Origin of the sequence: Micromonospora sp. CP22, assembly GCF_009712475.1 — a bacterium.
In the GTDB taxonomy this organism is placed as follows: domain Bacteria; phylum Actinomycetota; class Actinomycetes; order Mycobacteriales; family Micromonosporaceae; genus Micromonospora.
This window is the reverse complement of sequence record NZ_VCJO01000008.1, coordinates 172,311-223,670: the sequence shown is the minus strand read 5'-3', so window position 1 is coordinate 223,670 and position 51,360 is coordinate 172,311. Positions and strand designations below refer to the sequence as shown.

50 protein-coding genes (1 of these 50 cut by a window edge) are annotated in these 51,360 nt (G+C 70.7%); 26 read left to right on the top strand and 24 right to left on the bottom strand.

Going from position 1 to position 51,360, the window contains the following annotated elements; all coding sequences use genetic code 11:
• A partial coding sequence (locus tag FF096_RS16320; RefSeq protein ID WP_155218980.1) for a cellulose binding domain-containing protein occupies positions 1 to 1,564 on the top strand: 1,564 nt, incomplete at its 5' end.
• Positions 1,565 to 1,627: 63 nt separating this feature from the next.
• On the opposite strand, the gene FF096_RS16315 is transcribed toward FF096_RS16320, so the two are convergent.
• From FF096_RS16315 to FF096_RS16255, 13 genes are all read right to left on the bottom strand, one after another.
• On the bottom strand, positions 1,628 to 2,122 hold the full coding sequence (locus tag FF096_RS16315; RefSeq protein ID WP_309223396.1) for a YcxB family protein: 495 nt from the start codon (positions 2,120 to 2,122) through the stop codon (positions 1,628 to 1,630).
• A gap of 38 nt (positions 2,123 to 2,160) precedes the next feature.
• On the bottom strand, positions 2,161 to 4,542 hold the full coding sequence (locus tag FF096_RS16310; RefSeq protein ID WP_155218976.1) for an FtsX-like permease family protein: 2,382 nt from the start codon (positions 4,540 to 4,542) through the stop codon (positions 2,161 to 2,163).
• Positions 4,542 to 5,276: an ABC transporter ATP-binding protein gene (locus FF096_RS16305; protein ID WP_155218974.1), complete on the bottom strand. Its 735-nt coding sequence runs from the start codon at positions 5,274 to 5,276 to the stop codon at positions 4,542 to 4,544. Before FF096_RS16305 ends, FF096_RS16310 begins: the two co-directional genes overlap by 1 nt.
• 152 nt (positions 5,277 to 5,428) lie before the next feature.
• Entirely contained in the window at positions 5,429 to 6,628 is a 1,200-nt protein-coding gene (locus FF096_RS16300) for an MFS transporter (RefSeq protein ID WP_155218972.1), read from the bottom strand.
• Positions 6,625 to 7,455: a phosphosulfolactate synthase gene (locus FF096_RS16295; RefSeq protein WP_155218970.1), complete on the bottom strand. Its 831-nt coding sequence runs from the start codon at positions 7,453 to 7,455 to the stop codon at positions 6,625 to 6,627. The genes FF096_RS16300 and FF096_RS16295 overlap by 4 nt, the downstream gene beginning before the upstream one ends.
• 12 nt (positions 7,456 to 7,467) lie before the next feature.
• A complete protein-coding gene (locus FF096_RS16290) occupies positions 7,468 to 8,484 on the bottom strand; it encodes an aldo/keto reductase (protein WP_155218968.1) in 1,017 nt (338 codons plus the stop codon).
• Positions 8,481 to 9,971, bottom strand: a complete 1,491-nt coding sequence (gene tcuA, locus FF096_RS16285; RefSeq protein WP_155218966.1) for an FAD-dependent tricarballylate dehydrogenase TcuA — start codon at positions 9,969 to 9,971, stop codon at positions 8,481 to 8,483. The genes FF096_RS16290 and tcuA overlap by 4 nt, the downstream gene beginning before the upstream one ends.
• A gap of 56 nt (positions 9,972 to 10,027) precedes the next feature.
• Positions 10,028 to 11,209: an ABC transporter ATP-binding protein gene (locus FF096_RS16280; RefSeq protein WP_155218964.1), complete on the bottom strand. Its 1,182-nt coding sequence runs from the start codon at positions 11,207 to 11,209 to the stop codon at positions 10,028 to 10,030.
• A gap of 29 nt (positions 11,210 to 11,238) precedes the next feature.
• On the bottom strand, positions 11,239 to 13,014 hold the full coding sequence (locus tag FF096_RS16275) for an iron ABC transporter permease (protein ID WP_155218962.1): 1,776 nt from the start codon (positions 13,012 to 13,014) through the stop codon (positions 11,239 to 11,241).
• Positions 13,015 to 13,027: 13 nt separating this feature from the next.
• Entirely contained in the window at positions 13,028 to 14,053 is a 1,026-nt protein-coding gene (locus FF096_RS16270) for an ABC transporter substrate-binding protein (protein ID WP_155218960.1), read from the bottom strand.
• A complete protein-coding gene (dmpG, locus tag FF096_RS16265; protein WP_309223395.1) occupies positions 14,037 to 15,110 on the bottom strand; it encodes a 4-hydroxy-2-oxovalerate aldolase in 1,074 nt (357 codons plus the stop codon). The genes FF096_RS16270 and dmpG overlap by 17 nt, the downstream gene beginning before the upstream one ends.
• Positions 15,107 to 16,006 (bottom strand): acetaldehyde dehydrogenase (acetylating), encoded by a 900-nt coding sequence (locus tag FF096_RS16260; protein ID WP_155218958.1) that lies wholly within the window; start codon positions 16,004 to 16,006, stop codon positions 15,107 to 15,109. Before FF096_RS16260 ends, dmpG begins: the two co-directional genes overlap by 4 nt.
• On the bottom strand, positions 16,003 to 16,680 hold the full coding sequence (locus tag FF096_RS16255) for an RraA family protein (RefSeq protein WP_196222550.1): 678 nt from the start codon (positions 16,678 to 16,680) through the stop codon (positions 16,003 to 16,005). Before FF096_RS16255 ends, FF096_RS16260 begins: the two co-directional genes overlap by 4 nt.
• A 223-nt stretch (positions 16,681 to 16,903) precedes the next feature.
• Here FF096_RS16255 and FF096_RS16250 point away from each other — a divergent pair, with 223 nt between their 5' ends.
• The gene (locus tag FF096_RS16250; protein ID WP_155218954.1) at positions 16,904 to 17,665 is read left to right on the top strand and encodes an IclR family transcriptional regulator; all 762 of its coding nucleotides are present in this window, start codon (positions 16,904 to 16,906) and stop codon (positions 17,663 to 17,665) included.
• On the opposite strand, the gene FF096_RS16245 is transcribed toward FF096_RS16250, so the two are convergent.
• Positions 17,652 to 18,872 carry an MFS transporter gene (locus FF096_RS16245; protein ID WP_155218952.1) on the bottom strand — a complete coding sequence of 407 codons (1,221 nt, stop codon included), beginning with the start codon at positions 18,870 to 18,872 and terminating at the stop codon, positions 17,652 to 17,654. The two genes, FF096_RS16250 and FF096_RS16245, sit on opposite strands and share 14 nt — an antisense overlap.
• A 228-nt stretch (positions 18,873 to 19,100) precedes the next feature.
• Between FF096_RS16245 and FF096_RS16240 the strand changes: the two genes are divergently transcribed.
• Positions 19,101 to 20,249 carry a zinc-dependent alcohol dehydrogenase gene (locus tag FF096_RS16240; protein WP_155218950.1) on the top strand — a complete coding sequence of 383 codons (1,149 nt, stop codon included), beginning with the start codon at positions 19,101 to 19,103 and terminating at the stop codon, positions 20,247 to 20,249.
• 18 nt (positions 20,250 to 20,267) lie between these two features.
• Entirely contained in the window at positions 20,268 to 20,843 is a 576-nt protein-coding gene (locus tag FF096_RS16235; RefSeq protein ID WP_155218948.1) for a hypothetical protein, read from the top strand.
• An 86-nt stretch (positions 20,844 to 20,929) separates the two neighbouring features.
• On the opposite strand, the gene FF096_RS16230 is transcribed toward FF096_RS16235, so the two are convergent.
• Both FF096_RS16230 and FF096_RS16225 read right to left on the bottom strand, forming a co-directional pair.
• Positions 20,930 to 21,214, bottom strand: a complete 285-nt coding sequence (locus FF096_RS16230; RefSeq protein WP_155218946.1) for a DUF427 domain-containing protein — start codon at positions 21,212 to 21,214, stop codon at positions 20,930 to 20,932.
• A 45-nt stretch (positions 21,215 to 21,259) separates the two neighbouring features.
• Entirely contained in the window at positions 21,260 to 21,757 is a 498-nt protein-coding gene (locus FF096_RS16225) for a metallophosphoesterase (RefSeq protein WP_309223394.1), read from the bottom strand.
• A 136-nt stretch (positions 21,758 to 21,893) separates the two neighbouring features.
• On the opposite strand from FF096_RS16225, the gene FF096_RS16220 reads away from it, so the two are divergent.
• Positions 21,894 to 22,988, top strand: coding sequence for a winged helix DNA-binding domain-containing protein (locus FF096_RS16220; protein WP_155218944.1), 1,095 nt, complete (start codon positions 21,894 to 21,896; stop codon positions 22,986 to 22,988).
• On the opposite strand, the gene FF096_RS16215 is transcribed toward FF096_RS16220, so the two are convergent.
• Positions 22,975 to 23,394, bottom strand: a complete 420-nt coding sequence (locus FF096_RS16215; protein ID WP_230462656.1) for a hypothetical protein — start codon at positions 23,392 to 23,394, stop codon at positions 22,975 to 22,977. The two genes, FF096_RS16220 and FF096_RS16215, sit on opposite strands and share 14 nt — an antisense overlap.
• Before the next feature lie 266 nt (positions 23,395 to 23,660).
• On the opposite strand from FF096_RS16215, the gene FF096_RS16210 reads away from it, so the two are divergent.
• The 10 genes from FF096_RS16210 to FF096_RS16165 all read left to right on the top strand — a co-directional run bounded on the left by FF096_RS16210 (position 23,661) and on the right by FF096_RS16165 (position 35,237).
• On the top strand, positions 23,661 to 25,235 hold the full coding sequence (locus FF096_RS16210) for a phenylacetate--CoA ligase family protein (RefSeq protein ID WP_155218942.1): 1,575 nt from the start codon (positions 23,661 to 23,663) through the stop codon (positions 25,233 to 25,235).
• Between the two features lie 3 nt (positions 25,236 to 25,238).
• Positions 25,239 to 25,679 (top strand): DUF4188 domain-containing protein, encoded by a 441-nt coding sequence (locus FF096_RS16205; RefSeq protein ID WP_155218940.1) that lies wholly within the window; start codon positions 25,239 to 25,241, stop codon positions 25,677 to 25,679.
• Positions 25,676 to 26,767, top strand: coding sequence for a hypothetical protein (locus FF096_RS16200; protein ID WP_309223393.1), 1,092 nt, complete (start codon positions 25,676 to 25,678; stop codon positions 26,765 to 26,767). The genes FF096_RS16205 and FF096_RS16200 overlap by 4 nt, the downstream gene beginning before the upstream one ends.
• A complete protein-coding gene (locus tag FF096_RS16195) occupies positions 26,768 to 27,733 on the top strand; it encodes a nitroreductase (RefSeq protein WP_309223392.1) in 966 nt (321 codons plus the stop codon).
• 100 nt (positions 27,734 to 27,833) lie between these two features.
• Positions 27,834 to 28,388 (top strand): hypothetical protein, encoded by a 555-nt coding sequence (locus FF096_RS16190; RefSeq protein WP_155218938.1) that lies wholly within the window; start codon positions 27,834 to 27,836, stop codon positions 28,386 to 28,388.
• A gap of 137 nt (positions 28,389 to 28,525) precedes the next feature.
• Entirely contained in the window at positions 28,526 to 29,752 is a 1,227-nt protein-coding gene (locus FF096_RS16185) for a serine hydrolase domain-containing protein (RefSeq protein ID WP_309223401.1), read from the top strand.
• 144 nt (positions 29,753 to 29,896) lie between these two features.
• Positions 29,897 to 31,183, top strand: coding sequence for a sensor histidine kinase (locus FF096_RS16180; RefSeq protein WP_155218934.1), 1,287 nt, complete (start codon positions 29,897 to 29,899; stop codon positions 31,181 to 31,183).
• The gene (locus FF096_RS16175) at positions 31,171 to 31,830 is read left to right on the top strand and encodes a response regulator transcription factor (RefSeq protein ID WP_309223391.1); all 660 of its coding nucleotides are present in this window, start codon (positions 31,171 to 31,173) and stop codon (positions 31,828 to 31,830) included. Before FF096_RS16180 ends, FF096_RS16175 begins: the two co-directional genes overlap by 13 nt.
• Positions 31,831 to 31,939: 109 nt before the next feature.
• A complete protein-coding gene (locus tag FF096_RS16170; RefSeq protein ID WP_155218932.1) occupies positions 31,940 to 32,713 on the top strand; it encodes an ABC transporter ATP-binding protein in 774 nt (257 codons plus the stop codon).
• Between the two features lie 4 nt (positions 32,714 to 32,717).
• On the top strand, positions 32,718 to 35,237 hold the full coding sequence (locus FF096_RS16165) for an FtsX-like permease family protein (RefSeq protein WP_155218930.1): 2,520 nt from the start codon (positions 32,718 to 32,720) through the stop codon (positions 35,235 to 35,237).
• Positions 35,238 to 35,362: 125 nt separating this feature from the next.
• On the opposite strand, the gene FF096_RS16160 is transcribed toward FF096_RS16165, so the two are convergent.
• Positions 35,363 to 36,472 (bottom strand): Gfo/Idh/MocA family oxidoreductase, encoded by a 1,110-nt coding sequence (locus FF096_RS16160; RefSeq protein ID WP_309223390.1) that lies wholly within the window; start codon positions 36,470 to 36,472, stop codon positions 35,363 to 35,365.
• Positions 36,442 to 37,152, bottom strand: a complete 711-nt coding sequence (locus FF096_RS16155; protein WP_309223389.1) for a ThuA domain-containing protein — start codon at positions 37,150 to 37,152, stop codon at positions 36,442 to 36,444. The genes FF096_RS16160 and FF096_RS16155 overlap by 31 nt, the downstream gene beginning before the upstream one ends.
• A 374-nt stretch (positions 37,153 to 37,526) precedes the next feature.
• Here FF096_RS16155 and FF096_RS16150 point away from each other — a divergent pair, with 374 nt between their 5' ends.
• The 4 genes from FF096_RS16150 to FF096_RS16135 all read left to right on the top strand — a co-directional run bounded on the left by FF096_RS16150 (position 37,527) and on the right by FF096_RS16135 (position 41,740).
• Positions 37,527 to 38,210: a tryptophan 2,3-dioxygenase family protein gene (locus tag FF096_RS16150; RefSeq protein ID WP_309223388.1), complete on the top strand. Its 684-nt coding sequence runs from the start codon at positions 37,527 to 37,529 to the stop codon at positions 38,208 to 38,210.
• Positions 38,211 to 38,302: 92 nt separating this feature from the next.
• The gene (locus FF096_RS16145) at positions 38,303 to 39,514 is read left to right on the top strand and encodes a tryptophan 2,3-dioxygenase family protein (RefSeq protein ID WP_309223387.1); all 1,212 of its coding nucleotides are present in this window, start codon (positions 38,303 to 38,305) and stop codon (positions 39,512 to 39,514) included.
• A gap of 43 nt (positions 39,515 to 39,557) precedes the next feature.
• Positions 39,558 to 40,721 carry an aminotransferase class V-fold PLP-dependent enzyme gene (locus tag FF096_RS16140; RefSeq protein WP_309223386.1) on the top strand — a complete coding sequence of 388 codons (1,164 nt, stop codon included), beginning with the start codon at positions 39,558 to 39,560 and terminating at the stop codon, positions 40,719 to 40,721.
• Positions 40,718 to 41,740, top strand: coding sequence for a methyltransferase (locus FF096_RS16135; protein WP_309223385.1), 1,023 nt, complete (start codon positions 40,718 to 40,720; stop codon positions 41,738 to 41,740). The genes FF096_RS16140 and FF096_RS16135 overlap by 4 nt, the downstream gene beginning before the upstream one ends.
• A gap of 33 nt (positions 41,741 to 41,773) precedes the next feature.
• Here the strand turns inward: FF096_RS16135 and FF096_RS16130 are convergent, their stop codons facing one another.
• The gene (locus FF096_RS16130; RefSeq protein ID WP_155218926.1) at positions 41,774 to 42,499 is read right to left on the bottom strand and encodes an SAF domain-containing protein; all 726 of its coding nucleotides are present in this window, start codon (positions 42,497 to 42,499) and stop codon (positions 41,774 to 41,776) included.
• A gap of 466 nt (positions 42,500 to 42,965) precedes the next feature.
• On the opposite strand from FF096_RS16130, the gene FF096_RS16125 reads away from it, so the two are divergent.
• The 5 genes from FF096_RS16125 to FF096_RS16105 all read left to right on the top strand — a co-directional run bounded on the left by FF096_RS16125 (position 42,966) and on the right by FF096_RS16105 (position 47,390).
• Positions 42,966 to 43,487 carry a hypothetical protein gene (locus tag FF096_RS16125; RefSeq protein WP_155218924.1) on the top strand — a complete coding sequence of 174 codons (522 nt, stop codon included), beginning with the start codon at positions 42,966 to 42,968 and terminating at the stop codon, positions 43,485 to 43,487.
• Positions 43,488 to 43,537: 50 nt separating this feature from the next.
• Positions 43,538 to 44,062: an ImmA/IrrE family metallo-endopeptidase gene (locus tag FF096_RS16120; protein WP_309223384.1), complete on the top strand. Its 525-nt coding sequence runs from the start codon at positions 43,538 to 43,540 to the stop codon at positions 44,060 to 44,062.
• A 6-nt stretch (positions 44,063 to 44,068) separates the two neighbouring features.
• Positions 44,069 to 45,298: an MAB_1171c family putative transporter gene (locus FF096_RS16115; RefSeq protein WP_155218921.1), complete on the top strand. Its 1,230-nt coding sequence runs from the start codon at positions 44,069 to 44,071 to the stop codon at positions 45,296 to 45,298.
• Positions 45,295 to 46,149 (top strand): oxygenase MpaB family protein, encoded by an 855-nt coding sequence (locus FF096_RS16110; protein WP_155218919.1) that lies wholly within the window; start codon positions 45,295 to 45,297, stop codon positions 46,147 to 46,149. The genes FF096_RS16115 and FF096_RS16110 overlap by 4 nt, the downstream gene beginning before the upstream one ends.
• A 71-nt stretch (positions 46,150 to 46,220) precedes the next feature.
• The gene (locus tag FF096_RS16105) at positions 46,221 to 47,390 is read left to right on the top strand and encodes a VLRF1 family aeRF1-type release factor (RefSeq protein WP_155218917.1); all 1,170 of its coding nucleotides are present in this window, start codon (positions 46,221 to 46,223) and stop codon (positions 47,388 to 47,390) included.
• 113 nt (positions 47,391 to 47,503) lie between these two features.
• Here FF096_RS16105 and FF096_RS16100 read toward each other — a convergent pair whose 3' ends face one another.
• The 4 genes from FF096_RS16100 to FF096_RS16085 form a co-directional block, all read right to left on the bottom strand.
• Positions 47,504 to 47,932, bottom strand: coding sequence for a hypothetical protein (locus FF096_RS16100; RefSeq protein ID WP_155218915.1), 429 nt, complete (start codon positions 47,930 to 47,932; stop codon positions 47,504 to 47,506).
• A gap of 139 nt (positions 47,933 to 48,071) precedes the next feature.
• Positions 48,072 to 48,917: an SDR family NAD(P)-dependent oxidoreductase gene (locus FF096_RS16095; RefSeq protein WP_230462655.1), complete on the bottom strand. Its 846-nt coding sequence runs from the start codon at positions 48,915 to 48,917 to the stop codon at positions 48,072 to 48,074.
• A gap of 46 nt (positions 48,918 to 48,963) precedes the next feature.
• Positions 48,964 to 49,143 (bottom strand): DUF397 domain-containing protein, encoded by a 180-nt coding sequence (locus tag FF096_RS16090; RefSeq protein WP_155218912.1) that lies wholly within the window; start codon positions 49,141 to 49,143, stop codon positions 48,964 to 48,966.
• Positions 49,133 to 49,321: a Scr1 family TA system antitoxin-like transcriptional regulator gene (locus tag FF096_RS16085; RefSeq protein ID WP_155218910.1), complete on the bottom strand. Its 189-nt coding sequence runs from the start codon at positions 49,319 to 49,321 to the stop codon at positions 49,133 to 49,135. The genes FF096_RS16090 and FF096_RS16085 overlap by 11 nt, the downstream gene beginning before the upstream one ends.
• 311 nt (positions 49,322 to 49,632) lie before the next feature.
• On the opposite strand from FF096_RS16085, the gene FF096_RS16080 reads away from it, so the two are divergent.
• Both FF096_RS16080 and FF096_RS16075 read left to right on the top strand, forming a co-directional pair.
• The gene (locus tag FF096_RS16080; protein WP_309223400.1) at positions 49,633 to 50,100 is read left to right on the top strand and encodes a hypothetical protein; all 468 of its coding nucleotides are present in this window, start codon (positions 49,633 to 49,635) and stop codon (positions 50,098 to 50,100) included.
• A protein-coding gene (locus FF096_RS16075; RefSeq protein WP_155218908.1) for a hypothetical protein crosses the window boundary here: on the top strand, positions 50,100 to 51,360 show its 5' portion. Its footprint extends 137 nt past the window's final position; the window shows 1,261 of its 1,398 coding nt (coding positions 1-1,261); the start codon lies at positions 50,100 to 50,102; its stop codon lies beyond the right edge, outside the window. The genes FF096_RS16080 and FF096_RS16075 overlap by 1 nt, the downstream gene beginning before the upstream one ends.

Sequence of the window (51,360 nt, the reverse complement as noted above, 5' to 3'; positions counted from 1 at the left end):
CAACGTCACCATCACCAACCTCGGTGACCCGGTGAACGAGTGGACGTTGACCTGGGCGTTCGGCGCCGGGCAGACCATCACCCAGGCGTGGAACACCACGGTGAGCCAGGCCGGCGCGACCGTCTCCGCACGAAACGTCAGCTACAACGGCAGCATCCCCACCAACGGCACGACCTCGTTCGGCTTCAACGGCTCGTGGTCCGGCAGCAACCCGATCCCCACCAGCTTCGCCCTCAACGCGGTGGCCTGCACCGGCAGCACCACACCCACCACCCCACCACCCAGCACACCCCCACCCAGCACCCCGCCGCCGACCACCCCGCCGCCGACCGGCCCGGCGGACATCACGGTCAACACCGCCACCAGGTACCAGACGGTCGACGGGTTCGGCGCGGCCACCCCGATCTGGGGCAACGGCACCTGGTCGACGGCCGAGACGCAGACCCTGGTCGGGCTCGGCGCCAACCAGCTCGGTCTGTCCATCGTGCGTACCGGCATCTCACCGGTCTCCAGTGAGTGGTCGACCCAGGTCAACGCCCTGCGTACGGCGAAGTCCGCCGGATCCGACGTGAAGATCCTCGCCTCGCCGTGGACCGCCCCGGCGGAGTGGAAGACCAACAACAGCCGGATCAACGGCGGCAAGCTGCGCACCGACCGCTACGGCGACTACGCGAACCATCTCAACAGCTACGTCCAGTACATGCGCAACCAGGGCGTGACCATCGACGTCACCTCGGTGCAGAACGAACCGGACTGGCACCCGGACTACGACTCGATGGACTGGAGCGGCACCGAGCTGCGCAACTTCGTCCGCGACCACGGCAGCCGGGTGCAGAACACCAAGCTGATGGTCGCCGAGGCGGTGAACCTCAACTACAACTACACCGACCCGACCCTGAACGACTCGGCCGCCCGCAACAACATCGGCTACATCGGCGGCCACCTGTACGGCACCGAGCAGTCGGGCCGGCTGCGCTCCTATCCCCTGGCCGACCAGCACAACAAGCCGGTGTGGATGACCGAGTGGAACCTGCACGCCGCCGACGGCAACGGCTCCAACATCTGGGGCAACCCCGCTAACCAGGCGGTGTGGAACGAGACGCTGGACGACATCATGCGTACGGTGCACCGCTCGATGGAGGCCAACTGGACCGCCTACATCTGGTGGTACGGCAAGCGCTACTACTCCTTCATCGGCGACGGCGAGGCGGCCTTCGGCACCACCGCCGGCGCTCCGCTCAAGCGCGGTTACGCCTTCTCGCAGTACGCCAAATACGTCCGCCCCGGCTACCAGCGGGTCGCCCTCACCAAGAGCAGCAAGGCGTCACCGCTGGAGGTGACCGCCTACATCGGTGGCGGCAAGACCACGCTGGTCATCCTGAACCGCTCGACCAGCGCGGTGAACAACGCGGTGATCCAGGTGCCGCAGAACATCACCCGCGCCGAGCACTACCTCACCTCGCTGAACGCGAGCGCGGCCGGTCAGCCGGTCAGCGTGAACGGTGGGCAGGTCTCCGTCAACATCGCGGCACGCAGCATCTCCACGGTCGTACTCACCTCCTGACGGCGCGGCGCCGGGGTGTGCGGACGTGGACACCGCGCACCCCGGCGACCACGGCGGTCGACCTCACGACCTGAGCAGCCCCCGAGCGGCCATGTACGCCCGCAGCGTCTGCGCGTCCTCGGCGGACATCAACCGCCGTGGGATCACCGTCGCCGGCATCCGACCCACGTAGACGACCCAGAACTCGGGGGTGGCGCGCACCTCGGTCACCCCGTCCCAGGCGATGCCACCGGACTCCGAGCCGCTGCGCATCATGATGGTGTCCTCGGTGATGTCGTAGCCGCCCTCGACGGCATAGCCACTGGAACGACGCCGCGCACGCAGCCGCAACCACGGCCAGTACAGCATCGCCAGCAGCCCGCCCACGACCATCGCCAGCCACAGCGGCCGGGTCTGGTCACCCCACCCGGCCCCCTGCGCCACGGCCAGCCCGATCGCACCGGCCGCCACCAGCGACGCGCCGATGTAGCCGTACCGGCGCAACTGCGCGCTGCTGAGCGCGGCGGCCACCCGGCCCGGATAGGCGGGATCGGCTGGGACGTCGAAACGGATGTGCACGCCGCAACGATAGTGCCTCCACCGGACCCGGCAGCGGGTCACTGGTAGCTGAGGGTCTCCCGGACGGTCAGCCGGGCGGCGCGGCGTGCCGCCACCAGCGTCGCCGCAGCCGCCGCCGCGACCGAGAGCAGCAGCCAGGCGACGAGACCGCCGGGTGCCAGGCGCAGCGGCAGCGGCAGCCCGAAGGAGATCGTGCCGAGCAGTTCGCCGACCAGCACGGACAGCGGCACGCCGAGGACGATGGCCACCAGCGAGCCGAGCAGACCGGTCAGCGTCCCCTCCAGTACGACCATCCGGCGGATAATCGCGGGACGGGCACCGATGGCCTGCATGACGCCGTACTCGCGGGTGCGTTGGGTGACCGTGATGCTCATCGTGGCGGCCAGCCCGAGGACGCCGACAGCCGCCATCAGCGTGGCCAGCGCGAGCAGGGTGCCGATGAAGATGGCCACGTGTTCGTCGATCGCCGTACGGAGATCCTCGGTGAGCATCGACTCGCCGACCAGCACACCCATCGAGTTCAGTGCCGCCTCCAACTCACCGGCCACGACCCCGGGGTCGCCGTCGGTGATGATGTGGAGCATGTTCGCGGTCCCCGGCTCCACGAACCGGGAGACACTCTGCGGGCTCGCGTACGCGGTGGCCGGTCCGCCCGCCTCGGCGATGGTGCCGACGAGCCGCCAACGCCCCACCACCCCGTCGACGGCCAGATGGACGTCGTCACCGACGCGCGGATCACCGAGCCGTGACACGGCGCTCTGGTTCAGCACGACACCGTCGGTGTCCCCGGCCTGTAGCCAACGACCGGCGGTGACCTCGAAGTCGACCATGCGGGTGGGCACGGGCAGCGCGGCGAGCAGGAACCGGCCGTGCCCGTCGTCGGGGTAGGTGCGCTGCACCTCGATGCGCCCGTCGGCGGTCGCGGGCGTGGCCACCAACGAGACGAACGGTTCCGCCGCGACCACCCCGTCGACGGCGGTGGCCGCCCCGGTGATGGTGTCGACCGGTGCCGACGAGGCCAGTCGCAGCTGTGCGTCGTAGGCGCGGCGGGCCATGCCGTCGTCGACCCAGCTGCGCCACGCGGCGGAGCTGTTGAGCCCACTGGTGAACATGGCACCGCCGGCCGCGAGCAGAGCCAGGGTCAGCGCCAGCCGACCCCGGCGGCGCATCAGGTTGCGCAGGGCGAGGGTGCTGAGTCGGCCACCCCGCAGCCGGGTCAGCCACCGGTCGGTGCGCCGACCGCCCACCTCGGTTCCGGCGCCGTGGTCGTCGAGCGCGGCCCGTACCGTGATCCGGGCCGCCCGCACCAGCGGCACGAGCGCGACCAGCAGCGGAATCGCGAGCCCGGCGGCGAGATAGCTCGCCGGCACCCACCACGGCAGCGCCCGGCTGCCGATCTCGACGTTGAGCATCTCGGCGACCAGCCCGGACAGCCCGTACCCGGCCAGCAGCGCCGGACCGACGGCCAGCACGGTGGCGGACGCGGCGATCACGGCGACCGCCCCCAGGTGAACCCGCAGCAATTGGCCGGTGGTGGCGCCGACGGTCTTCATGATGCCGATCTGGCGGGTCTGTGCCGCCAGCATCCCGCCGAGCGTCGCCGCCACCAGAACCCCGGCCAGGACCAGGGCCGCCACGGCGAACGCCAGGAACATACCCGTGATCGTTTCGGACTGGCTGTGATGCGGATGCTGGTACGGCGGCGCCTGGATCAGGTGCACCTGGCGGCCCTGGGCGGTCAACCAGGCCGCGACGGCGGTCGCGGTCGCCTCCACACTCGCCTCGTCCCGCTCGGACGTGACGATGCGCAGCTCGTCGGCTGACGCGGTGAAGCCGAGACGAGCCAGCCCGGCCGGGGTGAGATAGCCGTAGCCGGTGCTCTCCTGCCCGGCCGGGGCCAACGCGGCGTCGTAGACGGTGCCGGACACCCGTACCTCGGTGGTCGCCCCGGACGGCCCGGCGACCGCCAGGCGGTCACCGGCCGCCGCGTCCAGGACCGGCCCCGCAGTGCGTTCGATGAGCAGCTCACCGTCGGCGGGCGGCCAGGCGCCGGATTCCAGCCGCAGCTTCGCCACCCGCATCGGGTCATCCGGCGCGATGACGAACAGCAGCATGCGACGCCACTGGTCACCGACCCGGACCCGGGTCAGCACGGTCTGCCGGGCCGCGGCGTCCGTCACGCCGGGTCGGGTGCGGACCTGGGCGAGCAGGGCGGCGTCGACGCCGCCCTGCACCTCCAGGGTCGCGCTCGCCGGGTTGGTGCCGGCATAGACCGCCGCAGCCTCGCGGACGATCACGGTACGGGCGATGAGCAGCGCGCCGACACCGGACATGGCCACCGCGATCGCCAGGATCATGAGCGCGACCCGGCCCCGGGCGGCGACCAGGTCCCGCCACATCTTCACGGTCCGGGGCCGCATCACCGTGAGACCGCCACGTCCTCCGCCACCCGTCCGTCGACCAACGTGACCTGGCGGTCGACGTACCCGGACAGGTCCCGCTCGTGGGTGACCATCACCACCGCCTTGCCGGCGTGGGCCAACTCCCGGAACAGCGTCAGGATCGCCCCGGCGGTGGCGCTGTCGAGGTTGCCGGTGGGTTCGTCCGCCAGGATGACCGGCGGGTCGTTGGCCAGTGCCCGGGCGATCGCGGCCCGCTGCTGCTGCCCGCCGGACAGCCCGGCGGGCACCTTGTCCGCGTGTTCGGCGATGCCGACGCGGTCCAACAGCTCCAACGCGAGCGGCCGACGGCGACGTGCGGGCACCGTGCCGCAGAAGTCCATCGGCAGCATCACGTTCTCGGCGACGGTCAGCGTCGGCAACAACTGGAAGAACTGGAACACCAGCCCGACCGCGCGGCCCCGCCAGGCCGCCAGCCGGGTCTCGGGTACCTCGTGCACGGCGGTCCCGGCCACCCAGATCTCCCCGGCGGTCGGTCGGTCGATCCCGGCGAGCAGGTTCAGCAGGGTCGTCTTACCGCTGCCCGACCGGCCCACCACGGCCGTGAACTCGCCGGCGTCCACCGCGACGTCCACCCCGCTGAGCGCGGGAAACTCACCACCCGGAACGGGGTACGCCTTCGCCACGCCGCGCACCTGGACCACCGGCCCGTCCGCGAGCGCATCCGTGCTCGAACCGTCTCGGTGACGCGTCAAGGTCGATGCCCACCCTTCTCACGCCAGCAGCCGGGAGCGGAAACGCTCGGACGACGGACCGGACCGCAGACCCGTCGCCCGCCACTCTGCCGGACGTTACGGCGCGACGCCGCTTCCTGACAGAACCGCGAAAGGTTCCGGCGCCGCGCTGCTCACCGAGGCGGGTGACGGTTCCTCCTGCCTGCCGACGGCTGATCTGGTGGTAGCCGGACCAACGCACCGGCCGAGATCGCCAACGCCCCCGCAACCATCCAGAACACCCCGACGACGCCGGTGGAGACGATCCCGACCCCGACGGGTAGGGCGGTCTGTGCCAGGCGGTTGGCGGTGAGCCGAAGTCCCATCGCCGCCCCCTGGGTGCCTGGCCGGGCCGCCTCTGCCACCCACGCCATGGTCAACGGTTGCGCGGCCCCCAGGCCGACCCCGAGCAGCATCATGCTCACCACCGCGCCGAGAAGCCCGACCACCGGCAACAGGACGAGTCCGACGACGGCCAGGCCGACGGAGAGGATGATGGCGGTGCGACGGCCCACGCGACGCACCACCCGGTCTACGGCCAGTCGGACCAGCAAGGTGAGGACGGCACGGACCGCGAGCAGCCAGCCCACCGTGCTCACCGACACCCCCCGCTCCTCGGCCCAGGCGGGTAGGAACGTGTAGAGCAGGTCCAAGGCCGCCAGCACCAACCCGCCCGACACCAGCGTCGGCGTCATGCCCCGAACGCCGAGCATGCCCTTCGCCACCTGGCTGGTGGAGTGCGGCAGGTCCGCTCGCTGCCGAGGTCGGGGCACGGTCCGGAGCAGCGGCCGTAGGCAGACGACCGACGACGCGCAGAGCGCCGTACCGATCGCGATCCCCACCGAGGCCGCCGACCAGTCACCGCCACCGGCGGCGTCCGCGCCGAAGCCGGCCGCCACCGGCCCGACGATCTGACCGACGGCGCCGGCGGAGGTGAGTAGGCCGAAGCCCCGGTCGAGGTTTCCGGCTCGGGCTACCGCGACCGCGGACTGTTGGCCGACGATGCAGATCAGATGCCCGAGCCCCAGCAGCACGCTGGCCCCCAGCAGCACCGGGAGACTACGTGCGGTGGCGGCGAGCGTACCGGCGACGGTGAAGACGACAGTCCCACTGACGATCACCCGCGCCGGGCCGAACTGATCGGCCCGGCGACCGACGGGATAGGCGAGCAGCAACGGAAGGACGGAGAAGCTCGCCGCGAGCAGTCCGATGACGGTGTTGTCGCCGCCCAACTCGATCGCGCGGTAGCTCGCCATCGGACGGACCGCCGTGTAGCCGGCCAGCACCAGACCGGCCTGCACGAGCAGCGCCCATTCGCCGCGCTGGCGGGTCACCCCTTGTAGCTGACGACCCGGCCCCAGAGACCCTTCGTACCCCAGATCCCAGAGCGAAGACACTCAAGTTGGTAGATCTGGCTGTGGTCGATGAAGAGGTTGACCTCAGGTCCGTAGTTCTTCACGTACCACTCGAACACCGGCGGATCGGCTGCCTCGAACATCACCGATTCCAGACCGAACTCGCTGATGAACAACGCCGGCACATCGGTACGCCAGCTACGCACCTGCTCGGTGACGCCCTCGGACTCCAGCATCACCAGGTTCGCTCCGGCGTCGAAGGCCCGGCGGGCACGCTGGACCGCGTACTTCGGGTCGCCGATGCCCTCGGCCGCGAGCTCGTCCACGGAGGACGTGCCTCCGGCGCCGAACTGGATACCGACCTCGGCCTTCACCTTCAACCCGGCCTTACGCCCGCGTTCGATCAACCGCAGGTAGTCGGAGGCTGCGATGGCGAGCATGCCGACGGAGATCTCGACGATGTCGAACTCGTAGTGCGCGATGGTCTGGAAGTACTGCTCGACCGCGTCCGGACCACGGGTCAGGACGAACTCGATGAGGCCGCCGGTGGACACCTCGACATTGTGGTCGTGGCACACGTCGATGAACTTCTTGATGGTGGCCTCGGACATCAACGGCATCGAAGCGCCCGGGAACTTGAAGGAGTCGATGTGCGGGCCCACCGACTCCAGCAGGTCCCGCAGGTGGTCAGGGCCGTAGGAGGTGTAGTACGGACCGCGGACCTCGGTCAGTCCGACCGCCCGGGGCTTGCCGGGCCGGTCGTTGAGTCGCAGAAACGGAAAGGCACGTTCGGCAGAGCTGGTCATGGTCACTCCTCGTCAACTTGATTCGAAGTCGATCTCTTCGGACTGGTGGCGGTGGTTCACGGTCACCCGGTCCACCTCGTCCCAGACGTCGTCGGGCAACGTGAGGTCCAGCGCGTCGGTCACGGTGTCGAGCTGGCTGACGCGACTCACCCCGACGATCGGGGCGGTGACGTCGGGTTGACGTATCCCCCAGGCGGTGGCGAGCACCGCCAGGGTGGTGCCGGCCCGCCGCGCGATGGAGCCGAGCGCGTCGACGGTGTCGAACGTCTCGTCGGTCCAGTAGCGCCTGGTGTAGCGCTGGCCCGCCGCCCCCACCGCGAACCGGCTCTCCGGAGGCGGCCCCTGGCGACGGTCGTACTTGCCGGTCAGGACACCACCGGCGAGCAGGTTGAAGGCGAGCACCGCCACGTTCTGCTCGCGGCACAGCCGCAGCGCCTCGATCTCGGCGCCCCGTCGTACCAGGCTGTACCGCAGCTGGACGGTGTGCAGCTTCGGCAGGCCCCGCAACTCGCCGAGCACGAGTGCCTGCGCGAGCTGATAGGCCAGGAAGTTGCAGCAGCCGACATAGCGGACCTTGCCGGAGCGTACGAGTGTGTCGAGCGCGGAGAGTGTCTCCTCCAGCGGTGTCGACCTGTCGAACCTGTGTAGTTGCAGCAGGTCGATGTGGTCAGTGCCGAGCCGGGCCAGCGATCCGTCGACGGCCGACAGCAGGTGCTTGCGGGACAGGCCCAGCTGCCACGGGCTCGGGCCGGTCCGGTTGTAGACCTTCGTCGCCAGGAACACCCGGTCCCGTCGGCCCGCCAGCCACCGGCCGAGCAGCGTCTCGGTCACACCCACCGACTCGGCACCGCTGCCCAGCGGGTAGCTCGTCGCGGTGTCCAGCCAGGTCAGTCCCCGCTCGAAGGCCCGGTCCAGGATCTCGCGGGAGGTCTCCTCGGAACACTGCAACCCGAAGGTCGCGGTACCCAGCACGACCCGAGGCACCCGTACTCCGGTGTCGCCGAGCAGGACACTGCCGGGCGAGGTCATCCCCGGTCCCGGCTGTGACGTGCCGCGGACTTGCCCGCCCGATAGCCGAACACCGCACCCGACATCAGGCCGCTGCCGCCGGGGTAGTTGTCGTAGAACAGCCCGCCCACGACCTCGCCGGCCGCATGCAGACCAGGGATGGGTTGGTCACCCTGATCGAGTACGCGGGCGTCCGCGTCGACGCGGACTCCCCCGTAGGTGAAGGTGATCGCGCAGCCGACCGGGTACGCGATGAAGGGCGGCTGGTCGATCGGTTGCGCCCAGTTGCTCTTCGGCGGCTCGATGCCGGTGGCGGCGAGCCCGTCGAGGATCGTCGGGTTGAACGGCCGGTCGCCCACCGCGGCGTTGTACGCCGCCACCGTCCGTTCGAGCCGGTCCGCGTTGAGGTCGAGCAGTTCGGCGAGCTCCCGGATGGTGGCGGCCTCGACCCGGCTGGCCCCGTCGTGCCCGTAGTCGGTCCGAAGCAGGCCCGCGCCACGCTGGTCGAAGATCTGGTACGCCAGGCCGCCGGTCTGCCGCAGGATCGCCGCTCCCATCTTCGCGTAGGTGTAGTTGCGGAAGTCCGCACCCTCGTCGACGAACCGGCTGCCCTCCACGTTGACCGTGATGCCGAACGGATACGAGTGGCGTTGCAGCTTGTTGGTCAGCACCCGGTTGCCGTACTGACCGGCGTTGATGTCCCAGGCCACCGCGTGTGCACCGGACCAGTTGCCGTACGCCTGGGCGCCGATGTCGAGCGCGCTCATCAGCGCCTCCCCGGTGTTGTACCGGCTGCCCCGCACCTTGGCGGTGTCCCAACCGGGGCCGAGGTAGGTGGCGCGCAGCCGGGCGTCGGCCTCGAAGCCACCGGCGGCGAGCACCACGGCACGGGCACGGATCTGCCGCTCGCCCTGCGGGGTCCGGCACACCACACCCTCGACCGCACCACCGGGGCCGATCAGGAATCCGGTCATCTGGTGCTCGGTTCGCACGTCGATGCCGGTGCTCTTGGCGGCGTTGAGGTGCTGCTCGATCAGTCCGATTCCCCCGCCGACGGTCGCGATGGTGCCACCGCCCCAGAACTTCTTCCGCCCGTCGACCTCGAAGACCTGGTTGTCGGACTGGAGCTTGAACCGGATTCCGTGCCGACGCAGCCATTGCAGGGTGCTGAAGGAGTTCTCCACCAGGATGCGCATCAGCGTGGGATCGGTGCGGCCCCGGGTCAGGCGCAACATGTCCGCGGCGAAGCTCTCCGCCGGGTACGGGTCCAGGTCGTAGGAGGCGGCCTCCCGTTCGTCGAGTTCGTCGAGCAGGGGACGCAGGTCGTCGAGTCCTCCGTAGGTGGCGCGGAACGAGCCGAGCGTGAAGTACGAGTTGCCACCGAGTTCGGCGGCCGGGGCCTTCTCCAACACGCCGACCCGGGCCACCTCCTCCCGTGCGGCGTGCGCCGCCGAGAAGGCGGCGTTGCCCGCCCCGACGACGAGGACGTCGTACTCGAAGTCGTTCATGTCTCTCCTTTTGTCTCGCCATGCCCGCGGCGATCTGCCGCCCGTGGGCGATGTGTTCAGGGGCGGAGGATGCGCACGTCGGCCTCGTCGACGGTGATGTCGACGGAGGCGCCTTCCGGCAACTCGGTGCGGGTGTTGCTCCACACCCGCAGCAGGTGCGCGCCGCACTGGACGTGGTATTCGGTGTGTGGACCGAAGAACAGGGCCGCGTTGACGGTCCCGCCGAAGCCGGCGGAGGAGGCCGTGCCGTTGGCGGGCGGGCCGGTGCGCGGCACGGCCCGGACACGCTCGGGTCGGAACAGAGCGATCACCCGATCCCCCACGGCGATCTGCGGCGATCCGACGCTTCCGTGGATCGGCCCGATGTCCGTCTCGACGGTCGCCTGCCCGGACGCGTCGATCGCCACGACGGTGCCGGGTAGCTCGTTGCTCGTGCCGACGAAGTTCGCGACGTAGCGGGAGTTGGCCTCGTGGTAGATGTCGCGGGGCGAGCCGAGCTGGACGAACCGCCCCTCGCCCATCACCGCGATGCGGTGTGCCAGTCCCATGGCCTCGTGCTGGTCGTGCGTCACGTACACGGCGGCGAAGCCCAACTCCCGCTGCATGGACACCAGCTCGGCCCGCAGTTGCTCGCGAACCTTTGCGTCCACATTCGACAGTGGCTCGTCGAACAGCACCAGGTCGGTGCCGGCCACCAGCGCCCGGGCGAGGGCGACCCGTTGTTGCTGGCCGCCACTCATCTGTCCGGGGTACTGACGCCCGAGGTCACCGATGTGCACGAGATCGAGACTCGCCTGCACCCGGCTGGCGATCTCCGCCCGCGACAGCTTCTCCGCCCGGTTCTCCAACGGGTAGGCGACGTTCTGGTTCACCGTCATGTGCGGCCACAGCGCGTACGACTGGAAGATCATGCTGATGCGGCGCTTCTCCGGCGGGACCAGCAGCCGGCGGGCGTGGTCGAACACCGGAACGCCGTCGATCTCGACGCTGCCGGCGTCCGGTGTCTCCAGGCCGGCGATCATCCTCAGTAGCGTGGTCTTGCCGCAGCCACTAGGGCCGAGCAGCACCAGGAACTCGCCTCGGGCGACGTCGAAGGAGACGTCGTCGACCGCGTTGGTGTCGGTGCCGTCCGCGCGACGGAACCGCTTGCGCACGTCCCGTACCCGCACGATCGGGCCTGCGGTGGGCGGATCGGCCGTGGCGGCCGTCGGCGTCCCGACGTATGCCGGTGCAACCATGCTCGTATCACCTCCGGGTTGTTGCGTGGTCATCGGGCTCTCCGGGGCCGGCGGCTGTTTCCCTGCCAACGGCCCTGCCAGCGGGAGTAGACGAGCGAGAGTCCGACGACGAGCGCGGTTATGGCGGTCAGGACGACGGACAGTGAGGCGAGTTCCGCGTAGGACCCGTTCTCGTAGATCTGCAGGATGCGGAAACCGACCACCATGTTGGAGGTGCCGGCGAGCACCGCGGTCGCGGTGAGGTCACCGACCATCCGGGCGAAGAGGAAGGCCCAACCGGCGACCAGTCCGGGCACCATGAGGGGTAGGTACACCCGGCGGAACGTCTTGCCACCGCCGGCACCGTTGATCTGTGAGGCTTCCGCCAGGTCGCTGCCCACCTGGCTGGCTGCGGAGTCCGCAGCCACCGAACCCTGCGGCAGATAGATGCTGATGTACGCCAGCAGCAGGATCACCGTGGTGCCGCCGAGGTAGAACGGCGGACCACCGAAGGCGAGGATGAAGCCGACCGCGATCACCAGGTGGGAGAAGACCGAGGGCAGCTTGATCGCCCCGTCGAGGACCCGCACCGCCCGGTTGCGGGAGCGCACGACCAGCAGGGCGATCAGCGCTGCGGCGATCATGCCGATGGTGGCCCCGGTGACGCCGATCCACAGGCTGTTCTGCACCGCGGTCAGCGTCTGGGTGCTCTCGAAGACCGATTCCCGCAGCGAGTCCAGACTCAGTCCGGCCCACTTGATCTTCGGCGTCCAGTAGCCGTTGAACGACACCAGCAGCAGCCCCACCGCCGGCAGCACCACCGCGAGGAAGCCGTAGCCGAGGATGACCAGCCGGGCCGGCCACTTCCAGCGACCCAACTCCTGCCGGGTGAAGCGCTGCCCCTTACCCCCCATGGTGGCGTGCCGGCCGCTGCGCAACAGCCGCGACTGGAAGTACCACATGACACCGACGAAGACCAGCACGATGAAGCTCAGGCCGACGGCGGTCGCCGTCTCCGGCGGGTAGGTGAAGGAGAGCAGGTCGACGATCCGGACGGAGAGCACGTCGATGCCGGCGCCCGAGCCGATGATGACCGGGACCGAGTAGAGCGAGAAACCCTGCCAGCCCATCAGCAGGATCGCCCCGCCGATGCTCGGCCGGATGGCGGGGAACGTGATCCGTCGCAACGTCGTCCACCGGCTCGCGCCGCTGATCCTCGACTGCTCGTCCAGGCTCGCGTCGGCGCTGCGCAGACCCCCGGTGACCAGCATGAAGACGTACGGCACCTGGTACAGCGTGTAAACGAAGATCAGCCCGGGCCAGGAGAAGATGTTGAACGGACCGTCGGCCAACTCGATGCCGACACCGCCGACCACCCACCTGATGAAGGCGTTGAGCAGTCCCGCGTTCGACGACAGCAGCAGCACCCAACCGACCGCGCCGGCGATCGGAGGCAACAGGAACGGAATCAACGGCATCGAGTCGGTGATCCCGGCCAGGCGGGCGTCGGTGCGTTCGTTGAGCCAGGCGAGGCCCGACCCGACGATGAGGGCGAGCACGCCACTGACGACGACCGCGATCAACGTGTTGAGCACCAGGGTGCCGAGGTCCGGGACAGCGAACACGTCCCTGATCGGTCCCAGGGTGGGGCTGCCGTCGACGACGAACAGGCCGAGGGCCACTCGCAGGATCGGGTAGGTCGCCAGCAGGGCGAAGGCCGTCGCCACCACCGTCGCTATCGCGGCGAAGGGGGTGATCCGGCGCCGGACCTCCCGAGCCGGCGCGGGCGTTGCGGCCTCCGGCTCGGGAGGAGCGATCGTCACCATCGCGGCACACCCATCAGCTCAGCCCGAGACGGGCGAGTACCGATGCCTGCTGTGTCCCGGCCCCGGCCAGGTCCGGTGAGACGTACTGACCCGGGAGCTTCCCGGTGTCGTACGGGGAGACGGCTCCGGCGGCGTCGGCCAGGGTCACACTGCCCTCCTTGGAGAGCGCGTACTGCACCAGCAGACGGGCGGCGTTCGGATTCCGGCCGTTGGCCGCGACACCCGGGACGACCTCCGCCCCGCTGGTCAGCTCCGGGGCCACGAACTCGATGGGCGCGCCCTTCTCCTTCGGGTCGGCGATGTGCGAGCCCAGGCCCATCACACAGAACGCCGCCTCACCGGCGGCCACGGCCGCAGCTGCCGGCACCCCGCTGGCGTACTTCTTCAGGTCCTGGGCGCCGAACCGTTCCAGGAAGTCGGGTCCGCTGGCCTCGGCCACCACCAGCCACTCCCCGATGTACGAGGCGGACGAGGCCGGATCCGGGATGGCGATCTTGCCGCGCCACTTGGGGTCGAGCAGGTCCTCCCAGGTCTTCGGAGCCTCGTTCGCGGGTACCAGGTCGGTGTTGTAGGCCATGCCGGCCGGCTGGATGATCGAAATGGCGGTGCCCTCGTCGGGAAGTACGAACCGGGGGTCCAGCCCACCGGGAAAGTCCGGCAGACCGGCGTCGGCCAACGGCACCAGCCAGCCGTTCGTGATCGCCTCGGTGGTGAAGCCGGTACGGGAGATCAACAGGGCGTCGGCAGCCGGCGCGCCGGCCTGCGCCTCGGCCGAGAATCGCTGGGCCAGCTGTGCACTGGTCAGTCGGACGACCTCGACCTTGATGCCGTACCTGTCGGTGAAGGACTTGGCGAAGGCGGCCGTCGCCTCCTCCTCGACCGAGCTGTAGAGCGTGACGGTGCCTTCCTCCTTGGCGGCACTCTCCAGGTTGTCCGGCGCGGCGACCTCTCGGGGTGCGCCGCCTCCGTCGCCGCAGGCGCTGAGCGTCAGCAGGGTGACCAGCGCGGCGGCAGCCAGGTATCTACGAGGTTGGGTCATTGTGGGCGACCTCTCTGTCGGTGGGGTCAGTCGGGTGTGCTCGGGAACGGTCTTCCGCCAGCGCCACCGCCACGTCGATCAGGAGGTCCTCCTGACCACCCACGTATCGGCGCCGGCCGGCTTCGCGGAGAATCTCGTGGCTGGGCACGCCGTAGCGGTGGGCAGCCCGTTCGGCATGCAGCAGAAAGCTGGAGTAGACGCCGGCATATCCCATGACGATCGACGCCCGGTCCATCACCGGCTCTCGTTCGATGTAGGGCGCGACCGTCTCCTCGGCGGCGTCCAGGACCAGCCCGAGGTCGACTCCGGTGTCGATGCCGAGCCGGTCGAAGACGGCCGTGAGCACCTCGGTCGGCGAGTTGCCGGCACCGGCGCCCAGCGCCCGGGTCGCACCGTCGATCTGCCGCGCACCCGCGCGGACCGCGGCGACCGAGTTGGCTACCCCCATGGCGAGGTTGTTGTGGCCGTGGAATCCGACCTGCGCGTCCGTGCCGAGTTCCGCGTGCAACGCCGCCACCCGCGCGGTGGTGTCGTCGGGCAGCAGTGCGCCCGCGGAGTCGACGACGTAGACGCACTGTGCTCCGGCGTCGGCCATGATCCGGGCCTGGCGAGCCAGCCGCGCCGGCTCGATCATGTGGGACATCATCAGGAAGCCGACCGTCTCGACGCCGAGCGAGCGGGCGAGCCCGAGATGCTGGCTGGCGATGTCGGCCTCCGTGCAGTGGGTGGCGACCCGGATCAGGCCGACACCGTGGTCGACCGCCGCGCGGAGCTGCTCGACGGTGCCCACTCCGGGCAGCAGCAGCGCCGCGATCAGGGCCGGACCGGCCTCGGCGACGGCGACGTCGATCAGGTGCAGCTCCGGGGTCGCGGAGAAGCCGTAGTTGAAGGAGGATCCGGCGAGGCCGTCGCCGTGTGTCACCTCGATCACCGGTACCCGCGCCGCGCGCAACGCCCGGACGGTCGACCGCACGTGGTCGGGTCGGAACTGGTGGCGCATGGCGTGGCTGCCGTCGCGCAACGTGGTGTCGGTGAGGCGAACCTGCGGGCCGGTCACGACGCCACCCCCGCCCGCGCCGCCGCGATCCGCTCCCCCACCGCGGTCGCGGCCGCGGTCATGATGTCGAGGTTGCCGGCGTACGGCGGCAGATGGTCGCCGTTGCCCTCGACCTCCAACAGGACCGTCACCCGGGCCCGGCCCTGCCAGCCGGGGCGGGGGTCGTCGAACTGCGGCGGGGCCGCCAGCCGATAGCCCGGCACGTAGTCGGCCACCCGCTGGACCATTTGGTGGACCGACTCGCTGATCCGGGCCCGGTCGGCATCGGGGTCGACGGCACAGTAGACGGTGTCGCGCATGATCATGGGCGGATCGACCGGGTTGAGGATGATGATCGCCTTGCCGGATTGGGCGCCGCCGATCAACTCCACGCCTCGAGCGGTGGTGGTGGTGAACTCGTCGATGTTGGCCCGGGTTCCCGGACCGGCCGACCGGGACGCGATGGAGGCGACGATCTCCGCGTAGCTGACCGGCGTGACTGCCGAGATCGCCGCGACGATCGGGATGGTGGCCTGGCCCCCACAGGTGATCATGTTGACGTTCGGCGCGGTCAGATGCTGGTCGAGGTTGACCGACGGCACGACGAACGGGCCGACGGCCGCCGGGGTGAGGTCGATCGCCTGGATTCCCGCATCGGCGTAGCGGGAGTGATGGGCCAGGTGCGCAGACGCGGAGGTCGCCTCGAAGACGAGCGCGGGCAGCGGGTCCAGGGTCAACAGCCAGTCGACCCCGCCTGAGGAGGCCGGCACGCCGGTCCGTCGGGCCTGGGCGAGGCCCTCGGAGGCGGGATCGACGCCGACCATGGCCACCAGTTCAAGGTCCGCGGAACGGTGGATCTTGACCATGAGATCGGTGCCGATGTTGCCGGATCCCACGATCGCCACAGGAAGACTCATGAGGGCAGGCTTCCCGGGATCTGGAACGGCTCGTCCAGTGCCGGTCGCATGCGTTCGTCGACCCAGGTCCGTCCGTAGAGGATTTCCAACGGAAGGTCCTCGTCCTGCACGTCGCGCTTCTGCTGCTCCTCCATCCGGAGGCGCTCCTCGGCGGCGTCGGCGACCTGTTCGGCGATCGTGCGTGGGACCACGACCACGCCGTCCTCGTCACCGACGATCACGTCGCCCGGCTGGACGACCACGCCCGCACAGGTGATGGCCACGTTCACCGCGCCCACCGCGTGCTTCACCGCGGAGCGGGGCACGATCCCGACGCAGAAGACGGGAAATCCGATGGCCATGATGCCGGACCGGTCGCGGACGCTGCCGTCGATCACCGCTCCGGCGAAGCCGACACGCTGGGCGAACAGCGACATGTTGCGCCCGAGGACGGTGGCGTCGTAGGTGCCGCCCGTGTCGACCACCAACACGTCGCCCGGCTCGCCGAGTTGCAGCGCCTTGTGCACCATCAGGTTGTCGCCCTCCGGGCAGTGCACCGTGACGGCAGTACCGACGAGCTTGCGATCGATGTCCAACGGCCGCATGCGGTGTGACATCGCTCCGTGACGGCCCATCGCGTCCGACAGCGTGGCTGTGTCGATCTGACCGAGCCGCTCACGCACGCTGAGTGACACCCGTTCAGATACTCGATTGATGCTCTTGAACATTGGCTCCCCTTCGAGTGCGCTCCGTCCACGGCCGCTGGCTGGGACTATGGCGCTTCAAGCCCGGGGTCGTATATGAATACGTATCGGATTGCGAGATGGTCTTCGTAAATTTCTGGTTGCCAAGTCGACAACATCCCCCACAAAAAATCACTCTCCGTAGTCAACCCTCGAAGGCAGGAGAGAGCGCGACATGAGCACAGACCCGTCACTCACCGTATTGAAGGCATTCCGGATCCTCGATTTGTTCCGGACCCATCGGCAGATCGGCGTCAGCCAGTGCGCAGAGCTGCTGGGCATGACGAAAGCAAGCGCACACCGGCTCTTGGTGAGCCTCAACGCCGCTGGTGCCGTCGAACGAACCGACGGCGGACAGTACCGGTTGTCGATCTGGATGTTCGAGATCGGCACTCAGGTGCCACTACTGCGCGCATTGACCGAGCAGGCCCAGGTCCCCATGGAACGCCTCGTCGCCGAGACCGGCCTCCAGGCGCATCTCGCAGTACGTGACGGCACCGAGCTGATCTACCTGCTCAAAATCAGCCATGCCGACGGGCGGGTACGCAGCCGACCGGGCACCCGCAACCCGCTCTACGCGACCGGACTCGGCAAGATCCTCCTGGCCGGTGCGCCGGAATCGGTGGTCGAGCAGGTCATCGCACAGGGACTACGGCCACTGACCAGGTACACCCGTACGTCGCCCGCCCTGCTCCGCGCCGAACTCGCCGACGTACGACGGACCGGCTTCGCGTACGACCGCGAGGAGCGGCAGATCGGCGTCTCGTGCATCGCCACCGGCCTGCACGATCGGGCCGGTCGGGTGATCGCCGCGATCTCGGTCCCCTCCGACTCGGAGCACCGGGCTCTCGAACAGAGCCGACTACAGACCGCGCTCCGCACGGCCGCCCAGGCCATCGAAGCCCGACTCGACCGCCGGGCCTTCAGCGTCCCCTGACGCGAGCCGCCCCCGCTACTCGCGGGGGTTGGTGACCGAACGCCCGCATGGCGAGCGCACCGACGAGCGGGCCGGGGGCGAGCAGCAGGAACGCCCAACGCCAGCCGACCTCGTCGGCCAGGACGGGTACCAGCTGGATGGTGACGACGGTGAGGGCGAAACCGATGGCCGTCTGCGCGGTGAGCGCGGTGCCGACGTACCGCCGGTCGGCGACCTCGCTCAGGGCGGTCGAGAAGACACCGGAATCCGCGATCACCGCGGCGCCCCACACCACGCCCAGCAGCACGACGGCGGCGGGCGGCGCGGTGAAGAACAGGGGTGAGACCAGACAGCAGACGCCACTGACCAGCAGGGCGGTGAACGCGGCCCGGGGGCGTCCGAACCGGTCGGCGGCCCATCCGCCGGCCAGACATCCGGCGACCCCGGCCAGGCCGATGGCCAGGAACGCGAGCAGGCTGACGTTCGCGTCGTCCCGACCTGTCCGGGCCGCCGTACCCGCGATCAGGAAGCTCGGCAGCCAGGTCCACAGCGCGTACAGCTCCCACATGTGCCCGAAGTAGCCCAGGTTCACCAGCCGGGGACCACGCTGGCGGAACATCGCCAGGGCGTACCGGGGGTACGGGCGCGGCGGCGGGCCCGGGGCGAACTGCGGACCTTCGCGTACGAGGGTCACCGACACCACCGCGCCGAGCAGCGCGCTCCCGGCCGCCGTGCCCATCACGCCGCGCCACGGCAGGTCGCCCAACCCGCCGATCAGGTGCGGTAGCGCCGAGCCGAGAGTCAGCGCGCCGATCATGACGCCGAACGCGAGCCCCCGGCGGGCCGGGGGCACCCAGGAGCCGGTCAGCTTCATGCCGACCGGATACACCCCGGCCAGGAAGACCCCGGTGAGGAACCGCAGCGGAATGGCCCCGGCCAGCCCGTCGACGGTGAGGGCGAAGACGCCGGTGCAGGCGGCGGCGAGCGTCGCGCAACCGGCCATCAACAGGTGCGGCCTCGTCCGGTCGGCCAGGTTCAGCAGGGTCGACGTGACGGCACCGGCGACGAACCCGAGTTGGACGGACGCGGTCAGCCACACCGACGCGGTCGCGCTGATCTGCCACGCCTCGCGCAGCGCCGGCACCACGGCCGAGGCCGAGAACCACACCGCCAGGCTGAGCACCTGGACGGCGGCGATCAGGGCTCGCTGTGCCCCAGGTCGTGACATGGTCTGCGCTCCTCGACTGCCACCGTAGATCACCTCGGGTGAGTGGTGGACCGGGGGCCGCGGTGCGTGCCGCCGCACAACCGCCAAGCCGTCCTAGGACGAAGGTGGGGTCACTCCCCCGGGCTTCACCGGTCGTCAGTTTGTCGGCCAGACGTCCGGGTACCAGGTGAGGAAGCGGACGGATCGAGGCCGATGAGATCCGCCGGATCTGGTCCAGGAGGCGAGTCGATGCGGGCGATGGTCTATCGCGGGCCGTACCGAATCCGGGTGCAGGAGAAGGACCGCCCGTCGATCGAACACCCCAACGACGCGATCGTACGGGTGACGCGTGCGGCGATCTGCGGATCCGACCTGCACCTCTACCACGGCATGATGCCCGACACCCGAGTCGGGACGACCTTCGGTCACGAGTTCATCGGCGTCGTCGACGAGGTGGGCCCGTCAGTGCGGAACCTGCGGCCCGACGACCGCGTGATGGTCCCCTTCAACATCTTCTGCGGGTCGTGCTTCTACTGCGCCCGGGGGTTGTACAGCAACTGCCACAACGTCAACCCGAACGCCACGGCGGTGGGCGGGATCTACGGCTACTCGCACACCTGCGGCGGCTACGACGGCGGTCAGGCCGAGTACGTCCGGGTGCCCTTCGCCGACGTCGGTCCGAGCATCATTCCCGAGTGGATGGCGGACGACGACGCCGTCATGCTCACCGACGCCCTCGCCACCGGATACTTCGGGGCGCAGCTCGGCGACATCGTCGAAGGCGACGTCGTGGTGGTCTTCGGCGCGGGGCCGGTGGGACTGTACGCGGCGAAGTCGGCCTGGCTCATGGGAGCCGGTCGGGTCATCGTCATCGACCATCTCGACTACCGGCTGGAGAAGGCCGCCTCGTTCGCCCACGCCGAGACCTACAACTTCGCCGAGTACGACGACATCGTCGTACACCTCAAGAAGATCACCGACCACCTCGGTGCCGACGTGGCCATCGACGCGGTCGGAGCCGAGGCGGACGGCAACCTCCTCCAGCACGTCACCGCCGCGAAGCTCAAGTTGCAGGGCGGGTCACCGGTCGCCCTCAACTGGGCGATCGACTCGGTACGCAAGGGCGGCACCATCTCGGTGATGGGCGCCTACGGGCCGATGTTCAGCGCGGTGAAGTTCGGCGACGCGATGAACAAGGGGCTCACCCTGAGGACGAACCAGTGCCCGGTGAAGCGCCAGTGGCCACGCCTGTTCGAGCACATCCGCAACGGCTACCTCAAGCCCAGCGACATCATCACCCACCGGATTCCGCTGGAACACATCGCCGAGGCGTACCACATCTTCTCGGCCAAGCTCGACGGCTGCATCAAGCCGCTGATCGTGCCGAACACCGCCTGACCAGACCGGGAGCCGGAGATGCCCTACACGCCCGACAAACCGCCCCTGGCCCGCTCCAGCGACCAGCTGCGTGCCCGCATTCCCGGCTGGGGCGTCGACCTGGACCCGAAGGACCGCCCCTCGGTGCCCCGGGAGAGATTCGACCCGGAGCACACCGGCGCACACTGGCAGTTCCCCGAGCGCCAGCCCGAGCGGCAGCCCCGGGAAAGGTCGATCGAACACAAGTTCCTCACTCCCGTCTTCGGCACCTCCTGCCCGCCCCGCGGGCTCTCCGGGGTGATGCGCAGGTACGCCTACCGCACCTACAGCGAAGGGCGCGCCGCGCACTGGCTGCTGCTGCTGGCCGCCGACCGGGTGGACACCGCCGAGAGCACGCTGCGGTCCCTGGTCACCCGCCGCCCCGACAATCCGGTCACCGAGACCGGAGTGCGCAGCGAGTTCTCCCATCACGGCCTCGCCTCCCGAACGCGTGGTCGGCGTGCCGACCGGGTGCACCACCCGCTCGACCCGATCGTCGTCGCGGCGCCCTGGCTGCTGGCCGGAGGACTCGTCTACGCCGGCGTACGGCGCATCACCAGGCACCGGCGCGGCTGAGAGCCGAGTCCGGTCACCGGATGGCTGCTCTGGCCGGCGGTGCACCCGCTGCGCCCGGTCGACGTCACGAACCGGGTCGGCGCGCGTCAGTCGACGACCGTGACGTCCTTCCAGAAGGCGACCCGGTCGCGGACCATCTCGGCCTCGGGCAACGGCTGCGGGTAGTACCAGACCGCATCCACACTGGTCTGGCCGCCGTGGGCCAGGGTGTAGTACGACGCGGTGCCCTTCCACGGGCAGAACGTGTGGGTGTCGGAGTCCCTCAGCAGGTCGTCGCGGAGCGCGGCTCGGGGGAAGTAGTGGTTGCCCTCCACCACCACGGTGTCCGGACTCTCCGCGATGACCAGGTCGTTCCAGATGGCTTTCGGCATGCCGCCCAGCCTATGCCCGCCCTCGGCGCGGCACCTCGTGCCGAGTCAGCGCGGCACCTCGTGCAGGGTGACGGCGTCGAGCCGACCGTCGGCCAGCTCGGCGGTGAGGTACGTCGCGTACGGCTGGCGACGCCGGTCGGTCGGCGAACCGGGATTGAGCAACCGCAGCCCGCCGGGCGCCTCGCTGTCCCAGGGGATGTGGGAGTGCCCGAAGACCAGCACGTCGCGGTCGGGGAAGCGGGCCGCGCACCGCCGCTCCCGGCCGCTGGCCGGACCGGTCTCGTGCACCACCGCGAGCCGCAGACCGGCGACCTCCACCCGGGCGACCTCCGGCAGTCGGGCACGCAGTTCCGGACCGTCGTTGTTGCCGTAGACGCCGATCAGCCGGGCGCTGCGCCGCTCCAACTCGTCAAGGAGCGCGACACTGACCCAGTCACCGGCATGGATGACGAGGTCGGCGGCGTCGACGGCAGCCCACAGCCCGGACGGCAGGTCACGGGCCCGTTTCGGCAGGTGGGTGTCTGCCATGATGACCAACCGCACCCGGCCAGCGTAACCCCGGCTCGTCTCGGCCCGGCTCGCCTCGCCCGCCCTCGACACCGCCGAACTCGGTCTGCGCCTGCTCGTCGCGTGAGCCACGCCGGGAGAGATGTCCGGGGTGGGCGCTAGCCTCCCCGCCATGAGCGTGCTCGACCAACGTGCCCTCAACCGGGCATTACTGGCCCGTCAGCTGCTGTTGCGGCGGCACGACATGCCGGTCACCTCCGCTGTGGAACACCTGGTGGGGTTGCAGGCGCAGGAACCGCTGGAGCCGTACGCCGGGTTGTGGAGCCGACTGGTCGACTTCCGGCCGTCGGCGCTGGCCGAGTTGCTGCTGAGCCGCCGGGCGGTGCGCACCCTGCTGATGCGGCGCACCCTGCACCTGGTGACCGCCGACGACTGCGTCGCGCTGCGGCCGGTGCACCAGACGATGCTGGTCTCCCGCATGTGGTCGACGTTGCGCCGGGCGTTACCCGGTGTCGACCTCGACGAGTTGGCGGCGGTGGGCCGACCGTTGTTCGAGGAGCGGCCGCGCATGCTGACCGAGGCGGCCCGCGAGATCGTCGACCGTTGGCCGGGGGTGCAGGCACGCACGCTGGGCGACGCGCTCAGCACCCTCGTGCCGCTCGTGCAGGTGCCCCCTCGTGGCGTCTGGGGCGAGCGCGCCCGCGCGTATTACACCACCGTCGAGGCGTGGCTGGGCCGCCCGCCGGGGCCGGAGTCGCCGGACGCGGTCGACGCGTTGGTCCTGCGGTACCTCGCCGCGTACGGTCCGGCGGCCACCGCCGACATCCGCGCCTGGTCGGGGTTGAGCGGGCTACGGGAGTCCGTCCAACGGCTGCGACCCACCTTGCGTACGTTCCGCGACGAGCGTGGCCGCGAGTTGCTCGACGTGCCCGACGGTGCGCTGCCCGACCCGCAGACCCCGGCACCGCCCCGTTTCCTGCCAGCGTTCGACAACGCGGTGCTCGGCTACGACGACCGCAGCCGCGTGATCGACGCCGAGCATCGCGGGCTGAGCGTCACCGGCGCACGTTTCCTGCTGCTCGACGGCCGGGTCTCGGGCACCTGGGCGGTCACCGTCGACGGCGGCGCGGCCACCTTGCGGATCACGCCGCTGCGCCCGTTCACTGCCGACGAACGTGACGCCGTGGTCGCCGAGGGCGAAAGTCTGCTGACCATGTTCCAACCGGAGCCGGCGCACCCCAACCGCGTCTCGATCACAAAGGCGTGACATCAGGTGGCGCGGCGTCCGGCCACGGACCCGCCGCCAGCAGACACCGGACCCGCTGCCGCAGGATCTCGTACTGTTCCCGGCATCGCCGAGGTGCGTCCGGCGGCCGTTGCTGCACCCGACCGCCGACGACGACCTCCTCCGGACGGAACTGGTCAGCGGTCAGGTCCACCTGCTGCCCGTCGGGCAGCCGATTCCAGTAGTGGTGACCGACCTTGTCGTCCCGGACGAATACCTCGCCGAGGATCAGCTCTCCACCGAGCAGGTCCTGGACGACCAGCGCGGTCACCCCGCACTGGCCGCGAGCCGGGTTGTCCGGCCGCCAGTGCCGCACGTCGTGCGGGTCGCAGGTGTCCGCGCCCCAGGCGGCCCGGAGTATCGGGCGCAGCACCGCCAGGTCGAGCATCGTGGCCTCCCCCTCGTCGTACGCGTTCTCGGACGGTCGTCGTGCAGAGTGGGCCGTCGACCAGGTCGAGGGTCAAGGGGAAGTCGGTCCGGCAGCCGTCGAAAGCGGATCTCCGCTGGCCGCCGCGTCAGCGACCTGGTGCAGGGCGTCCTCCGGGAGCAACTGCTCAACGAGTGACCGCCGGGCCCGGGACTGGGTAGGGGTACTCAGCACAAGCCGTACGCGGTGCTCAGGTGTGGCCGTCCCGGCGCCGACAGGATTTCGGCATGGCCGAACTGCCGCACCGACACGTCGCTCTGCGTACCGCCGAATCACCGCTGCCAGCGGTGGCCGCACACGCCCGGCAGGCCCTGCTGGGGCCGCTCGGCCGCCTGGTCGCCGTGCTGAGCCGGCTCGTGTGCCGCCACCCCGCCGGCTGGCGGTGGCTGGCCCGGTGGCACCACCCGGTCCTGGACCGACTGGCCGCCGCGCACGCCCACGCCACCTGCGTACGCGCCGCTCGCCAGGTGCCCGCCTACCGGGCCTTTCTGCGTGCCCGCCCCGGCACCCGTCGACGGTTGAGCGACTATCCGGAGACCGACAAGCTCAGCTACGTCACGCCGCACGACGCCGCCGCACGCTGCTGGAACGGACGGTTGCCCAGCCGTGGCGTGGTGGTCGACGAGTCGGCCGGCTCCTCGGGGCAGCCGTTCAACTGGCCTCGCGGCGACCGGGAGCTGCGTGCGGTGCACCGCGACATCGCCGGTTACACCGGGCTGGTGTTCCCGATGCGCCGACCGTTCGTCATCAACGCCTACTCGATGGGCGCCTGGGCGACCGGGACGACGACCGGTGCCGCGATGGCCCGCATCGCGGTCGTGAAGAACACCGGACCGGACCTCGGGAAGATCGCCGACACGCTCCGCGAGTTCGGCCCCGACTTCGACTACCTGGTGACCGCCTACCCGCCGTTCCTGAAGCACCTGCGCGACCGGCTCGACGCCGACGGCTTCCCCTGGAAGCGGTACCGCATCTTCGCCAGCTGCGGCGGCGAGGGCATGACCGAGGCGCTGCGGGACTACCTGGAGCAGCGGTTCGCACTGGTGCGTTCGGCGTACGGCGCCTCGGACCTGACCATCGGTATCGGTGCGGAGACCCGGTTCACGGTGTGGCTGCGGCGACGGTTGCAGACCGACCGTGGCCTGCGGGAGGCGCTGCTCGGTGCCGACGAGCAGCGGCTGCCGATGGTGTTCCAGTACAACCCGTTCACCACCTACCTGGAGACGAACGAGCGACGGGAGCTGATCTGCACGGTCACCGGTGACGTGCTGCAACCCCGGCTGCGGTACAACGTCGGGGACGAGGCGCTGCTGGTGCCGTACCGGCGGGTGGTCGAGCTGGCGCAGGCCGATCCGGTACGCCGGGCCGAACTGCGCACCGCCGTCGCGGCCGAACGGATGACCCTGCCGGTGCTGCTGTTGTTCGGCCGACGCGACTCCACGGTCTCCTACCTGGGGGCGAACCTCTACCCCCAGGACGTCGAGTACGGCCTCTACGCCGGCAACCCGCACGCCGCCGAGATCAACGCCTTCTGTCTGACCCTGGTCGAGGACGCCGCACTGGAGACCCGGCCGGTGATCCACCTCGAACTGCGCCGCCCGTTGGCCACCGCGGCACGCGACGCCCTCGCCGAGGCGTGCCGCAGCGGGGTACGCCGGCACCTCACCTCGGTCTCGCGGGACTTCGCCCAGTCCCTCGTGGAGGACCCGACCGCCGGTGACCTCCGGGTGGAGCTGCACGAACCCGGCCAGGGTCCGTTCGCCGGACCGCAGAAGATCAAGAACGTCTACCTGGTGAGGTGACCCATGCGTACCCGTGACTTCTCCCGTGCCCCCGCCCAGGCCCGCGCCGGCGCCATGTTCATCGGCGGCACCCGCTACGCCAATCCCCTGGTGCTGCTGCGGCTGGCGCCGGACTGGTTCCGGATGGTCCGCGACATGCGGCGGATGTCCGGCTACTGCTGGCACACCGTCTACTGGCAGTTCCCGCTGACCCTGGGCACGATCGCGTTCTTCACCGACCGCGACGCGATGCTGCGCTTCGCCCGTACCCGCCATCACCGGCGGCTCATGGTCTGGTTGACCGACGGCACCCGCAACGCCAAGGCCGGGTTCATCCGGCTCTACAGCGCCGACCCGGACGGCTACTCCAACGGCGCCTGGCGGGCCGAAGGCCCGGAGATCGGCCACATCGACACCTTCACCCCGTTGGGCGCGGAGACGACCGGGCCGGCGGTGCGTCGGTGACTACCGGCTCCCACCGGTTCGAGCGGGTCACCACCCGCCGCGAGCTGCGTCAGTTCCTCACGTTCGCCGATCGGCTCTACGCCGACGAGCCGCGGCACGTGCCCATCCCACGGCAGCAGATCAGCAGGTGGTGGCGCGACGGCGTGCCGCTGTACCTGCTGCGGGACGCCACCGGCGCGGTGGTCGCCCGCACCACAATGCACACCGAGGCGGCCTTCGACGCCAAGCTCGGCCGACGGTGCCAGCTCTTCGGGCTGACCGAGTTCACCCCACCGGCCGCCCAGCCGCTGTTCGACGCGATCAGCACGCACGCCGACGCCGACCGGGACCTGCTTTTCGGACCGGTGTCGCTGCTGCCCAACCAGGCCGGCGGGGTGATCACCTCCGGCCACCCCGAGCGGGGCTTCGTCGACAGCGCCTGGAACCCGCCGCGTTACGTCGCGGCCTACGAGGCGTACGGGTTCCACCGACGGTTCGAGTCGGACACCTGGATCTGCCCGGTGACCGCGCCGACCCGGCCGGTGCCGGCCTCGGCGCACGTCGAACCGGACGGTGCCCGGCTCGAACTGCACCACGGTGACGTCAGACGCCTCGACGAGCAGCTCGACCTGCTGCGTGGGATGTTGAACGACTCGTTCGCCCAGCTCGGCTACTACACCCCGATCTCGGCGGCGCAACTGCGGCGACAGACCGACGGGCTGGCGTACCTGCTCGACGAGTCACTGCTGCTCTACCTGACCCGCGACGACCGACCGGTGGCGTTCGTGCTCTGCGTACCGGACATCAGCGAGTTCCTGGTCCGGGTGCGTGGCGACCTGCATCCGGTCAACCAGCTGCGGCTGCTGGCCGCGCGCCGCCGCTACCGGCGAGAGGCGGTGCTCATCGTCAAGGGCGTGCTCCCGCGTTACCAGGGACGCGGCTACCAGCGGCTGCTCTCCGCGCACCTGCACCGGAACCTGCACGTCGGCGGCTACACGACGTTGCGCAGCACCTTCGTCGGGCGGGACAACCCGGCGTCGGCAGCCCAGTACCGGCGGCTCGGCGGTCGTCCGCTGCACGGGTACACCTTCTACGCCAAGGAGTTGTAGGTGGACGTCGCCGCGTTCCGCGCGCTTGAACCGCTGTGCTGGCGGGCCCCCAGCGCGCACAACACGCAGCCGTGGCGGCTGCGCTACGAGCCGCAGGCGATCCGCGTCGGGTGGGACGAGTCGCGCACGCTGCCGGTGGCCGACGCCACCGGCCGGGACCTGCGCCTGTCCCTCGGCGCGTTCGTCGAGACCTGTCTGATCGTCGCGGCCGACGCCGGACTACGACTCGAGTACGTCGCCGACCACGACGAGCGGCACCGCCGGGTGGGTTGGCTGCGGACGGCCGAGCACCGCTACCCGACACCGTTTCGCACCACGGACGTGTGGGAGCGCCGTACCGACCGGGGCCGCTTGACCGACGGCCCGGAGCAGGACACCCTCGCGGCGCTCGACGCGGTCGCCCGGCACGCCGGTGGAGCCGTCCGCGCCGTGCCGGAGCCCGATCGCCTCGGTGCCCTGCTGCGCGCCGCCGACCGGCAGTTGTACGCCGACCCGGCGGTCGTCGCCGAGCTGCGTCGCTGGCTGCGGCTGGACCCGACGCATCCGAGCTATGACGCCGACGGGCTCAGCGACCGATGCCTGGCGTTGTCGCGGCCCGCGGCGGCCGGTCTGCGCGCGGCGCTGGCCGCCTATCCCCTGCTGCGGCCGTTGGGGTTGCCGAGGTTGCTCGCCGCGGCCGACGACCCGCTCGCGCGCGGCGGCACGGTGCTGGTCCTGGTCGCCCCGGCGGACCTCGACCCGGCCGGGCAGGTCGAGTTCGGCCGGGTGCTGCTGCGGGTCTGGCTGGCCCTGCACACCGCCGGGTTGGTGGCGCATCCGCTGAGCCAGCTCATCGACGTCGCCGCCACCCGGACGGCGCTCGGCGCGCTGCTGGACGTGACACCGGACCGCCTGATGCATGTCGCCCGGGTGGGTCGGCCCACCGGGGCGGCTCCCCGATCGGCGCGTCGCCCCGGTGGTGGCTGAGCGCGTGTGGCGGAACTCGGGAAACGCTTGACGGGGCAACCCCTATCGAGGAGTGTCAATCTTGAATCGCACCGTGCGTGCCCTGATTCGGGGAGGATTGATGAAAGCCCTCGTCACCACCGCCATCGCCGCCGCACTACTGCTCCTGACCCCGGGCAGCGCTCCCCACGACCGCCCCGTCCCCGACGCGACCTGCGCCAGGCAGATCCACCCGAACCCCGGCTTCGAGCGAGGCACCACCGGCTGGGAGGCCGGTCCCCGCATGGTCGTGCTCGGCGACGCCAACCGACCCGCCCGCACCGGCCGCGCGTACGCCACCTTCGCCGGGCTGGACGTGACCCGTTCCGACCTGCTGCGCGTCACCCTCACGGTGCCGGCCGACTGTGACCTGACGGTCCGCTTCTGGGTCCGGACCACCACCACGGAGATCAGCCGCGGCGACTACCTCAACGTCGGGTTGGCGGTGACCGGGGTTCCGCCGAAGACGAGGTTCTCGCTGGCCTTCGACGGTGGCGCACAGTGGCGGGAGTACGTCATGTCGACCGGGACCGCCCCGATCGAGCGCACCGCGACGGCCAGCTTCCTCTCCAGCGAGGCGGCCGGTAACGGGGTCACCACCTTCGACCTCGACGATGTGACGTTCACGTTGAGCTGAGCACCGACCCCTCCGTCCGGGGTCACCCCGCGTTCCCTCCGCAGCGGGAGGCACGTCTCCCGCCTGAGCAGGATGCGGGCAGCCCGGACTCCGGCAAGTATGCAGATATGTCGAGACTCCGCCGGACACTGAAGATCGTGGTCACCAGCGTCGCCCTGGTGACCACGATCGCCGTCGTACCCGCCTCCGCCACCGCCCGTCCGGGTCCGCCTCCCGGGCCGAGCGTCCCGGACCGGGCCGCGCTACGCGCCGCCCTCGCCGCAGTGCCCGAGGCCGGTGCCCCGGGTGTGCTGGTCGCCGTGCGTGACGGTCGGCACGACTGGCGCGATGCCGCCGGCCAGGCGTACCTCATCAAGCCCCGACCGATGCAGCCGCAGATGCGGCACCGCATCGGCAGCATCACCAAGACGTTCGTCGCCACCACCGTGCTCCAACTCGTCGACGAGGGCCGGTTGGGACTCGACGACCCGATCGGCGCGTGGCTACCCGACATCGTGCCGGGTGAACTCGGCACCCAGGTCACCGTCCGGATGCTGCTGAACCACACCAGCGGCATCGGCAACTACACCAACGCGATGCTCGACTCGTACGCGTCGATCGACCGGATGCGGGTCACCACGTACGCCCCGGCGGAGCTGGTGGCCACCGGCCTGGCCATGCCACCGACCAACGCTCCCGGGGCCGGGTTCAGCTACTCCAACACCAACTACGTCCTGGCCGGTCTGCTGATCGAGAAGGTCACCGGCAAGAACGCGGCAGCCGAGGTGCAGCGACGTATCCTGCGACCGCTGAAGCTCAACGGGACGTCCTTCCCCGGCACCGACCCGACGATCCGTGGCCCGCACAGCGGCGCCTACTTCGCCCCGTTCGGCGTACGCGACCTCAGCGAGTTCAACATGAGCTGGGGGTGGACGGCGGGCGAGATGATCGCCACCACGGCGGACCTGAACACCTTCTTCCGGGCGTTGCTCGGTGGCGACCTGCTCAGCCCGGCCACCCTCGACGAGATGCTCACCGGGGTGCCGATGCTGCCGGAGGTGCCCGAGGCCGGCCGCTACGGGCTCGGCATCTACTCGCTGCCCACCCCGTGCGGCGAGTTCTGGGGCCACGACGGCGCGGTGATCGGGCACCTGACGATCTCGTTGCACAGCCGCGACGGTGCCCGGCAGGTGTCGACCGGGATCAACATCAGTCACTACCATGTCGGCCTGCCCGACCCCCATCCGATCGACATCGCCTGGAACACGATGCTGGTCACCGGGCTGTGCCCGACCAGCGAGCTGAGCAGCCGCTCGGCCGAGGTGGTGCGGCTGCCCCGCGTGAGCCAGCTGCCGGGCAACGACGCGCCGGTGGCGGCGCCGTGACCGCGCCCAGCCGACGCCGCACGGGTGGCGTCGACGCCGACAGGTAGACCGGTACACCGAGGTCGGGTAGCAGGCTGTACCTTCCGGGCCGCGAGGCGCCGACGGCGCCTCGCGTCGCCTATCGTCTCTGCCGGGGAGGTACGGATGCCACGCAGAGACTCCGTCGCCGGGCCGGTCACGGTGGGCTCGGATCGTGCCCGCGCGGTGCGGCGGCGGCTGCGTGACCGGGCACGGACCTCCGTCGACGCGGTCGAACAGCTCGTCGGCGGTCTCGGCACGTCACTGCTCTCCCTGGCGGTGTTCCTGCTGCTGCTCCTGGTGGGGCTGGCGTGCCTGGTCGGCGTCGGCCTGTGGCTGGTCCCGTCGGCGGCCAAGGCGGTGCGGTCGGCAGCCGACCGGGAACGGGCCCGGCTGTCCCTGGCGCGGGATCTGCCCGCACCGCCACGCGTACCGGGGGAGCTACGCGGTGTCCTGCGCGACCCGTGGACCCGGCGCGAGGGCGCGTTCGTCGCCGTCCATGCCACGATCGGCTTCGGCCTGGGCGTGCTCGGGTTGTCACTGCCCATCTCCGCCGTGCAGTACCTGCTGTTCCCGCTGTACTTCTGGATGCTGCCGCCGGACGAGGGCGGACCGGGCGTGGTGATCTGGCGGATCGACGGGCTGCCCGACGCCCTGGTGGTCGCGTTGCTGGGGGTCGGCTGGCTCGCCGCGACCGTGACGCTCGGCCCGCCGATGGCCCGGCTACAGGCACTGCCGGGGCGACGCCTGCTGGCACCGCCGCGCGACGTCGACACGTCGCTGCGGATCGCCGAGCTGACCGCGACCCGGGCCGCCGCCCTGGACGCGCACGCGGTGGAGCTACGCCGCATCGAGCGTTCCCTGCACGACGGGGCGCAGAACCGGCTGGTCGCGGTGACCGTCCTGCTCGGCGCGGCGCGGCGGGCGGTGGTTCGCGACCCGGCGCAGGCGGCGGAGATCCTGGACCGGGCACAGCAGTCAGCCGAGCTGGCGCTGGCCGAACTGCGTGCCGTGGTGCGCGGGATCCTGCCGCCGGTGCTCGACGATCGTGGGCTCACCGGCGCGCTCGACGGCCTGGCCGTCGGCTGCCCGGTGCCGTGCACGGTGGAGGTCGACGTCCCGGGCCGATGCGCGGCGTCGGTCGAGGCGACGGCGTACTTCGTGGTGGCGGAGGCGCTGACCAACGTGGCCCGGCACAGCGGCGCCACCACGGCGGCGGTCACCGTCCACCGCCGGGACGACCGGCTGCGCCTGCGCGTCGACGACGACGGCCGGGGCGGGGCCGACGAGGGCGCCGGCTCGGGAATCGGTGGCATCCGCCGCCGGGTCGAGGCCCACGACGGCCGATTCACGCTGACCAGCCCACCTGGTGGGCCGACGACACTACTCGTGGAGCTGCCGTGCGGATCGTGATCGCCGAGGACGACGCCCTGCTGCGGGAGGGCATGGCACTGCTGCTGCGGGCCGAGTCGCTCGACGTGGTCGCCACCACCGACACGCCGACGACCTTCCTGTCCGCAGTGGACGCGCACGTCCCGGACGTGGCGATCGTCGACGTCCGGATGCCACCGACGCACACCGACGAGGGCATCGTGGCGGCGGTCGAGGCCCGGCGTCGTCACCCCGACCTCGCGGTGCTGGTGCTGTCGGCGTACGTCGAACAGACCTTCGCCACCGACCTCCTCGCCAGCGGTACGACCCGGCTCGGCTACCTGTTGAAGGAACGGGTCGGCCGGGTCGAGGAGTTCCTCGCCGCGCTGCACCGCGTCGCCGACGGCGGCACGGCCATCGACCCCGAGGTGGTCGCCCAACTGTTCGCGCGCAGCCGCCCCGACAGCACCCTCAGCCGACTCAGCGCACGGGAGCGCGAGGTGCTCTCGTTGATGGCGGAGGGCCTCGGCAACACCGCGATCGCGCAGCGGCTGTTCGTCACCGACGGGGCGGTGCACAAGCACATCCGCAGCATCTTCGCCAAGCTCGGACTCGCGCCCGACGACCGCGCTGACCGGCGGGTCACGGCGGTCCTGCGGTATCTCGAGGACGCCCAGCGGCGCGGTTAGTACAGCCTGCTGTACCTCGATCGACCGGCCCGCTGGATCGTCCGGCGGCCGTCGCGACCATAGCGTCTCCCGTGTATTCGTCCCCTGACGACACGGAAGGTTGGTCGGGATGTCCGTCCAGATAGGGCCTACTGCCGGCACGGCGGTACGTGTGGTGCAACTCGCTCGTACGTATGGTTCCGGGCCGCAGGCGGTCACCGCGCTCGCCGGTGTGGACGTGGAGTTCCAGCGGGGCACCTTCACCGCGGTGATGGGGCCGTCCGGCTCCGGCAAGAGCACCCTGCTGCAGACCGCGGCCGGACTGGACCGTCCCTCGTCCGGGCAGGTGTGGATCGGTGACCAGGAGCTGTCTCGGCTGTCGGAGACCCGGCTGACCAAGCTCCGGCGCACCCGGGTCGGCTTCGTCTTCCAGGCGTTCAACCTGATCGCGGCGTTGACCGTCGAGGAGAACATCCAGCTGCCGCTGCGGCTGGCCGGGATACGCCCCGACGCCGCCTGGTTGCGTGAGGTGGTCGAACGGGTCGGACTCGGCGAGCGGCTGCACCACCGTCCGGCGGAGTTGTCCGGTGGGCAGCAGCAGCGGGTGGCGATCGCGCGGGCACTGGCGACGCGCCCCGAGGTGATCTTCTGTGACGAACCGACGGGCGCGTTGGACACGCAGACCGCCGCGGAGGTGCTGGCCCTGCTGCGATCGGTGGTCGACGAGAAGCAGCAGACGGTGATCATGGTGACCCATGATCCGGTGGCGGCCTCGTACGCCGACCGGGTGATGGTCCTCGCCGACGGCCGCATCGTGCGGGACATGCCGCAGCCGGGCGCCGAGCAGATCGCCGAACAGCTGGCGTGGCTCGGTCGCCGCCCGTTCGCCACGGTGGAGAGCTGAGCCGATGCTGAGCCTCGCCGTCCGTATGCTGCGCCACCGGATCGGGAGCGCGGTCGCCACCCTCGTCGCCCTCACCTGCGGCGTCACGATCCTCACGTCGATGGGCGTGCTGGTCGAGTCCGGGCTCCGGTTCGCGCCCGAGCCCCAGCGCTACGCCGCCGCCGACATCCTGGTCGCGAATCGCGACATGACCGTGGGGACCACCGAGTTCGGTCAGGCCACCACCGCCACGGCGCAACTACCCGCCGGGACCGTGCCGGTCGCCCTCGCCGAACGTCTCCGGCGGCTACCCGAGGTGGCGGTCGCCGCCGTCGACCGCTCCATCCAGGCGGTGGTGCCGGACGCCGGGCGGGACGCGGTCGCGCACGGGTGGAGCAGTGCCGCGCTCACCCCGTACCGGATCGTCGACGGCACCCAGCCGACCACCGCCGACGAGATCGCCGTCGACGAGCGGCTCGCCACGGCGGTCGGCACCCCGCTGCGGCCCGGCGACCAGGTCCCGGTGCTGGCCGGCGGCACCTTCCGCGAGTACCGGGTCAGCGGCACGGTGGCGGGCACGGACGCCGGTGACGGTCCCCTCGCGCTCTTCCTCACCGACGACCACGCCGCGTCGTTGAGCCCCGACCCGGATCGGGCCGGACTGGTCGGGATCGTCCTGGTGCCCGGCGCGGACACCGCCGCCGTGGTGGGCGAGGTCAGCCGGCTGGCTGCCGAGGTCGACGCGGAGGTCTACACCGGCGCCGAACGCGGGAAACTCGAACAGTCCGCCGGACTCGCGGCGGCTGACCTGCTGATCCAGGTCAGTGGCGCGTTCGGCGGGTACGTCGTGATGATCGTCATGTTCGCCGTCGCCGGAACGGTCGGCCTCGCGGTCCGTCACCGCCGCCGTGACCTGGCCCTGTTGCGTGCCATCGCGGCGACTCCGGGACAGGTACGGCGGATGGTCGTCGCCGAGGTCGCGCTGTTGAGCCTCGTCTCGGTGGTGCTCGGCATCCCGGCCGGTTTGTGGGTGACCCGCTGGGTGTACGGACAGCTCGTGACCCGGGACTTCATCCCCGACGGCTTTCCGCTCGTCGGCGGTGTGCTCGCCGCAGTGACGGTCAGCCTGGCGACGGTACTGGTGGCGGTGGCGGCGGCGCTGCTGGCGGCCCGCCGTACGGCGCGGATCCGCCCGACCGAGGCGCTCGGCGAGATCGCCGTGGAGCCGGCGCGCAGCGGCCGGATCCGGTTCGTCTCCGGTCTGATCGCGATCGGCGTCGGGGTCGCCCTGATCTCGTCCACCACGGCCCTGCGCGGTCAGGCCGCCCTCGGCGCGGCCACCGGCATGCTGTTCGTCTTCGTGCTCGCCGCCGCTCTGCTCGCGCCGTGGATCAACCGGTACGCCGCGCGGGTGCTCGGCCCGGTGCTGCGAACCGTCTGGGGCAACAGTGGGTACCTGGCGGTGGCCAACCTGCGGGCGAACGCGCAGGGTATGGCGACCGTGTTGACCGCCCTGGTGCTGTCGGTCGGCCTGGGCGGCTCGATCTGGTTCCTTCAGGACAACCTGCAACGGGAGGCCGTCGCCCAGACCCGCGACGGGATGCTCGCCCAGCACGCGCTGGTGTCGGCGGTCGGGCTGCCGGCGTCCGCCGCGGCGGACGCCCGCGAGGTGCCCGGCGTCGTCGCCGCCACCGGGATCCGGCGTACGTCGGTGTTCCTGCCGCTCCTGGGCGACATCGAGCCCGTCGCCGCCCAGGTGATCGACCCGGACGGAGCCGACCAGACCCTCGACCTGCGGGTCACCGAGGGCAGTCTGGCCGACCTGCGTGGCGCGACGGTGGCGTTGTCGCGCCTGCAAGCCGGATCGCACGGGGTCAAGCTCGGGGACCCGGTCGAGATGTGGCTGGGTGACGGCTCGCCGGTGACGCTGCGGCTGGTCGCCATCTACGACCGTGGGCTCGCCTTCGAGGAGGTGACCCTCAACCGGGAGACGGTCGACGGTCACATCGGCACCGATCTCGACGAGCAGGTCCTGATCCGCACCGAGCCGGGCGGCACGGCGGCCCTCGCCGGCCTGGTCGAGCGGTACCCGGGCAGCGGCCTGGTCGACACCGCGCTCATCGACGCCGAGTTGGCGAAGGACCTGGCGCTCAGCGCCTGGTTGAACAAGCTCCTCATCGCGGTGATGGTCGGCTACGCCGCGCTGGCCGCCGCCAACACGATGATCATGGCGGCGCTGGCCCGGGGCCGCGAGCTGGCGCTGCTGCGCCTGGTCGGGGTCACCACCCGGCAGGTCAAGCGGATGGTGCACGCCGAACAGGTCGGCCTGCTCGGCACGTCACTGCTCATCGGTGGCGTCATCGCCGCTGTCACGTTGGTCGCGGTGGTCCGGACCCTGACCGGGCAATGGGTGCCCTACGTCCCGCTGCTCGGCTGGGTCTCGATCATCGGCGGTGCCACGCTGCTCGCGCTGGTCACCACCGTGCTGCCCATCGGCGCGCTCCTGCGCACGCCGCCGGTCGCCGGTATGGGCGTGAAGGAGTGAACGGCTAGTTCTCCGACGGGCGCGCGGTGACCATCGTGGTCACCGCGCGCCCCGCCTATCGCGTTTCGGCCTTCCGGCATCCTGCGGGACACTCACCGCCGGGCGCGCCGGTGGGCGCGACCGTTTCACCTCCGGTAGGTCTTCCAGTCCTCCGCCGGGGTCAACGGAACGGGCGTGGGCCGTTCCACCACCGTGGTGAGTTCGAGCCGGCGACCTTCGGCCGCCGCCCGCAGCAGGGTGGTCATCGTGTCGAGCACGTGCAGCGCGACGTCGCCGCCGGCCCGTGGGGTCCGCTGACCGTCGGCGCGGACCAGGTCGATCAGACCGATGCCCCGACAGGCCCCGGAGTAACCCGAGCACGGCGCGACGACACGCCACTCGGTGTCACCGAGCGCGAAGTGGCGGACCTCGCCGTCGAAGTGGTTCGGGTCGGGCACGGCGAGCGTGCCGGTCTCCCCGTGGACCTCGATCGGCGCGGCCGTCGTCGCGACGCCGTCGAAGGTCGTGGTGATGGTCGACAGGGCCCCGTTGGCGTGCTCGAGCACCCCGGTCACATGGGTGTCCACCCGTACCGGGATCCGCTGGCCCGAGCGCGGCCCCGAGCTGATGACCCGCTCGTCGCGTAGCCGACTCACGGCTCCGCTGACCGCGCGGACCGGCCCGAGCAGGTGGACGAGCGCTGAGATGTAGTACGGACCCATGTCGAGCAGCGGGCCGCCGCCCGGCTGGTAGTAGAAGTCGGGGTTGGGATGCCAGCGCTCGTGCCCCGGTGTCACCATGACGGCCGACGCGGACAGGGGACGTCCGATGAGGCCGCCGTCGATCGCCGCGCGGGCTGTCTGCGTACCCGTGCCGAGGACGGTGTCCGGCGCGCATCCCACGCTCACGCCCGCCGACGCGGCCCGTTCGATGATCGACCTGGCCTCCGCGAGCGTCACGGCGAGTGGCTTCTCGCCATAGACGTTCTTGCCCGCCTCGATCGCGGCGAGCGCGATGTCGGCGTGCGCCGCGGGGATCGTGAGGTTGAGCACCGTCTGCACGTCCGGGTGGGCGAGCAGCCGCTCGACGCTCATCGCCTCGGCGCCGGGCGTGGCGGCCGCGACCGCATCCGAGCGGGACGCGTCGAGGTCGGCCAGAGCGGTGATCCGCACCGCCGGATGACCGACGAGCGTGTCCAGGTACGCCTTCGAGATGACCCCGAGACCTACGATGCCGATGCGGTGCGGGTCGCCCACACCATCCCCCTCTCGATGACGGTACGCACAGCCGGGTGCTCCAGCACGTCGAGGCTGTGGCCCGGGGTCGTCACGACCACCCGACCCGCACCCCAGAGGCGGGTCCAGATCGCCGGTGAGGTGACCGGCCGATGCCAGGGGTGCCACGGCTGCGTGGGATGGGTGGTGACGGCCAGCACGTCGATCAGGTCGTCGTGCAGCACCCAGTACTGCTCGGTGACCAGGTCGAAGTCGTCGATCCCGGCGGTGATCGGATGCTGTCGGCCGAGGTCGGTGAGGCGCACCGAGTGGGGCAGGAAGTTGTCCTCCGCGCCACCGCGCCGCGCGCACGGCTCCACCCCCGGGTGGGTCGCGAACTGACCGCCCACCAGGTGCAGGTACTCGGCTGACGCGCGGAAGGAGTCCACGATCCCGCCGTGCCAGCCGGTGAAGCCGGTTCCGGCGGCAACCGCCGCGTGCAGCCCGGCCACCTGCTCGGCGGTGATCTCCGACATCGTCACGCACTGCACGACGAGGTCCGTGCCGACCATCTCGGCGGCGTCGGCGTAGATCTCCGTCGACTCCTCGACCCGTACGGCATAGCCGTTGGCCTTGAGGAAGGGGATGAACAACTCCGTCGCCTCGACCGGCCGGTGTCCCTCCCAGCCGCCCCGGACCACCAGTGCTCTCCGCTGCGTCACCCGCGCCTCCCCTCTCGTCAACCCGTCGCCACCGGGCCGCCCTCGCCGGACGACTGTGGACGCCGCTCGTCGGGCACCTGAGCACCGTACCCATCTCGCCGCCGCTCGCGCGCTCCCGTGTTCTGCCAGTGTGGCCGCGCGACACGCCGCCGTACGAACACCGTGCGCCCGTCACCGGCCGGACTCTCGGGTTAGCCGGGGTCCTCGATCGCGCGCCCTGCCGATATATACGGAATCTGTCCCGAAACCGGGAAAGCCGCTCGGGGTTTCGAGACTTACCGTGAGGGAGGGGTAGCGCATTGCTGTCCATCGTTGGATGATGACCGGCAGCGAATTGCTGATTCAGGCGTCAGCGCGACCGGAGGGCATATTCCGTGAAGCACGACCATTCGCCCGTCCTGCCAGGCCAGGGTGCTACGGACTATGCGCGTTACATGCGCACGGATGCCTTGCTCAGTCTGCAACGATCCGCGGACGAGGTAGTGCATCGCGATGAGCTGCTTTTCCAGGTGGTGCATCAGTCCACCGAGTTGTGGTTGAAACTGGCCACGGCGGAGCTGGTGGAGGCGACCGCCCAGGTGAGCGCGGACCAGCTGTGCGTCGCCGAGGCGCTGCTGGCGCGGGCGACGCTCGCGCTCCGCCTGATCACCGACCAGCTGGAGATGTTGCGGTATCTGTCTCCGGTGGACTTCCAGTCGATGCAGCCGGTGCTGGGCAACGGCTCCGGTGCCGAGTCACCAGGTTGGCGCGATGTCCAGGAGGCCAGCCGGCAGCTCGGCCGCGCGTTCGACAAACAACTGGCCGCCCGGGGTGTCCCGCTGAGCCTGTGCCCACCGGACCCGTCGGACCCGCTGCACCGTCTCGCCGAGGCGATGGTGGAGTGGGACGAACGGGTGTCGGTGTGGCGGGTTCGCCACTACCAGGTGGCGTTGCGCACCGGCGGCCATCCACCGGCCGGCAGCCCTGGCAGTCACGCGAACATGCTGGCGAAACTCGCCGGTCACCGATTCTTTCCCGAGTTGTGGCAGGCGCGACTGCCTCCCACCACCGACGAATAGGCCCCTGCCCGAGGGGCGTCAAGGATCTGTGGTCGACGGCATATCCGGCGACCTTCGGTGAGGTTCGTCTCGTCGATTTCGAGGGGTGGCGTGTGCGTCCGCTGATTCACTGGCTGTCCGGCCCGGCTGAACCGCGCAGCTTTCCCTACTCGGTGGTACTGGAAGAATTCCACCGGACCGGCAAACACTTTGTCGGAAAGGGCTTTCTCGCCATGCTCGACAGTGCCCGGCGGGCAGTGACCAGCCGGGCGGCGGACGACGGCGACGCCGCGACCCGTCAGTTGACCGCCTTCCTGGACGTCGCACTCGACAAATGGGACGGTCGTTACGACTATTGCAGCTACCTTGCCCTGCGGCTGCTCCGACTGCCCTGCGGATCAGACGATCCGACGCCAGCGGCAATGGCCGGACGGCAGTCCCGGGATCGTCTCCTCGTCCGCCTGGTCGCCGACGCGCTGGCCTTCGAGTTGGCCGCCGCCGCGCGTACCACCGACTTCCTTCCGCAGGAGCGGCCCGGCTCGGCGGTGGTGGCCAAACGGTGCCGACTCGGTGTCCGAGCCGTCACCGCCCCACTGACCCGCCTCGGCCTGGCCCAGGCGGTCGGGACGGGCACCCCGGCCAGCACCGCCGCCGACGTGCACGCTGTCGCCCGTGACCTGGTCTTCCCCGGCGACCCGTCGCTGCGGCTGACCATGCTGCCGGTCCACGTGACACACGACGAGTATCTGTTCATCCGGGTGCTCCAGAGCTACGAGTGCCTCTTCGCCGCGATCGCCGACGAACTTCGGGCGGCCGTCGCCGCGCTGGCCGGGGCCGCACCGGGCACCGCCGCCGACCGGCTCGGGTACGCGTGCGACCTGCTGCGCGCCGCAGGCCCGCTGTTCTCCCTCCTGGCCACCATGCAGCCGCAGTCGTTCCGGACGTTCCGGCAGTACACCGAGGGGGCCAGCGCGATCCAGTCCCGCTCCTACAAGCTGATCGAGTCGTTGTGTCGCAGGCCGGAGGCGGATCGGCTGGAGTCGGTGGCCTACCAGTCGGTGCCGGAGATCCAGGCCCGGGTACGCGACGGCCAGCCGACGATCGAGCAGACGTACCGCTCGGCGGTCGCCGACGGCCGCCTCAGCGGGGCCGAGGGCGTCCTCGTGGCGCGACGCATGGCCGCCTTCGCCGGCGCCCTGATGCAGTGGCGGCGTACCCATCTGCGCCTGGCGACCCGGATGCTCGGTATGCGCTCCGGCACCGGCTACACCGAGGGCACGCCGTATCTCGCCGCGGTCAGCGCCACACCGGTCTTCACGCCATGACCGCCGACCTCCCCACGGCCGAGCGGGATGAGAGGAGCCACGCGTGAGCCAGCCCGAGCAGAGCCCCCGATGCCTCGACGCCGACACGCACGCCGCCCTGCGCGCCGAGTTTCCCCTGTTGCAGACCTGTGTGTACCTGAACAGCAACTCCACCGGGGCGGTGCCGAGGGGCGCCGAGCGCGTACTGCACGACTACTGGGAGACGCTGCGCGGTTGGCGCGACGAGTTATGGCAGGACTGGCACACCGGTCTCGACCGGTACGCGGACTCGGTGGCCGCGCTCCTCGGCGCGCCACCGGGCAGCGTGCTCACCGACGCGAACCTGAGCACCTTCCTGGCCCGGGTGGCGTCCTGCTTCGACTACCGTCCGCCGCGCAACCGGGTGGTCATCACGGATCTCGACTATCCGACGGTGCCGTTCATCTTCCGCGCGTACGGCCGATATGGGGCCGAGGTCGACGTGGTCGGCACCGGCGGTCCCCACCTCGACCAGGACGCGCTGGAGGCCAGGATCGACGAGCGGACGCTGCTGGTGTGCGTGCCGCACGCCAGCTTCACCTCCGGCGCCACCGTCGACCTGTCCCGCCTGGTGGCCCACGCCCACCAGGTCGGCGCGCTGGTGGTGGTGGACGCCTTCCAGACCGTCGGGGTGGTGCCGCTGGACGTCACCGCGCTCGGCGTCGACGTGGTCATCGGCGGTTCCCACAAGTGGCTGTGCGGGGTCGGCACCGGGTTGCTCTACGTCCGCCCGGCCCTGCTGCCGTCGTTGACCCCGGCGGCCACCGGCTGGCAGGCCGGCGACCGGGCGCTGACCTTCCGACCGTCGTACGGCTGGGCTCCCGGTGTCCGACGTTTCGCCGGTGGCACGCCCTACCCGCTGACCTCCCTGGTCTCACAGGTCGGCATCGACCTGCTGCTCGGCGTCGGCGTCGACGCCATCCGCCGGCACTCGCTGGCGCTGACCCAACGGGTGTTGGACCGGGCCGAGGCCGCCGGCATCGTCGCGGTCAGCCCCACCTCCCCGGCCCAGCGGGGCGGGGTGGTGTGTCTGGACGTGCCCGACGGCGAGGCCGTCAAGCGGCGGCTGGCCGCCCGTGACGTGATCTGTAGCTGGCGCGGCTACCTGCGGGTCGGCCCGCACGTCTACAACACCCTCGACGAGATCGACCTGTTCATGGATGCGCTGGAGAAGGAGCTGCACCGGTGACCGTCACCCTCTCACCACGGGCGTTGCTGAGCCTGCTCGTCAACGGGCCCAAGGCCATGGACGTCCTGGCCACGGCGCTCGACCTGGGGCTGCTCGACGCGCTGGAGCCCGGACCGGTCCGCCTCGACGCGTTGGCGGCGCAGTTCGGGGTGCTTCCGCTACGGCTGTACAAGTTCCTCGACTGCATCGAGAGCCTCGGCTTCCTGGTCCGTGACGAGCCCGGCGACGACATCGGCACCACCAGCTACCGCGCCGTGCTGGGGCTCCGCGACGCGGTCCACGCGGTGGTCGGGCCGGGCGCCACCGAGCGGGACCGGGACCGCTACCCGTGGCGGCAGCTGCACGGGCGGCTGGCCGAGAGTCTGCGCGGCGAGGTCAGCATCGAGGACGGGTTCGCCTGGCCGCCGAAGACGGCCGCCCAGACCGCCGAGTTCGAGCGCAGCATGGCCCTCGGGCTGGGGCCGGCGATCGACACGGTGCGCCGCCACGCCAGTCGACTCTGGTCGGACCGGCACCGGCTGCTCGACGTCGGCGGCGGGGACGGCACGCTCGCCGCCCACATCCTCGACTCCGCGCCGGGCCTGCGCGCCGACGTGTACAACCTGCCGGCGGTGGCACCGCTGGTGGCGGCCACCCGGGACAGCAGCGGCCACGCGGATCGGCTCGGCTTCGTCGGCGGTGACTTCTTCACCGAGGCCCTGCCGCGCGGCTACGATGCGCTCTCCTTCGTCCGGGTCCTGCACGACTGGCCGAACCCGGTGGCGCGCGACCTGGTTCGGCAGGCGTACGCGGCGTTGGAGCCGGGCGGGCTGATCCTCGTCTGCGAGGAGTTCCGCACCCCGGATCGGCTGGCCATGCAGTTCTTCTGGAGCTACTTCCTGATCGGCGTCGACAGCAGCGTCAGCCGACTACGGGAGGCCGACTTCTACACCAAACTGCTCGCGGAGACCGGCTTCGAGAACGTGGCGGTGCTGCCAGGCACCTGGGAGCTGGTCATCGCGTACAAACCGGTCCCGTGACCCGGCCCGCGACGGCGGGTGCGACGTCGCCCGTCACTTGCGGGCGGCCAACGCGACGGCGATCCGACCGGCGGCGGCACCGGAGACGACCAGTGGCCGGTCGCACTCGGCGACGGCGACGTTGAGCAGCGTGGTGCCGGCGGTGTCGCCGACGCGCATGTCCACCACGGTGGCCTCGATGCTCGTCGGCGTCGGCGGCTGCCGGTGGCGGGAGACCCAGTGGTGGTGGGACACCACGGCGTCGTCGACGGTCACCACCAGCCGCACCTCGGCACCGGGTGCGACCCGCTCGGTGGGCAGCCGCTCGGTGGGCAGGTTGAGACCCACGAGCCGCCGGCCGTCGTCCGGCACCGGCACGTCGGTCAGCTGTGCGCGGGTCAGCAGGGTGCCCGGCACCAGCGTGACCGAGGCGTACCTGCCGACGACGTCGTCGGCGGCGCTGGCCCGGATCGGTGTGAGTGCCGGGTCGGTGGTGATCCGCACTGTGGTGAGATGCGACCGGTCGATGAGGGAGCCGGCCTCGACCCTGGTGCTCACCGCCAGGTACTCATCGGTGGTGTCGCCCCTGGGCAGCACCGAGACCGCGATCAGGCCGACGGTGGAGAGCAGCGCCAGCGCCAGCCAGGCCGACGCCGGCCGCCACCGGCGGCGCGGGTCGCCCGGGGCGACGGCGTTCGGCGCGGCCAGCGGAGGGCAACTGCTGCCACCAGCGGCGACGACGGCGCGCACACCGGTGGCCGCCTCCATTGGCGTGGTCATGCCCCGACCACCCGCGACCCGTCGCTGCCGATCAACGCCATCGCACGCGCGGTGACGATCACCGTGCTACCTCCTCAGGCCACCCTGGGCCGCCGTCGCTGGACCGCTGGCAGGCAACGGCCCACCGAGCGGTCCAGCCCCCGTTTGCAGCGGTGGTCGGGCAGGGCCGCCGATCGCGGTGCCCCTGCCGACGACCGAGTGCGCCAGCGAGCGTCCGCGAGAGGCATCCCCCGTTTCGCTCCTCACAGAGCTGATCCCTCTCACCGACGGCTCCGCTCGTTCGGGTGGCCGGACCAGGCAAAACACCGACCACACAACGCATGTTGAGCCGTTCTTCGTAAGCGCTCAACAGGCGTTGCTCCAAACAGGTGCGAGCATACGCTGACTTTGCGTGCGGGTGTCAACGCCTGTTTACTAAGGCGCGCATCTGCGACACTGACGTTTAGTCGTTGAAGGGTTGAGAGTGATGGCCGACGATCAACACGTTGAGCAGGAACTACCGCCTCTCGACACCCTCGCCGCCCGACTGGAGTATCTCTTCGACAAGATCCGCCCCACTCCGGACGAACTAGGCGACTCCCACGAGCCCGGCCGTAAGTACACCAACAAAGAGATCGCCGACAAGATCAACGCCACGGCGGGCGAAACCGGAGTCACCATCAGCGCCGCCTACATCGGAGAGTTGCGGCGCGGCGTGGCCAGCGATCCCCGCACCTCACACGTACGCGCCCTGGCCACCGTGTTCGGGGTGAACAGCGGCTACTTCGTCGACGACGTGGCCGCACGTCGCATACAGGAACAACTCACCCTGCTCAGCGAGCTGCGCCGAATGGACATCAAACAGGTGGCGCTACGCCAGGTCCTCGCCGACAATGGGCTCTCGGCAACAGATACACAGCTCATCGAACAGATGGTGGCCCGACTGCGGGCCGTGGCCACAGGTGCCAGCCTGGGCGACACCAGTGCCACGCCGGACGATCTCGCCTAGCCGTGCAAATCCTTCAGTGGCAGTACGCTGACGAGCAGGGGATCGCTGACGTGAGTTTGCACCGACTGCGCAAACACTGCGAGAGAATCGTCGCCGAGCTGGAGATACCGGAGCCTTTCGAAATCCGGAAGCTCTGCGACGTGCTCGGCGAACGGCGTGGCCGACCCATCCACCTCCTGCCGATCAAACTTCCGGCGCACACGGTGTGCGGGATGTGCGTCCCCACCGGCGAGTTCGACGCCATCTTCTTCGAGCAGGACACCTCACCCCTGCACCAGTTGCTGATCATCAGTCACGAGTTGGGTCACCTGATCGCCGGGCACCGGGCCACCGAGGTCCTGGATCCGGCAGCCTCACGCCTGCTCCTGCCCGACCTCGACCCGGCACTGGTCCAGCGCAGCCTCGGCCGCAGCAACTACGCGGCGGCCGAGGAACGCGAAGCCGAGATGATCGGCTCGCTGATCCTGCGCCGGGCCCGCGGCGGCCACGACCGCAGGCGGGAGTCCCCCCTGGACAGCGGCCAGGCCGAGTTGTACGGACGGCTACGGCACTCGCTGGAACACCCCGACTGGTAGAGCGGCATGGACACCATTCTCTACGGCGTGTGCGCGATCGCCGGCTGGTTCGCCTTCAGCTACATGCTCCGGCTCCAGCGCCGGCAACCGAGCCAGGTCCGGGGCGCGATCTGCGTGGCGCTCGGCGCCTTCGCCACCGGGATCACCCTCGCCATCCCGCCCCTGGCCACCAGCATCGACCAGGCTTCCGGCCTACCCAACCTCGCCAAGTTCGTCTCGCACGGCTGCGCCATGACGATCGCCGCCAGCGCCGAACACATGCTGCTCCACCTGGCGCTGCCACCGGCGAAGGCGGCGGCCCGTAGCCGACGCTGGGTCTGGGTCACCGGCGGCGCCCTCCTCACCATGGCCGGGCTGTTCGCCTACACGCTCAGCTACGACACCCCGGTGCAGCTGACGGTCGAGTACGCCCGAGATTCCGCCGTCACCGCGTACCTGCTGATCTTCATGGTCGTCGGCTTCTTCGCCTACTGCACCGACATCACCCGGTTGTGCTGGCGCTTCGCCCGCATCTGCGGACGCCCCTGGCTGCGTCGGGGCCTCCGCATCACCGCCGTCGGCGCCGCCGTCGCCCTGCTCTACAGCACCAACAAGATCGCGTACCTGATCGCCTACTGGAGTGGCTACCAGCCCACCGGCGAGCGGGAGATCGCCGCGGTCCTGGTCACCATCAGCGCCCTGCTCATGATGATCGGCCTGACCATGCCCGCCTGGGGCCCGATCCTCACGATCACCCGGCGCTGGGACGACTTCCGCTCCTACCAGCGCCTCGAACCGCTCTGGCGCGACCTCGTCGACGCCCTGCCCGAGCTCGAACTCGACGCGAGCCTGCGCCGACGGCTCGGCGCCGTCCGCGACATCGACTACGCGTTGACCCGCCGTGCCGCCGAGATCCGCGACGGCTGTCTCGCCCTGCGCCCGTACATGGACAGCAGGGTGACCGCGCTGGCCGAGCAGCACGCCGAGCGGGCCGGCCTGACCGGCGACGAACGGCGGGCCACGATCGAGGCGGCACACCTGGCCTGCGCACTCCGCGCCCACCAGCGGGGCCTCGTCGCCGCACTCCCCCTGCCCCCCGACGGCCTGCACCGCCCCTCCGACGGCTACGCCGGAGAGATCGCCTGGCTGACGCTGGTGTCCAGCACCTACGCCCGCTCGCTCGTGGTCGCCCAGACGCTCGCCACCTCCCGACACCTCCCCGTCCACGGGTCCGCGCTCGGAGACCCCAGCCGATGAGAGCCCGCTACGCCAACCTCGCCCGCACCCGCACCCTCGACCCCGAGCGCGACTACCTGGCGATCTACCAGACGATGCTGCGCTACGAGTTTCCGTGGGACATGAAGCTGGGCCTCAACCTCGCCTTCAACAGGTCCTTCTCCGTTCCGGCCATCGCCGCCGTGCACACCGCCACCGGCGAGCTGACCGAGCGCACCCAGAAGCGCCTCGACGACACCGGTCTGCTCATGTACGAGATGGTGCTCAACGGCTTCGACGAACCACGGGGGCGTGACGCCCTACGGCGGGTCAACCAGATCCACCGCCCGTACGACATCCCCAACGACGACTACCTCTACGTCCTCGGCTGCCTGGTAGTCATCCCCACCCGCTGGCTCCAGCGGTACGGCTGGCGTCGCCCCTGCTGCCACGAACGGCAGGCCACCTACCACTTCTACCGCGAGTTGGGCCACCGAATGAGCATCAGGAACATCCCCGACTCCTACGAGGCGTTCTCGGCCTGGTTCGACGCGCACGACGCGGCTCATCTGAAGCCCAACGACGACGCGGCCACCATCGAGCGGGCCACCCGCACGCTGATGCTCACCCGCATTCCCAAACCCCTCACCCCGCTCGGCAACGCCCTGGTCAGCGCCATGTACGACGCACCACTGCGCCGGGCGACACGGGTCGACACGCCGGCCTGGCCGATCCGAGCCGGCCTGCACCTGACGCTGAAGACCCGCGCCCGGCTGCAACGCTGGTTCGGCGCACCCCGGGCCACGCCGCTGTTCGCCAACGGCATCACCACCAGGACCTACCCCGACGGGTACGACATCAACCATCTCGGCCCGGCTGGTCAGCATCGTTGATCCCTGCCGCCTCGGCTCGGTCGGGCTACGGTGGTTGGGGTAGCCGTTGCCACGAGAAGGGGTGAGGAATCTTGGCGAGCATCCATGAGCTGGATGACAAGGCCCTGCTGGACCTGGCCCGCCGCACCGACACGCTCGGCGTGTTGTCGGTGTACGTGAACGCCGACCCGGCAGCCGACCGGAACGCCACGATGATCGACCTGAAGAACCGCTACCGGGAACTGCAACGCCGCATCGCCGAGGAAGGGCCGGCGGAGCGTCGCCGGGAGATGACCGCCGCGCTGGACCGGCTCGCTTCGGAGGTGGAGCGACTCACCGCGCCGACCGAGCCCGGCCGGGGCCGGATCGTGTACGCCGCGCTCGATGACGACTGGGTGCTGCGCCTGAACAGCCAGATGCCCGTACCCAATCGCGTCGTGCTCGACGACGGACCGTTCATCCACCCGTTGCTGGAGCTGCTCGACGAGGGCCGGGCAGCCGGCGTCGTGCTGGTCTCCGCCAGCGACGCCCGGCTGCTGGAATGGCGGCTCGGTCAGCTGCAGCCGGTAGACCACCTGGAGCAGGAGGAGATCGAGGCGCCGCACGAGCGAGCCGGTCAGATCGGCGGCGGCCCGCGAGGCCAGTACAACACCCCGATGCTGGAGCACCGGCAGGCCCGCGAGCAGGACCGGGCGCGGCGGTTCCTGGACCGGGTGGCCGAGGCTGCCGCGGGCATGGCCGCCGAGCGGGGATGGGAACGGATCCTGGTCAGCGGCGGTGACCGGTGGACCGACGTGCTCACCGCGAAGCTCCCCGCATCGCTGCAGGAGCCGGTGATCCAGGACACGCGGGTGCTCGCCGGGCTTGACGACGCCGGGCTGCTCACGGCGGTGTCCGAGCGGCTGCACGACGACCACGCCCACCGCGAGCGCCACCTGCTCGAACGGGTCCGCGACGCCGGTCTCAGCCAGGTGGGCGCGCTCGGCCTGTCCCAGGTCGCCGGCGCGCTGCGGGAGGGCCGGGTCGCCCATCTGGTGTACGACCCGCAGGTTCGCTACACCGGTTCCGTGGACGCCGACGGCGCGTTGTACGCGGACGCCGAGGTCGGTTCCGCCGGCCAGCCGCACACCCCGGAACCGAGGCTGACCGAGCGACTGGTGGAACGCGCGTTGGTCACCGGAGCACGGGTCAGCCCGATCGAGGGGGCCGCTGACGGGATCCTGCGCGACGCCGCAGGCATCGGTGCGCTCCTGCGGTGGTGAAGCGGAGCGTGCTCAGCAGGTGGATCTGATCCGCGACGAGGCCGGCACCGGTGCGACGCCTACTGCGACCGGCGCTGCCTCGGTCCGCCGAGGATGTCGTGACGTGGCCGACGTCAACGGTTGACGCCGTGGGCGGAGCCGATCACCAGGAAGGTGTTATCGGGCCACACGTAGGAGTTGGCATCACCTGACTCCGCCGGCCGGAGGAGGACGATCCGCACGAGGCGGGGCCACAAGCGGGTCGACTCCGACCAGGCGCACTGGACCTGCCGCTCACCCAGGTCATCGCAGTTGCCAATCTGCTTCCATCCGTCGAGCTGACCGGCGACTCCCGACCGCACCTGATCCCACGTGGTGGCGGATGGCATGGCGTAGGTTGCGATCGTTGGAACACCGCGATCGTTGCGCAGGTCGGTGAAGACCTCGGCCCTCCGGTTGTCGACGACCATCGTGTAATCGCCTGCGGGCAGCACCGTCGACGCCCCCGGCGGCGCCGCGATGGGAACCGGCTCACCGGCCTTCGTCCAGCGCACCCCGGCCACCGCCGCCGCCCCCAGGATGAGAACCGCCCCGGCTATCGCAAGAGGAACTCGCACGCCGTGAGTCTACGAACACCAGGCGAGCCGGCGGTGCTGGGTCGGCGCGGCCACGCACCTCCGACAGCGGCCACCTTCGCGGAGGTCACGCCACCGGCGCACCGAGCAGCTCGGCCGTCCGCTCCCACAGGCGGGTCGCCAGATGATCGTCCTTGGCCTGCCGATGAACTGGACCGTTCGGCGTGAGGCGGTGGTAGTACCCACCGTTGGTGGTCTCCGGATCAGGCATCGTGGCCAGGTGAACCAGCGGCTCGGCACCCTCCTCGAGGGTGGACAGGCCGCCCAGCAGGCGATACCGGACCAGCGCGGCGACCAGCGGGGCTTCCCGGTTGATGTCGGTGGTGGCGATCACCCCGGGGTGGAACGCCGTCGCGGTCAGCCCACTGCCCCGCGTACGACGGGCCAGCTCGCGGGTGAAGAGGATGTTCTGCAGCTTCGTCGTCCCGTACCGCAGCAGCTCGGATCGGTTGCCGGCACCTTCGAGATCGTCGAGATCGACGCGGCCGAACCGGTGGCCGTTGCTGGAGGTGGTGATGACCCGCGCCGGCCCGACGGTGGTCAACCTATCCAACAGCAGGTTGGTGAGTAGGAACGGGGCCAGGTAGTTGACCTGGAACATCAGGTCGTGGCCGTCCTCGGTGCGGCTCCGCCTGGTCAGCACGACCCCGGCGTTGTTGGCCAGCACGTCGATCCGCGGGTAGCGGCCCAGAAGCGTGTCGGCGAGCCTGCGTACCTCCGACAGCCGGGCGAAGTCGGCCACCAGCGGCTCGGCGCCGACCTGGCGGGCGACGGCGGCGGTCTTCTCCGGCGACCGGCCGACCACCGCCACGGTCGCGCCCAGGCGGACCAACCGGCGCGCGGCCTCAGCGCCGATGCCCGCGCTGGCACCGGTGATCACGACGGTCTTGCCAGCCAGCATTCGGTCACCCATGGCATCCATTGTCACGGATGGCTCCGAGCGGTCCGTAACGTGGGGGCTACCGTCCGGTCTTGACGGCGGTGATGAAGGTGGCCCAGGTGGCCGGGGTGAAGCTCAGCGTCCCGGCGGCCGGAGCCTTCGAGTCCCGCACGTCGACGGCGGTGCCTCGGTCGCGGACCTCGACGCACTGACCGTTGCTCCCGGAACGGCTCGACGTGCGCCAGACGTTACGCTCCATGCTCGCTCAGCTCCTTGACGAACTTCATCGACTCGGCCGGCGACCTCGCCAGCATCCTCAGATTGTCGTACGCCGCCGACAGTCGCGCCAGGTCACGGCTCGATTCGAGGAACAGCTCACCGGCCACGGTCTCGATGTAGCCCAGCGGCGTCTCCCGCCCGAACACCGTGCCGCCCACCTCATCGACGCCGCCCGCGCCTTTCTCGCCACCGTCCTCGGCCTCACCTGCTGATCCGGGGCGCTACCGGTAGCCCGAGCAGGCGTCCGTCGCGCCACACCGACCCGTCGCGTCGGCCGACGGTCCCGGGGGCGGTTTTCCCGATCCGCGGACCTCGACGCGGAACTGTCGTAGCCATCCGCCATGATCCTCCCGTCATGGCGACGCCGACACCGGTTCGGCGCGGCTTCAGCATGGGCGGGCATGCCCGCGACGGGGCGGGGAGGACACAGGTGACGGACGACGACGGGACCACCTCGGGGCGGCCTAGCGTGGTGGCGGTGGTGCCGCCCGCCCGGCCCCGCAAACTGGCGAAGGTGCCCTTCGTCGAGTTGGCCGACGGACGGCTGCAGGGTGTGGTCTCCAGCGGCTCTGACGTCGAACGGGTCTACGTCTCGTCGCTGACCGCCAGCACCCACGCCTACCACTGCAGCACCAACAACAACCGGCCCTGCGGTGGGCTGCGCGGCGCGCCCTGCAAGCATCTCGAAGCCCTCGCCGACGAGGCCGTCCTCCAGTACGGCGTGGAGCGGGTCGTCCGCTATCTGCGGGTCGCCGACAGTGAGGGGGTGCGCAACGGCCGCACCCTGCTGGAGCGGATGGAAACCAAACACGAACCGACCCCGGCCGCGGTGGTGTTCAGCCGGTTCCTGCGTCACCTGGCCTATCTCGAACTGCCGGACAGCACCACCGCGTTGCCCGAGCTGCACTGGTTCCCGGCCACCGGGGCGGTCCGCTGATGTTGAGCACGCAGGTGGCACAGCTGCGGCAGGGCGTACCGGCAGGGCTGGCCGACGCCGACGCGGTGGTCGCCGGTTTCGACGACGCCCTGGTCGCCGGGTTCGCGCGGGTCGGTGACGAGGCCGCCGCCGCGTTGGCCGCCCTGGCCGGTGCCATGACCGGTACCCCGCTGCACGACCGGGTGGCCGAGGCGGTGGGCAAGGTGACCGCCGGGTCGTTCAGCCAGGAGGATCTCGCCAGCCTGGCCGGTGCCCGGTCGGCCCTGCTCGGCGCGGCTCACGACGCGCTGCTCGGCGAGTTCGACGCCGCCGTCGAGCGGGACCGGGCACCGTGGACGGCACCGGTCGGCGGGCCGGTCGAGGCGTCCGCGCCTCGCGGGGCGGCGCGGGCCTGGTTGCACGAGACGGCCGTGGCCGGGTGGCGTGGCGTCGACCACGACCTGCTCTCGGCCGTCGCCGCGCCGATCGAGGCGGCTCTGGCCGAGCCGACGCTGCGCCGACTGGCGGTGCTGCTCGACGGTCTCGCCGCCGAACTGCGGGCCAGCCTTCCGGTGGCGATGATGTCGCAGGTGCCGGCCCGCCGCTGGGCCGACCTGTGGTCCCGGGCGGTGCTGCTCGCCCAGGACTGGTCGGTCCCGGACGGCGAGACCGAGACGGTCTCCGGTCGCCTGCTGCCGCTCGGTGTGGACATCCACGAGCACGGCACGACCGTCCAGGTGCAGGTGCACGGCGTCCTCGAACCATCCGACGGGCAACCGGCCCGCCTGGTCCGGACGGCGGTGGTGGCCGCGAAGGTCGAGACGATCACCGGGGCGGCGGTGTGGCGACTGTTTCAGGCGCACCCGCTCCTGCTGGCCGCGTTGGCGCACCGACGCATGTTGACGGTCACCGAGCTGCCGCTGCGCGGCGGCGACCTGCGGTGGATCGACGATCAGGCCCAGGTCGGCGAGCCGGCGGACCCGTTCGCCACCGCCCGGCTGCTACTCGCTCCGGCGGTCGCGGCGGCCATCGCGCCGCTGGACCGGCACCCGACGGCGATCGCCGAACCGGTGCTGTTGGAGGGCTACACGGTACGGCGACGCGACGGCGGACTCACCATCGCGTGGGGCGACCAGCAGCTCCCGGTCGCCGTCGACCGGCTACCGGCCGCCGGTCCACTCACCCCCGCGCTGGTCTCCGCCTCGTCCTGCTGTCTCGGTCTGCTCCGCTTCGACGGCGGTCGGTGGCTGGTGCAGCCGCTGGCCGTACGCGCCACCGTCA

Bases quoted from the DNA above. Each gene is read 5' to 3' on its own strand.
- FF096_RS16280 (WP_155218964.1), bottom strand. From the start codon at position 11,209: ATGGTTGCACCGGCATACGTCGGGACGCCGACGGCCGCCACGGCCGAT.
- tcuA (WP_155218966.1), bottom strand. From the start codon at position 9,971: ATGAACGACTTCGAGTACGACGTCCTCGTCGTCGGGGCGGGCAACGCC.
- FF096_RS16290 (WP_155218968.1), bottom strand. From the start codon at position 8,484: ATGACCTCGCCCGGCAGTGTCCTGCTCGGCGACACCGGAGTACGGGTG.
- FF096_RS16295 (WP_155218970.1), bottom strand. From the start codon at position 7,455: ATGACCAGCTCTGCCGAACGTGCCTTTCCGTTTCTGCGACTCAACGAC.
- FF096_RS16275 (WP_155218962.1), bottom strand. From the start codon at position 13,014: ATGGTGACGATCGCTCCTCCCGAGCCGGAGGCCGCAACGCCCGCGCCG.
- FF096_RS16125 (WP_155218924.1), top strand. From the start codon at position 42,966: ATGGCCGACGATCAACACGTTGAGCAGGAACTACCGCCTCTCGACACC.
- FF096_RS16270 (WP_155218960.1), bottom strand. From the start codon at position 14,053: ATGACCCAACCTCGTAGATACCTGGCTGCCGCCGCGCTGGTCACCCTG.
- FF096_RS16210 (WP_155218942.1), top strand. From the start codon at position 23,661: ATGGCCGAACTGCCGCACCGACACGTCGCTCTGCGTACCGCCGAATCA.
- FF096_RS16235 (WP_155218948.1), top strand. From the start codon at position 20,268: ATGCCCTACACGCCCGACAAACCGCCCCTGGCCCGCTCCAGCGACCAG.
- FF096_RS16205 (WP_155218940.1), top strand. From the start codon at position 25,239: ATGCGTACCCGTGACTTCTCCCGTGCCCCCGCCCAGGCCCGCGCCGGC.
- FF096_RS16190 (WP_155218938.1), top strand. From the start codon at position 27,834: ATGAAAGCCCTCGTCACCACCGCCATCGCCGCCGCACTACTGCTCCTG.
- FF096_RS16170 (WP_155218932.1), top strand. From the start codon at position 31,940: ATGTCCGTCCAGATAGGGCCTACTGCCGGCACGGCGGTACGTGTGGTG.
- FF096_RS16220 (WP_155218944.1), top strand. From the start codon at position 21,894: ATGAGCGTGCTCGACCAACGTGCCCTCAACCGGGCATTACTGGCCCGT.
- FF096_RS16165 (WP_155218930.1), top strand. From the start codon at position 32,718: ATGCTGAGCCTCGCCGTCCGTATGCTGCGCCACCGGATCGGGAGCGCG.
- FF096_RS16115 (WP_155218921.1), top strand. From the start codon at position 44,069: ATGGACACCATTCTCTACGGCGTGTGCGCGATCGCCGGCTGGTTCGCC.
- FF096_RS16130 (WP_155218926.1), bottom strand. From the start codon at position 42,499: ATGACCACGCCAATGGAGGCGGCCACCGGTGTGCGCGCCGTCGTCGCC.
- FF096_RS16180 (WP_155218934.1), top strand. From the start codon at position 29,897: ATGCCACGCAGAGACTCCGTCGCCGGGCCGGTCACGGTGGGCTCGGAT.
- FF096_RS16250 (WP_155218954.1), top strand. From the start codon at position 16,904: ATGAGCACAGACCCGTCACTCACCGTATTGAAGGCATTCCGGATCCTC.
- FF096_RS16110 (WP_155218919.1), top strand. From the start codon at position 45,295: ATGAGAGCCCGCTACGCCAACCTCGCCCGCACCCGCACCCTCGACCCC.
- FF096_RS16230 (WP_155218946.1), bottom strand. From the start codon at position 21,214: ATGCCGAAAGCCATCTGGAACGACCTGGTCATCGCGGAGAGTCCGGAC.
- FF096_RS16245 (WP_155218952.1), bottom strand. From the start codon at position 18,872: ATGTCACGACCTGGGGCACAGCGAGCCCTGATCGCCGCCGTCCAGGTG.
- FF096_RS16215 (WP_230462656.1), bottom strand. From the start codon at position 23,394: ATGCTCGACCTGGCGGTGCTGCGCCCGATACTCCGGGCCGCCTGGGGC.
- FF096_RS16260 (WP_155218958.1), bottom strand. From the start codon at position 16,006: ATGAGTCTTCCTGTGGCGATCGTGGGATCCGGCAACATCGGCACCGAT.
- FF096_RS16310 (WP_155218976.1), bottom strand. From the start codon at position 4,542: ATGCGGCCCCGGACCGTGAAGATGTGGCGGGACCTGGTCGCCGCCCGG.
- FF096_RS16095 (WP_230462655.1), bottom strand. From the start codon at position 48,917: ATGGGTGACCGAATGCTGGCTGGCAAGACCGTCGTGATCACCGGTGCC.
- FF096_RS16090 (WP_155218912.1), bottom strand. From the start codon at position 49,143: ATGGAGCGTAACGTCTGGCGCACGTCGAGCCGTTCCGGGAGCAACGGT.
- FF096_RS16240 (WP_155218950.1), top strand. From the start codon at position 19,101: ATGCGGGCGATGGTCTATCGCGGGCCGTACCGAATCCGGGTGCAGGAG.